Below are 57,671 nucleotides of genomic sequence, written 5' to 3'. Positions count from 1 at the left end.
CGGGAACCGCAGCAGAATGAGCACGACGAAGCTTGCGGCGAGAACGATAACGGATACAGTGACACTCATTCTCCCAGCTCCTCGTCCAAGTGTTTGTGCTGCTCCGTGTCGATGCCGAAAAGATGCAGAATCGAGTAGAAGCAGATCATAATTCCCGTAATCGGCATAATGACGTACATGACGCTGCTGGACCACCCGGTAGCCGCCATTGTGTTAGCGCTCATGAGAACGGTGAAGTCCCAGCCGTTGACGATCAAGAAAGCTCCGAACAGGAAGTTGCTGAGCGGTATAAGGATATCGAGTCCCCGGCGCGCCCATCCCGGCAACCGCTTCGCTACCGCATCCATCGCAATATGCAGCTTATCCCGGAAGCCAATGGCTATACCGAGAAACGAGAACCAGATGAGCAGCAATAATGTGATTTCCTCCGACCAGATAAAAACGAAATCCATAAGCTTCCGAGTCAACACTTGCATCGTCACGATAAGCGTCATGACCGCGAGTCCGCTTACCGCGAAAATCTCGATGATCCGGTCTACCGTGATCGCGATGGTTTTGAGCTTTGGCCATAGTAGTCGCATTGAATTCCCCCTATTCCTTTCCATTGATTTTCATTTCGCCTCTCATTGTAAGTGCTTTCAATGAATGAGAACAGAATAGGGTTTTGTGTTTTATTTGTAATATTTTTGCCTTTGATTGTCGGGACATTGAGATACAGTATGTATCTGGAGGAGTCGTGTGAAGGATTCGTCACTAGCTTTTTCTGTCTACTCTAGCATAAAAGATGGATCGCTTCGTACTTGATTATTGCTTATTTATTCGGAAAAAGTAGCAAATCTTGCGCAGTTTACGATCTGTCTTGCGATTTCCAAGACAACAAAAAAACCGCCTGCATCCAGGCGGCATTCATTCAGCCACGACTCGATTTGCCGAGCCGATCTCGAGAAAAGGCAAGCTTATACAAAGCCAAATGCAAGCTTTGCACGAAAAGATAGACGGGAACGGAATGCTCGATTCGATAGCCGTTCTTGTAATGAAACACCCCGGCCAGTTCCCCGAGCCACTCGAGCCCGAACCCGAAGATCGTCCACAGGACGATATACAGTGCCGTTCCCGCCCCGCGGATGCGCATTCGTACGTGCCAATAGATAAACCAGTAGCCGAACGGCGCGTACATCACGTACGAGAATAAATCGAACAAAGTAAAGCTGGAATCGTCGCCGACGTCGTAAAGATCAAGCGGGGGAACGGCGATCGTATGGTCCGCTATGAGTCCGAACACCATGCCGGCAAGCAGCGCGTAGCACGTCTCCAAGGGCGATAATATTCTAGGGAATACCCAAATGAAGGAGGCTGCAATGACAAATGCGGCGATAACGAACCATTCATTCGCGTTAAATCCTGTATCATATGTGGCAAAGTCGGTCATCGAACCCACCTTTCCTTGGCAGCCATGGCTTGAAAGATTCGTCCAAGAACTAGGGTGCAAAGCGCCAGCGCAATCGCCGTTGCGACTTCCATCAGCGCGCTCCAGCGAATATCCGTCAGCACATCCGTTTGTCTAAGGGCATACCCCGTTATGAGCTGGGCTCCGATTCCGTACACAACAAAAACCATGCGTCCCCAGAAACGCTCTGTTGTTAAGTATCCGTTGGCCATCGCGAGCAAGATAAAGGTAATCGTAAAATCATTGTGCAAAATCAACGCAATGAAATGAGGAGCGTCGGTGTTAATCCGAAAAAGCCCCAGCGTAAACGCAATGTAGCTTAGCTTGTTGGTCAATACAATCTCAATCACCATGAACAAGATGATATTAACCGCAAGCGGAAGCTTACGCGGAACGCTCAGCAGGATATGAATACTGATCCAGGCCATCACGACGAAATAAACGACGACCATATGCGCCCCGTCCTTTCCGAACCCCATTGATAGAACTAGTTATTGCCAAAAACAGGACGGATGAAACGAAAAACGAGCCAGAGGGATTCCCGGTCCCTCGGCTCGTCTTTTCTTCAAGGTCTATGCGCCGTTCTTTATACGCGTCTGAACTCGATCCAACCCAGCTGCAGACCCGGCTTCACGAAATCCAGCTTCAGCTCGTAAAGGCCAGCTTCCAGCTCGACCTTCGCCAGTCTTTGCTGAATCCATTTGCCTTGCGTGCCGTTCGTCTGAATCGTCGTCATCAATTCGCCGTTCAGCGTAACGTTGCACGCGCTCTGCGACCATAGCGTGTCGGCCGACATCAATTGGACGACGATCCGGTATTGGCCGGCCTCGTCGACCTTCATGTATACGGGTCCTTCCGCCGACGGCTCCACTTGAGCGTTGTCGGACAGAGACTGCGCGTTGTCCGGCTTAAGCGAAGCGTTCGCCGCGAACTTCGGCACGTTCTCTTCCGTCTCCGGTTCTCTCGAGAATACCGGCGCGTTCATCAGGAACCGGCAAATATTGATCGCGGAGCGCTGCAGCTCTCCCCGCGTTAATGAGCCGTTCGCAAGCGAGCTGATCGTATTGTCGTCCATGACGTTAAATTGCGCGCCGTAGTTCGGAACCACCTTGAACAGATCGTTCTGCGAGCGGACCATCGCGCCGGTGTTCTTGATATCGGATTCGCCGCCAAGGACCGGATCGTTCATCCTCGCCCACCAATCCGTCATCACGATGCCCGTGAAGCCCCACTCTCCGCGCAGGATCGTCGTGTTGAGGTCATAATTCGATGCCGACCAATGACCGTTAATCGGATTATAGGCTGTCATGATGGAATTGGCTCCGGCTTGCTTTACCGCGATCTCGAAGCCCTTCAGATAAATCTCCCGCAGCGCGCGCTCGGAGACGACGGCGTCCACGAAGTGGCGTTGCTTCTCTTGATTGTTGCAGGCGAAGTGCTTCAGCGTCGCGTTGGAGCCGCCTTTCATGATGCCGCGTACGCATGCGGCCGCGAACAGGCCGGTGACGAGCGGATCTTCCGAGAAGTATTCGAAGTTGCGTCCGTTCAGCGGGTTGCGCCGTATGTTAAGACCCGGACCAAGCAGCGCGTCAATTTGATTGCTGAGAAGCTCTTTGCCTTCCAGCACGTAAAGCTCTTCCACCAATTCCGTATTCCAAGTCGCGGCGAGCAGCGTTCCGATCGGAACCTGGGTCGCTTTGTGCCCGCTGTCCATCCGTATGCCGGAAGGACCGTCCGCCGTGCACCCGATCGGCACGCCATAATACTGCAGACGCTCGCTTACCCCGCCGAAGGCCGAAGCCGTTCCCGGCGTTACAAGGGGACTGCTCATGCCTTCGCCCCGCACGATAGCGGCAAGATCCTCGTCGTCGAATTGGGCGACGAATGCCTCCAGGCTCACTTTCCGATCGTGAACATCCTGGAGCTTGTACCCCAGATCGCCGGTTTGCTCGAGAGTTTGCGGAAGCCCGCTCCGAATCCGCTCCGCCGTGTCGACCTTCCGTTGCGGCGCCTCGGCATAGGTCAGCTCGTACGTGCCATCTTCGTTCTGCGGTCCCGGCAGCATTCGCGTGAACGCTTCGTTTGGCGCCAGCGCCTCCTGCAATTGCTCCAGGATGCGCAGAGCATCTAGCTTGTACCCGTCTGCTCCGTCGACTTGCACGGGAGCCGCTTGCTTGACGCTGTTGCCCGCATACAGACGATAGGTACCGGCTTCCAGCACGTAAGCGGAAGGATGTCCCGTCACGCCGCCGTCATCGTAAGAAGCCATGGCGTCGACAGCGAAACGGATGGACACCGTCTGGGTCTCGCCCGGCTGAAGCTCCTTCGTCTTCGCGAAGCCCGCAAGCGATCTGGCCGGCTTGCCCAGCTTGCCCTGCGGCGCTTCGACATACGCCTGTACAACCTCCTTGCCCGCGAATTCGGCGCCCGTATTGGTGACTGCGACATGGAGTTCCAAGTATTCCTTGCCTCCGTCGCTTATGACCTTGGCCGCTCCGCGCTCCAGCGTAAACGTTGTATAAGAGAGACCATAACCGAATTCGAATTGCACTTTGTCCGGACAAAACGTCTCGAAATAACGATAGCCGACATAAATATCTTCTTGGTACACATTTTTGTTGTCGCTTCCGTAATTGCGGGTCGACGGATAATCGTCGATGGAATAAGCGATCGTATCGGTCAGCTTGCCGCTTGGCGTCACCTCGCCGGCGAGGACGTCGGCGATCGCGTTGCCGCCTTCCATACCGCCTTGCCATGCATAGATGACGCAGGGGATAGGGTTCGCATGCCCCTTATCGTACAGCCAGCTCATATCGATAATGTTCGAGACGTTCAGGACGACCGCCGTCTGTTCGAAATGGGCCGTTACCGCCTTCAGCATGGCCTTCTCCTCATCGGTCAGCAGATAGCTGCCCGGCTCGTTCGCGTTATCCTGATCCTCGCCGGCCGTACGGCCGATGACGACGATCGCCTTGCTTGATTGGCCCCGCGCTTCACGGACCAGCTCGTCGGACAAAGGCATCTCCTTCTGATGCCAAGGCTCAGCGGCCCAGCCGCCTCCTCCGTTATCGAACGGATTCCGTTCGATCCATTGCTCGTAGACGGCCGCCAGCCGCTCGTTGACCTGAATGCTCTTCTTCGCCCGCAGGCCGTCCAGCAGGTTCGTCGTATACGCGACGTTGACGCTTCCGCCCGAGCCGGTGCCGCTGCGGTAATAATTCACTTGGGTCCGGCCGAATACCGCTACGCTTTCGCCCTGACGGATCGGGAGAACTTGTCCCTCGTTTTTTAACAAGACGGCGCCTTCCGCCGCCGCTTTCCTGCTGAATTCCGCGAACCCCTTGAGCGGGATCCCATATGTTGTCGCGCCCACCGCAATCGCCTCCTGATGTGGTTATATCCTTCCAAGTATAGCAGATAAGATGTTGGCTGTTAGCCCAAATAATTCAACGATTATAATCAAAAATCAACGAAAATGTCCTCTTGTTTTTTTTCCGAATCTAATTTCCGAACTTGAAGAGGCAACGAAGTTACCGGTACTGTCGGCCGGCGTTCCCCTGGAACGCAAAGAAGCACATCGCCTCATGAACGATGTACTCCGTACCATGTATAAAATTTATTCATGAGCGTACGCGATGATCATACGAGAATATCGCCGACATTCCCGGCTTAAGGCGCACGCTTATATAGACCCTTCCCAGCTCCGACGGCCCGAATTCGCCTCCGGTCATCTGGAGCTCTCCGGCCCATTCCGGCACCTTCACGACGAGCTCCGTCGCTCTCTTGGCCAGAAGGACGGCGCGGAAGCGTCCTTGTTCGCGATCCCATTCCATGGACAGCTCTCCCGTATGGAACCGCCAGCCCGATAAGCTGCCGCGCGACCATCGTTCCGGCAGCGCGGGAAGCAGCTTGACGAGCCCAGGAGACACCTGAAGCAGCATCTCCTGCACGGCGTTTACCCAGCCCATGCTCGCGTCCAGCTGCACCGGGGCCGCCGCCATCGCCATGGAAACTCCCATGCCGCGCCAGTCGTTGTGAAGCGTGAACAGATTCGGCAGCAGGCTTGAACGGGATAAAATATCCAGACACTCCGCGGCGCCCTCGCCGTCGCCGAGCCTCGCATAGATGGAAGCCATATGCGCAAGCGACCATCCGCTCTGCGCGCCTAGCTCTCGCTTCCGCACGGCCGTCTCGAACGCCTCGAACAGCTCGGGATGGCTCTCCTCCGTTACTTCCTGACCCGGGAACACCGGATAGAGATGGGACAGGTGCCGATGGGCGTAGCGATCGTCGAAGTCGGGATGGATCCACTCCCGGACGGCGCCGTCTCTGTTGACTCGATACGAAGGAAGGCGGTCCAGCATCTGCCGCCACTTCTCCAGCTCTGCCGCTTCGGCTGTCCCCGACTGGCGGGACGCCGCAATCAAGTTGGACAGCAGCTCCTTCAGAATGGCGACGTCCATCGTCGCGTTAATCGTCGTGGGCATGGGATGCGCAAGCGTCGCTCCATTCGTCGGCATGAAGTTAAGCGGCGTATTCTCCGGAGAAACGGATGGATAGATCCGGTACAAGCCATCTTCGCCAAGCACTAGGAAGTCTTCGTAGAAACGGACCGCTTCCCGCAGGAACGGAATAAGCCGCTCCTTCAGGAAGCCGCGGTCGCCCGTGAACCGGAAATGCTCGTCGTAATGCCGGGCCAGCCAACCGGCGGCGCCGGTCCAATTCAGGATGACGGGCACGATCTGATTCGGCGAGCCGATACCCGGCGTCGTCCCCGCGGGAATATAGATTCCCCCGCAGCCGTACAGCTTGCGGGCGTTGTCGCGGAAGTCATCCATCAGCTCCTCGTAATAGCGGAAGAACGCGGGCATTAATTCGCCAAGCCCGCCGACTTGCGCATGCCAATACATCATCTGAATATTCTCGTTGGCCATGTTATGGCACCATACGAGCCGGTAATCGCCTCCCCACAGACCATATAGTCCGAAAGGCTCGGCGTCCGCGGAAGCACCGGTCCCGCTAATGAACAAGTAACGGCCAAACGCCCACATCCGGCGTATAAGCGCTAGAGGAGCTTCTCCTTCGTAGGCGTCAAACAGCAGTTCTTCGTTCGACTTAACCTTATCATTCGAGGAGTCGGCCTCGCCAAGCTCGAGCGTCGCCGAGCGGTACAACGGCCGATGCAGCGCGACATGGCGCCCCAGCAGCTGCTCGTAGGCGGCGTCCGCAAGAAGATCGGAAAGCTCTTTGCGCAGTCTGCTCCAATCGCGCGTACGCTCCCCTTTCACGAATACGCGTGTTACAGCCAATACGCTTGTCGCGCCTTCGAACCGGAGCATGCCGCCGCTCGCCTGCACGGTGCCGCCGTCCGCCTTGACGAGCATGACGGCTCCGAAGTCGCTGCCGTCGTCATTCGTCGCGGCAAACCACGCGAATCCCGCTCCGCCAGGAAGGGGCTCCTCGCATGCCGACGCGCCCGTCCCGACGGAGCTCTCCAGCTCCTTGAACTCGGGGGTGTCTCCCCAGCGGTCGCTCGGATGCAGCGCCAGACCAATCTCCCCGGCAACCGCCGCTTCGCCGTCCGAGTCGATCTCATAGACAACGGCATCGTCAGCGCGCGAGACGAACAAACGGCGGCTGTAGCGGATGGAACCGTCCGTCCACTCCACGCCGACTTCGCCGCTGTCCATAGCCAGCGTGCGCCGATAGGAGCGGAAGGCGCTCCCGCAAGGCATGTCGAGCCGAATGGCCGCAAGAGGGAAGCGCGAAGCCAGCTTTGACCCGTACCCTCGCTCCTTCAAAGCGTTCGCGAGCAGCCAGCTCCCCTCCCGGTAGCGCTTCGAGTCCATCATTGCTCTTGTCTGCGGCAATATATGACTAACATCCGGAAGCTCATCCTTCCGCCCCCAATGCCAGAGCTTGGCATGGTTCAGCAGAATGGTCTCCTCCTTCACGCCGCCGAACACGGAAGCCCCGATCACGCCGTTGCCGGAAGGCAGCGCCTCTCGCCACATGTTCCGCCACCAGGATGCCGGGTAGCGCATGTACAGCAGATCCTCGGGATTGCCCGCCGGCTCATGGTTGTCTTGGCCTGCAAGGCCGTTTCCCGTCAAGTCCGCACCGCCAAGCCTCCCTCTAATCAAGCTCGCCCGCTTCCTCTCGCAGTCTCTCGACCTCGACGCTGGTGAGCAAGAACGGCGCTACCCCCATAAGCGCGTCGCTGACCACGGCTTCGCTCATGTAATACTCGTAGGAGCCGTCCCGGTACTTGCGGCCTCCAAGCCCCGCGCCATGGCAGATGCCGTGCAGGTGAACGCCCTTCTCGTCTTCCGTGACGAAACGGGCCAATATGCCCTCGTAAGCGCGCTCCACCGCGCGGCGATCGATCTCCGCCAGGTAGCCGAGCCGAATCCCTTTGGCCATCGCGTAGGTCAGCATGCACGAGCCGGATGCCTCCAAATAATTGCCTTCGCGTCCGTTGCAATCCATGAGCTGGTACCAGACGCCGCTCTCCTGATCCTGCGCCCGAAGCACCGCGTTGCACATGCGCTCGAAGATGCCCATCAGCTGTCCGCGCTTCGGATGATCCGCAGGGAAATGCTCCAGCGAATCGGCTAGCGCCATTGCGTACCAGCCCATCGCCCTTCCCCAGACGTAGCGCGACCTTCCCGTCGTTCCGTCGCACCAGCGCTGCTCGCGGCTCTCGTCCCACGCGTGGTGCAACAGCCCGTTCTGCGGGTTGCGCGTCCGCTTCTCGACCAGCAGCAGCTGCCGCGCCGCTTCGTCGAACCATTCGGGCTCCTGGAACGTCGCCGCGTATTCCGCCATATAAGGCGACGACATATACAGACCGTCCAGCCACATTTGGAACGGGTATATTTTTTTGTGCCAATAGCCGCCTTCTTCGGTCCGCGGCTGGCCGATCAGCTGCGTAATGAGCAAGCGGGCGGCCTTCTTGTATTTCTCCTCGCCGGACTCGCGCCACAGCCGCAGCAGGTTTTTGCCCTTGTTGATATGATCCAGATTGTAATCCTCCAGGCGGAAGAAGCCGCCGATCGAGCCGTCGTCATGAATGAAGACATCTATCTGTCGCTTGACGAACGGCTGATAGCCGTCGTTGCCCGTCCAGTCTCCCGCGCGGCTGATCGCGAGCAGCGCCATGCCGGACACATAACCCCATTTGTTCGCAATCTGCGGGTGATAGCCATGCTCGTCGGTTAGCGATAGGATCGTCTCGGCGATCCGGCCCGACATCCTCGTCCCGCTATGGATCCCTGTCGCAGTGCCCATCTCCTCGTCCTCCTCGTCTCTATGGCTGGAATGGCGGAAGCTCCTCGAAACGTTCCGGTATATCGATCAGATACAGATTCGCGTAGCCGTTCTTGTCGCTCGTGAACAACAGCCTCTTGCCCGTCGCGTCGAAGCGCGGATGGGCGTGCACCTTCTGCGAATGGAAGCTGCACCTGAGCTCGCAAAGCGTTCGCGGCCCCTCGTACTTGCCATCCCTTTTGCGCCATACGCTGAGGCTTTTCACCGCTCCTTTGCCGTCCACGACGGCCTGCCCCAGCCCATCGGCGTACCCGTGCCAGGTGTCGAAGCCGAATTCGGTCTCCTCCATGCCGGTATTGTCGTAACGAATGCTGCCGAAGAAGTTCGTGCCGTCGGCGCGGAAGCCATGGTAGCCGATCGTAACCCCGTCCGGATAAAAAAACTCGTGCCCGACCTTCTCGCCGGCCTCAAGCCTCTCGCGAATCCGCCAAGCGTCGCCCGTGCGGAGATCCAACCCCCAGATCCGATGATCCACGAGATGCCACGGCCCTTCATGACAGAAGGTCATGAGCCAAGGCTCCGTCGTCGACGCTTTAATATGCGTAATGAACGCGTTCGCTTCGTATACCTTCTCGGCTTCGCCGCCGTCCGCATCGATCCGCACGATCATGCTGTGAGGCGCCGCTTCCATCAGCTCCCGATGGCCCACATAACCGTTGCCGAGATCAAGCCGAATGCGATGCGACAAGTCCTCCTGGACGCAAGTCAGCACATGGCGATTGTCGGCCGTCGCGCTCGCGTTGCCCAGATGATAGCCGGCCGGAGCCTCGTACAGCAGCCGCTCCTCCAGCGTGGACAAGTCCAGCCGGATCAGCCGGCTCCCCCGCTTCACGAACGCGGCGCTGCCATCCGGTAGCAGGCAAGCGTCGAGCGCGTCGCACTTCTCGTAGTCGGTTAGCTGCGTAATTTCGCCGTTCTCCACGTCCATGCTGTACAGATTCGCGCTGTTTCCCCTGTCGGAGACGAACAGAAGCCGTCGTTCATTGTCATACCAGCCGCTCTCCGTAAAATACAAATGATGGCTGTGCGCCTTGTAATCCGTCAGCTGAGTTACTTCAAGCCCCGTTAGACGATCCGCGTACGTCTTGCGCTCCGACGGCCATTGTCTTCCTTTGCCGGTTACAGCCGTTGCCTCGTTTGCCATACGTTCGATCTCCTCCTCCGTATTAAGCCGCGGCCTTACAGCCAAGGCTTCAGACCTTCCCACTTCACCGACCAGCTTCCGTCCTGCGGGAACCCCGGATTATCCGGAAGCCCTTCCGCTCGTATTCCTTCTCCATGCTCGCCCTGCCAGCCGGCCGCCATCATCGCAACCGCCGTCAACAGCCCGCCGTTGCCCGGCAGATAGGCGGACAAGCCGGGACGCTGATAGTTATGCCCGTTCGTCAAATACGTGTTTTTGACCGCGTCCATAAGCAAGAAATCAACGGCCAGATCGGGCTCTCCCAGGCGGGCGGCGGTCATCGCGCACATCGGGAAGTCCCAGCCCCAAGCCGTATCCCATTGCCAGCATTCTTTGACCTTGAGCAGCGTGTTCAGCATCGTCTCGCGATCGGCAAGCGTCCCGGGCAGCAGGCCCATCGCGCCGAGCATCGACGGGTGATCATGGTTCTTGAGCTCGAAAGTGTCCGGGCAGTGCTCATGAGCGAGATAGACCCCATCCTTCTCCGGCAACGGGGCCATGGCGCCGGCTACCTTCGCCCATTCCGCGTCAGGCGTCTCGCCGAGCCTCTCGGCCCAGCGGACGGCCGTCTCCAGGCCGTATTTCCAATACTCCACTTCGTACGGCGGATTCATGCTATCCTGCAGCCGGTGACATTCCTGCGCCGGAATAAGCGGCGGGCCCAGGTCATACGTCTTCGTCGCTTCGTTCCAATGAGCGAACGACACCATAAACGCCGCCGATTCGAATACGACGGAGCGAAATCTCTCCAGCGTAGCCCGCGTCGGATCGGCCAGGTAGAGCATCTCCGCCAGCGCGATCGGATGCGGCTGCTGCCAGATGAGGCCCGGCGCGACCGGGGACGGGCAAGGCTTGCCGTCGAAGCCGACCATCTTCGGCCAGCGCGCGCCGGCGTAGCCTTGCGACTCTGCCAGCTCCCTTGCGATCGGCAGGATGTCCGTATACCAATCCATGCTGCTTCGCAGGAAGCGCTCCCTGCCCCATAACGGGAAGTGCGACGCGTGCCACCAATGCATCTCGAGATGGGCCTTGCCGAACCAGCTGTTGTACATGAGCCCGGTCTCTTGCGGGGGAATTGCGCCGCCGCTGTGCATGGCGCACAGAAACTGGGACAAGACGATGCGCCGCTCCAGCTCGTGCGCGCGCGGATCCGCGCTGCCGGCGAAGTCGATCGCGGCGCCGCTCGTCCAGAAGGACGCCCAATGCCGCTCGCTCGCTTCGACGATAGCGGCAAAGCCGGCCGTCTGCGGACGCTCCGGCGCGAAGCCGAGCGAGAAGCTTAGTTCATCCGCGACTCCTACCGGGTACAGCGTCCATTCATGAATGCCGGTCTGCCGCAGCTCGCCGGCTGACCATGACCAAGCGACGCGATATCCGTCTTCGTCCATCGTCCGGGCCAAGACAGCCTGATCGGCCGACAGCTCCCGCAGCTCCGTATGATGCCTGTCGTCATGCCCGAAATCCGGAAAAGCCGTTTTGTCCCAGGCCGTATGCGTCATATCGGGAGCCGGGAAGCGAACGAACACCTGCAGCCTGCCCTGCGCGAGCAGCTCTGAGCGAACGCGTACGCCGATCGTATCCATGTCCGAATGGCAGGCCGTCGTAACGGTTAGCTTCACGCCCTCCAAGGCGAACTCGCTGGCGAGGATGCCGGTCCACAGATTCATCGTTTGATGGATATCCGTAATGTCCCGCGCCTCCGCCTCTCGCCCGTTCTCCTTGATCAGCCTGAAGGAGACGCGCCCAAGCTGCAGGCGATGCGGATTTTGCCGGAGCCAATGATATGCCTCCGGCCGATCGCCCGGCTTCATCGGATAGCCGACTTCGCGGCCGTACGTGTCGAAGGTTTGGTAGGCCGCATCCGCGTCCGTGAACTTCTCGCGTCCATGCGTGAAGTGCCAGCCCCAATTCGATTGCGTGCCAAGCGGCACCTCGTATTGCTCGGGAAAGCTCTGCAATCCCGTTATGTCGGCGCTGAATGCGAATTCCCCGTTCCCGACCGAAAACGGGGATTGCGGATCCCATTTGGTTAATTCGGGTTGATGCCGCATAACAATCTGTTGTCTGTTCACCGCTTGCTCCTCCTTATCCATGCCCGGAGGATGCCAAGACCGACGTTACTCCATGGAAGAGGCATCCAACCGGGTTCTCATCATATCCCGGTACTTGCCGGGCGTTATGTCTTTGCACTTGCGGAACGTGCGGATGAAGCTGTTCTCGTGCTGGTAGCCGACCATCTGCGCGATATCGGACAGACGGTCGTCGGTTCTGGCGAGCAGCTCAGCCGCCCGCTCCATGCGCAGGTTGGTCAAATAGTTGTAAATCGTCTCGCCCGTCTCTTGCTTGAACACTTGGCTAGCCAAGCTGCTGCTGATGCCCGCCGACTCCGAAATTTCCGGAATGCCGATCGGCTCGCCCAGATGCTGCCGCATGTAATCGATCATGCGATGGCAAGTGACGTAATCCTTGCTCTCGATCAATCGGCCGTAGCGCGCGGCAACGGGCTTGATCCGCTCGGCGAACTCCCGCTCGATATCGGCGAGATGAAGGGTGCCGAACCGTTCGTGGACCGCCTCGCCTCCCTGTTCCTCTGCCGTAGCGAGCTCGTCGATCCTCGCGGCGGCGGCTTGCAGGCCATGCAAGGCTTCCGACGGATATCCGTTCCGGCCGCGAATCCGCTCCATCATGGCTGTAATCGCTTCCAGCGCCTCATCCGCGCTGCCGCCTTCAACGGCCTGAATGATCGGTTCGATCGGCAAGCCTTCTTCTCCGGTCTCGACCACCTCGTGCTGGGATACCTCATGGAACGGAATGACTTGCCCATAGCCCCTGTACAGGCGGTACATCAGTGCGTTATCCGCCTCCAGCAGCGCTTGCTTGACCCTCGTCACATCGGCGAACGGATGGCTGACGCCTACCGATACCGTAAATTTCAAATAAAGTGGTATTTGCTGCGCGACCTCTTGCAGCTTGCTTTGGGCCTGCCGCCCATCCGAACGGGGCTGGAGCAGCAAAGCCATCTTGTCTTTGCCGAAGTCCGCGCACGCGACGCGCCACTGCGCGCCGAGCAGCTCGGTCGCGATATTCGCGATGGCGAATTTTAGCAGCGATTGGTCGCTGCCGGACAATCCGCGGGACCACTCTCCATAGCGGTCGATGGACAGCATGGCCGCCATAATCGGAGCGGACGTCCACTCGGGAAAGTAGCGCTGCCACTTCTCCTCCATATCGCGTTTGCCGCTGACGCGGCCGTTGTAGAGATCGAGCATTAGCTTGGAAGAAGCCTCCGACAACGTATCCCGCACCAGATGCGACAGATGCGCGTGTTTGCCCAGCAGCTCCCCGGCCATCTTCTCCAGATCGATCCGGCTGTCTTCTCCGCTCTTGCTGTCCATGGCGCCGAACAGCTGCTTCAGCCTGCGCACGGGCCGCAGGGCCTGCGCGTTAATGTAGTAAATGACGGCCCCGCCGAGGGCGAGAGCCGCGATCGAGACCAGGAACACAACCAGCGCGATGCGCTTCGACTGCGCCAGCAGGCTGTCTTGTTCGACGATCGAGATGAATCGCCAGCCCGCGATCTTGGACTCGAGCTGGTTAATGAGCAGCTGACGGTTCTGGTACGACATGTCCCCGCGTCCGTCTGCTTCCATCTCCTCCAGCGCCAGCTTCACCGCTTCCTCGTCGAACGCGTGATTCGCCACCGAATACAGGATCTGATCCTGCTCGTCGACGATGTAACGCATCCGGTTCAGGTTGTTCATGACCGGGGGATTCAGCTTCGAGAACAAGGCCTCGTCGAGCAGGTTGATCGCCACGATGCCTTGGACCTCGCCTTGAATTTTCACTTGGCGGAATAACGTAATATCCGAACCGTGAGCCGAAGCTCCCCGCGGCAGCTCCCGCTTCTTGACCAGCATCGATTTGTCGCCGAACTCGGCGGCAACCTCCGTCCAGGCCGAGTCTACGAACGTCGCGCTGTTGGACGCGAAGCCTTGCGGGATCGATAGAAAGCTGTCTTTTTCGATGTCGTAAACATAAATACTTTTGATATAAGCCGAATTGCTGACTAACGTGGTTAGAAATTGATAGGCTTGCGAGATGTCCTTGAACGAATTTTGATTCTCGGCGGTCAGGAACCAATAGACGCTGTCGCTGAGCGCCACCTGTATCGCCGCCTGATCCGTCTCTTCGATCGCTTCGTCGATGACGTCCATATTCAGCCGCAGCATTTGCTGCTGAAGCTCCCCCAGCTCCTGCTGCAGCACGGACTTCGAGGTATAGAACGATGTGAGTCCGACCGCCAGGATGATGAGGCACACGGATACCGTCAAGATTAGCACCAGCCTGATTTGCGTATGCGCCCAGTTGAACATGAGCCGTTTTTTGATGGATTTCAACACGTAGCTTCCCACCTTATGCCGAATATCCTTTCATTATAACGCGATCCGTTCCGCTAGGGCACATTGTCGGCTCTAAGCTCTGGCGCTCTCCGCGACAGGACCGGGCTGCAGCATTTGCAGCATGCGATAAGTTTCGATGCCGGCAAGCAGCGTAATGCCAATGCCATGCGTATCGTTCAAATTCCAGCCCAGCTCGTGCTTGTAGTAGGCATGCTGATAGGACCAGCTGGACCCTTTGCAAACGCCGTACAGATTGCCTCGTCTGTCGATCGCTCTCTCGCACAGCCCACGCCAGCCCGCTTGCGCAGCTGCCGCATAAGGCTCCGGATTCTCCAGCCAACCATGCCTTACGCCAAGCGCGAAGCCGTACATGAACATCGAGGTGCATGACGCTTCCTCGTACGACTCCGGATCGGTCAGCACCTGATGCCACAGGCCGTTCTCCCCCTGCAACCAGCGATAACCTTCGGCGAGCTCGCGGTAGAACGCCAGAATCGGCGCATGCCGGGCATGCTCCTTCGGCAGAGCGCCGAGCAGCGTCGCCAGCGAGAAGAAAACCCAGCCGTTGCCTCTGCCCCATGCGGTGCGCGATTGCTCCATACGGCTCACATCGAACACATGCGACATTATCCGCTGCTCCGGCATGTAGAGATAGCTCCGGTAGAGCAGCAGCTGCCTCGCCGCTTCGTCCACGTAACGCGAATCGCCTGTCAAGGCGGCATACCGGCACAGGAACGGCACGCTCATATACATGTCGTCGCACCACATCGTATTGTGCATGCTCGGCGAGACGCCGATCCGGCGGTACAGGGCGCCGTCCGCCATTCGATCCTGCACATCCATTACGTATTTCGCGATGTCGTCCGACACCCGGCGCAAGCCGCGCAAAGGCCGGACCCGCTCACCGGCCAGAATGGCCAGGGCGCCGAAGGAGCCGCAGTCGTCCAGGCTGTCGATATCCGACAGCTGATTGTTTAACCCCGCGGCGCCGAACCGCTCCCGGTCCCATAGCGAATACTCGTACATCGCGGTCGCGAATTCCACATGACGGGCTACGTACTCGGCCAAATCGCCTCGCTCCAGCAGACAGCTGGACTCGAGCAGTCCGAAGAGAGTGACGCCAAGCGGATAGTTCCAGCGCCCGAACAACTCGTTCTCCAGGAACGGCCTTACGTATCCGCCCGGCTCGCCGATCGTCCAATAGAAGGTTTTACCGTTATCCGCGGCTGCCGTATCCATAGCCAGATAAGCCCTCGCGTCGGTTGCCTCGGCATCGGGACCGAACGGACCGAGATGGAGCCAGCTGCCGTTCCAGCCTGCCACGCGTCTTGGCGAAGCAAGCTTCACGTCAGCTCCGCCAACCTCCAAGGACCCCCTTGCTGCTTGATTTCCGCCGACCGCTCCTACCGCTCCTACCGCTTCGACCGCATCGAGCTTGAACCCCCAGCCATTCGGACCGTTCACGCAGCGGAAGATCAGATCGCCGAGTCCCGGGGCGGCGTCAAGCTCGATCGCGAAGGCTCCCGCTTCGTAAGCCGCCACGTTCTCCCGGTCCTGCCATTGGTAATGCAAAGGACCGTTAGCCGTTCCCGTCAGCCGAACGCGGACGCGTCTCGCGGAAGCGTTGTTCACCGCGGTCCACGCGAAGGCGAAGCTTCCCGGGGCGGCGTCTGCGACCGTCTTATACAGGGCCGCCAGATCGTCCGCATGGGGCTTGCCCCCCATAGCGGGCAGCCATTGTACGCCCGTCGCGCTTTCCGTCATGCTCCCCGCGGGAATGCCCGCTAAGCTCGCGGCCACCGGCTTGGTATACAGCCAGCCTTCTTCGCCGTCCCGCTCCTCGGAAGGAGCAAGGAAGTGAAGCGGCTTGTTCTTGCGGCTGCCCGTGCCGAACTGCGCGCCGCTGCGTCCTTCGGCATCCATGCCCAGCTCCAGCACGAAGTGATTCCAGCCTTGCCGGAGCTCGAGCTTCAGCTTAATCGGCTGTGCCTCATCCTCCTTGGCGCACGTCTCTTCCGGCGCCGAGCCGAACCGCCTGACGCCGTTATGATACAGGCGTACCGGACCAAAGCAGCGCAAATGAAACATGAACGCATGATCTTCCTCCGCCCATAGCTTCGCCCAAGCGTAGACGTGCTGCCCTTCCTCCATGCCGGCGAACAGACTTCGCGCAGACATGTCGTACAGATGATTCGGCAGCTTGCGGATTGGATTTTCCCTCGTTACCCTGAACACCGGTCCATGCGGCGGATGCTGGCCCACGTACCGCTGGGCGATCGTCTCCAGCACATGCGGAATATCGTGTACGCCCGCCGCCGTCACCATGCTCTCTTCGCGGTCGAAGTAAGCGCCTTGCCCGCTCCTCATCGGTTGCCCCCTCCTCCCGTACGGCCTGCCAAGGCCGCCTGCTTGAATCCCAATACCTCCGCGATCTCGATCGGACGATTCTCCTTGGCCGAGCGCCATACCGCCTCGCCCGTCGCTACCGAATACGCGCCGTCCTCCGCCCCGGACAGAATCCGGTACGGCCTTCGCGGACTCTCGCCCATGAACAGGTCTTCCAGCAGCAACGGATCCCCGCCTCCGTGCCCGCCTTCGCGATGCACGACGTGAATCGTCTCCTTGGAGCCGAACAGCGGGAAATAATCGATCGTCTGCACCGGCGTCGGGAACGGCGTCCTTCCCGGCATATGGTACTCCAGCGTCTCGATGCGCCCCTTCGTTCCGTTGATCGCCAGACGGTAGCCCTCGTAAGGAAGCGAGAAATTGACGGAATAGCTGAGCAGCGCGCCGCGGTCGTACTTCACCGTTGCCGTATACGTATCCTCGATCTCGATGTCCGAGTCGAAGATGCAGCGGTCCGGCCGGTAGCCCGAATACGGAAACGATGCCGCCTTCCCCACTTCCAGCGAGCCCAGATGATCGTCGGGAACGCGGATATGCTTGCTTCTGGCGTTCCAGCGCGAATAATAATCGCAGGCGTCCCTCTCGTCGCAGGTCATGCAGTGGCGGCCGTCGGTCCGGCTCGGATTCGCCTCCCCTTCCGGACCGTAATAATTCAGAGCGCCGTAAGCGAACACCTCCAGCGGCTTCTGATCGATCCACCAGTTAACGAGGTCGAAGTGGTGGGTGCACTTGTGAATCGATAGCCCGCCGGACAGCTCGCGTTCCCTGTTCCACCGTTTGAAGTAGCTCGAACCGTGATAGGTGTCTAGATACCAATTCAAATCGATGGACGTAATGCGTCCAAGCTTGCCTTCCATCACCATTTCCTTGATCTTCGTATGAATCGGGGCATAGCGGTAATTAAACGTCACCGTCACTTTGCCTTTGCTGACGCGCTCGGCATCCAGCACGCTTCGGCTGTCCTTGCCGGTCGTCACCATCGGCTTCTCGGTAATAACGTCCAGGTCATGCCGCAGCGCCGCGATGATGTAGCGGGCATGCGTGTCGTCCCGGCCTGCGACGATAATGACGTCCGGCTTCGTCTCGGCTACCATCCGGTCGAATTCCGCTTCGCCGTACGTGGCGATGCCGCGCTGCTCCGGGAAACGCTCCCGGAACAGCTCGAATCTCGCGGGATCCGGATCCAGCAGGCCGACCAGCTCGCAGCTGCCCGAGAACAGCGTCAAGATCGGCTTAGCGAACATGCCGAGCGCACGGCCGCTTACTCCGCAAATCGCGTATCTCTTCCTCATGATCCCAGCTTCGCATGCCACTCGCGCACGCGCTCCGTCACTTTATCGCCGCCCGCCTTGTTCCAGCGGTCCACGAACTCGTCGAACTTCTCGATCGGCCACTCGCCGATGACGATCTTGGTCAGGTACTCCTGGAACAGCTTGTGCGACTGAATGTCCGGATAGCCTTCGTATACGGTGTTCGGCAGCCCGTCGCCGGCAATGCGGCGCGCGTCGGCCTTGCTCACCGCGAAGATGTCCGTCACCATCTGCTGCATATCCTCGGGAATCGTCTCCTTAATGCGGGTCGCCATATCCTCTTCCGTCGTCAGGTTGCGCATGCCCAGCGCGATCGGGCGGCTGTCCTCCGGCGGCAGAAGCACCTTCTTGCCGTCAACGACCTCGTGCTGCATCCCTTCAATGCCGAAACGGATGAACTCGTCGTTGCTTTTGTCGTAGAAGAAGTCCAGCAGCTTCAGGGCGTAAGGGGCTTTCGCTTCGGCCGCCGCGGGAATGACCCACTCCGGCTCGCCCATGCTCTTCATCGTGACGAAGCCTTCGTAGCCTTCAACTTCCGGCATCGGCATGCCTTTGACATAGGCGTCCGGCGCGCCCTGCAGCATCGCCGTGTAACGGTCCCTCAAGTTGGCGGGCAGGTGGTACCAACTGCCGACCAGGTTGTTGTTGATTTTGGCCGTCCATACGTCGCCCTTGTTCAGGAACGTCTCGTTATCCAGCAGCTTCTCCTCGTACAGCTCGCGGATGAATGCGATCGCCGCCTTCATATTGTCGGATACGCCGGCGTAACCGATCTCTCCTTCGTAGATGTCCCACTCGGGCACGCCTTCCCACATCGCGACGCCGAACATGCCGAACAAGTGGTCCATCCACTTGCCGAACTCGCGGCCGGAGGTCGGCAATTCGTCGGGCTTGCCGTTGCCGTTCGGATCCTTGTCGCGGAACGCCCTCAGCACGTCCTTGTACTCCTCCAGCGTCGTCGGCATCTCCAGACCCACCTTATCCAACCAGTCCTGGCGGATCATCGGCGCGCGCTCCGGAACGAGGAACACCTTCGGCACATAGTAGATGTGCCCGTCCGGCGATGCCGAACGCACGACATCCCATGCTTCCTTCGGAATGTTGTTCCATACGTTGGGCGCGTACTTCGGCAGAAGCTCCTCCAGCGGAAGCGCGCCCCCCTGCTTGATGAGCGTCTGCTCGATGCCGCCGATCGGACGCAGAATGTCGGGCAGCTCGTCGGACGCGATCATCAAATTCAAATATTCGGTCGGCTCGGAGCCCGGCGGCGTCGACTTCACCTCATAGATGACGCCCGTTTTCTCCTGCACGTACTTGACGTGCTCGTTGTTCGCGTCCGGGATCGTTCCGACGCCCATGTGGCTTTTGAATACCTTCACCGTAACCGGCGCATCCCCGCCGTCGTTCGTGCCCGCGTTCTCCGGCGCGTTGCCCGAGTTCGAGCATCCCGCCAGCAGCGTCGCGGCTAGCACCCCGGCCATTACCGTCTTTGTCGTCGTCTTGCCGAACCTTTTCATCATCTTTGTCGAACCTCCCTTTTTTGGTGAAAAGCGCGCTTACCGCGATTATTCCTTCAATGAACCCAGCATGGAACCTTTGACGAAATATTTCTGCAAATAAGGGTAGACGAGCACGATCGGAATCGTGGCGAACAATATGGTTGCCGCCTTCAGCGTCGTCGTGTTGAAATCGTAGTCGCCCAAAAACATGTTGACGGAGGCAAGCTCCTCCGGCGAAGTCAGATAGGCTCTGAGCTTCATCTGGAGCGGCCACTTCTCGGGATCCCGGATGAACAGCACAGCCCGAGAGAACGTATTCCAGTAGCCCACCGCATAGAACAAGCTTACCGTAGCGAGCACGGGCTTGGACAGAGGCAGGTAGATCCGGAACAGGATGCCCGCGTCGCTGCAGCCGTCGATTCGGGCCGAATCGTCCAGCTCCTTGGGGAGCCCCATAAAAAACGTGCGGATGATGATCATGTTGAACGTCCCGATGATGCCGGGCAGAATGAGCGCCCACAAGGAATTCATCATGCCGAGCTCGCGCACCGTCAAGAAGAACGGAATCATCGGCGCGTTGAAGATCATCGTGACGATAATGCCGAGCATGACCGGCCTCTTCAGCAGAAAATCCTTATGTGCCAGCGGGTAAGCCGTAAGTACGGAAAACAGCATGCTGAGCACGGTGCCCGCCACCGTAATATAGACGGTAATGCCGAACGACCTCCATAATTCCGCGTTCTGCAGCACATGCTTCCAGGTCGCCGTCGTGAATTCGACCGGCAGCAGGAACACTTGCTTGGAATCCGCCGCGATCGGAGAGCTGAAGGAAACCGCGAGCAGCTGCAGCAGCGGGAACAGCATGGTCGCCGCGGCGGCGAACAGAAAGACGTAGTTGAACGTTTGGAATACCTTGTCGCCTCTGGTTAGCTTCATCACCACAACCCCTGTTCCGTTTTTCGGGCCATCCGGTTAAAGATCCACAGCAAAGCGAAGCCGATGATCGATTGGAATAAGCCGATCGTCGTCGTGACGCTGTATTGGCCTTGCAGCACGCCGGCCCGGTAGACGTACGTCTCGATAATATCCCCGACCGAATACGTCATTGGCGTCAGCAGGTTGTAGATTTGGTCGAAGCCGAGCTCCAGGAAGTTGCCGATATTGAGCAGGAACAAGACCAGAATCGTCGGGAACATGGTGGGCAGCGTAATGTGCATCGTCTGCTTCCAGCGGTTCGCGCCGTCCATCACGGCCGCCTCATAGAGATTCGGGTTAATGCCCGCGATTGCGGCCAGATAGATGATCGTTCCCCAGCCGACATCCTTCCAGATCGCCGATATGACGACGATGGAGCGGAAATATTTCTGCTCCTGCATGAACAGAATCTGCTCGAGCCCGAGCCACTCCCGCACCGCGTTAATGACGCCTTGGCTCGACAGAAGCTCGAACACGATGCCTCCGACGACGACCCAGGACAGGAAGTGGGGCAAATAAAACAGGCTTTGCACGAACCGCTTAGCGAGCATCAGCCTTACCTCGTTGAACAGCAAGGCCAGTATGATCGGCGCGGGGAATCCGAATACAAGCTGATAGAACGCGATGACCGCCGTATTCCGGAGCACGGTGTAGAAGTCTTGGTACGAGAAAATATATTGGAAATTCTCGAGCCCGACCCACTCGCTGCCCCCGATGCCCTTAAAAATTTGAAAGTCCTGGAACGCGATCACGCTTCCCGCCAGCGGCACATACTTGAACACGATATAGTACAAGATGCCCGGCAGAATCATAAGATACAGAATCCAATGCTTCCTCATGTTGGCGAGGATTCGGCTCTCCGGCGCGGTGCGGTTCCTCATCCATTCAGCCATGGCTGCGACCCTCCTTTGCTTGAGTACGGCTATCGTACCTCCGATGACAGCGTTTCCACAATCATGCGATTCTCTAGCGAATGAACAATTCCTAAAAACCGCGCCAACACTGGAAAAATAGGATGGTCCATAAGGCTCCGTGGCGCATTGGTTAGCCGTCTGGAGGATGGGTTTATCGGGCTTCGAACGCCAATCAAAGAGGCCTATGCGCTCTGCGCATAGGCCTCTGTCTATTAATGATTGTTCTCTTCGTTATTGGCTGCCGGTTAATCCTCTTCCCATCTTATTCTCTCCGTTTTCCGATCCGGTTTGTTGACCCTTCTGCCTTTCTCTTGCTCGCGGCGTTTGGCGTAAGCCAGCTCTTTCTCCAATTTAAGATAGCTCTGATATCGCTTCGGATCAAGCTCGCCGGAGGCGATAGCGCCTTGAATCGCGCAGCCGGGATCGTTCCGGTGTTGGCAGTCCCGATATCGGCAAGATTCGCTTAGTCTAACGATGTCTTCGAACGCCGCCCCCGCGCCGTCGTCCCTTCCGATTAGTTGAAGCTCCCGCATGCCTGGGGTATCGACGATAATCCCGCCATTAGGCAGCACGATCAGCTCGCGGTGCGTGGTCGTGTGTTTGCCGCGATCGTCTCCGTACCGGATATCGTTCACCCGCTGCAGCTCCTTGCCAGCCAAAACGTTGATAAGCGTCGACTTGCCGACGCCGGACGAGCCAATCACCGCCAACGTGCGGCCTTGGACGAGGTACGTCTCTAGGGCGTGGATGCCTTCCGTGTTTAAAGCGCTTATGGCGTGTACGGGCACGCCGGGAGCTATCGCTTGCACTTGAGCGGTCTGCCCTTCCGCATCGCTGCTCAAATCCGATTTGCTCAGCACGATGACCGGGCTTGCCCCGCTCTCCCAGACCAGAAGCAGATACCGCTCCAGCCGGCGAAGATTAAAATCCTGATTCAGCGCCATAACGATCAGAATCGTATCGATGTTGGCCGCTACGATCTGTTCCTCCGTCACCGCTCCGGCAACGCTCCGCGACACTTTGCTTACTCTCGGCAGGATGGCATGAATAATGGCGCGATCCGCCTCCTCCTTCATGACTACCCAATCGCCGACCGCGGGGAGATCGGCCCGCAATGCGGCATTGAAACGCAGCTTGCCTGCCAGCTCGCCCAGCCGCTCGCCGCCCGGCGAAGCCACGTCATAAATTTGCCGATGCTCCTTAACGATGCGCCCGACCGAATAACCGCGTTCACGGAACGGTTCATAGTGCTGCTGAAACACCGGGTTCCAGCCTAGTTCTGTTAATTCCAATGTGTAAATTCCTCCCATTATAATCCTGTCAGCGCAACAATCGCACACGCGCGCAACGCAAAGAAGCCGCGACGGATGACTTTCGTATCGGCGGCTTCGCAATGTCTGGTTATGCGCGAAAAAAGACATAGGAAAGCCCCGGAACCCTGCGCTTCGGTTCCGGGGCGATTCATTCATTGGCTCCCATGTTTAGAACAGTGAGCCGTGAGGATCGCCTCCTTGAGCCAAAGCATCGTTGATCATCATTTCAGCCATTGTCCTCACTCCTCCGTCGTCTTAGTGAATTAAATATAGCATGCATACCGCTCCGATTACAGGCCGAAAACAAGTATAACCAATTAGTTGGAAAGTTCTCTCTCCGTAGAAGAACGAGCCCAAAGGGAGGACCCTTTGAGCTCGTTCTAACAATTTCAGGATAATGCCGACGAAGACTGGCGCATGACGAGCACGGGAGGAAGCACGATACGCTCGGAGCGCTCTCCCGGCTGGCCGATATGGCGAAGCAGCAGCTGCACGGCCGTCTGCCCCAGCCGTTCGATGGGCTGGGCAATGGTGGTAAGATCCGTTACGGAAGCGAGCACCGTATCGTCGAACCCGACGATCGAACAGTCCTGCGGAATGCACAGTCCCGCTTGCTTGGCCGCCCGCAGCGCCCCGATCGCAAGCATATCGTTGCAGCAGAAGACGGCGGTCGGACGATTCTCTCCCTGGAGAAGCTCCAGAGCCCTGTCCTTGCTGTCCTTCATGCCGCTGCTTCGAACAAGAGCCGGATCGAGGGTAACGCCGGCCGCTTCGGCGGCCTGCCTGAATCCCCGTACCCTCTCCCGGCTGCTGCTGATCGACTCCTGCTCGGCCAGTACGGCTAGTCTGCGGTGGCCAAGCGCGATGAGATGCTCCGCAGCGGCGGCTCCCCCCGCGTAATCGTCCACGATAACGGTCGGAACGTTGACCGACGGGAGCTCGCGGGCAAGAAGGGCAATCGGAACGTTGTCGTGAAGCAGCGGCTCCAGCGCCGACGGATCCTTCATTCCCGTCCCGATAATGACGCCGTCCACCTTCTTCTGCTGAAGCAAAGCGGCGTAACGCTCCACTTTCTCGTCCTGGTTATCGGTGCTGCATATGAAGACGCTGTAGCCGTGACGCTGCCCCTCGTCCTCGACCGCCCTGGCGATTTCGGCAAAGAAAGGATTGGATATGTCCGGCACGAGCAAGCCAAGGGCATACGTCTTCTTGCTGGTCAACGCGGACGCGATCATGCTGGGCTTATAGCCCATGCGCGCCATGATGCCCCTGATCTCTTCGCGGCGTTCCTTGCTGATCTTTCCTTTGCCGTTAATGACATGGGACACGGTAGCAATGGATACGCCGGCTTCCTTGGCGATATCGTAGATGGTCGCTTTCATCATTCCGTTCTCCATTCACACTCGTTATGGTTCGTATTTCCATTATGCGCGTAAAAGAGAGCGCTATCAATCCTTATCTCGGAACCGCTTGCGGAGACACTAACCACTCATGGTCAGGGTCGTTATAAATTTTCCATGTGCGGGTCGGTCCGGCCATCACGTTCAAATAATAGACGTCGTAGCCGGGCGGCGCCGCCACGGGGTGATAGCCTCTCGGCACGAGCACCGCTTCGCCGTCGCGCACGGCAAGCGTTTCGTCGAGGGACCGGTCGTCCGTGTATACGCGCTGAATCGCGAAGCCCGAAGCCGGGTTGGTATGGTAATAGTACGTCTCTTCGAGCAGCGACTCCTCCGGAAGGAAGTCCCGGTCATGCTTGTGGGGTGGATAGCTGGACCAGTTGCCGCCGGGCGTGAACACCTCGACCACGAGCAGGCTGTCCGCCGGCTCGCTCTCCGGCAGGATATGCTGAACCAGCCGCTCCATGCTGCCGCTTCCGCGCTGCTCGACGGCGACATGCTCCGGCGCGATAAGACGCGCCTCATGTCCTGCTTGGCCTGGCGCCAAGCAAACGGCCAGCTCAAGCTCAGTCAAGGCGGTTACTTCGTAGCGGTCGCCGCTTGGCACGTATACCGCATAGGGCGGTATTTTCTCGAAGACGCTCATCCGCTTGCCGATCCCGCTCCAGCTGCCGGCGCTTGTCGCGACGTCCGCCTTGCCGCTAAGCAGCACCAAACAGACTTCCTGCCCGCCCGTTTCGCGGCGAAGCGATTCCCCCTCGGCCAGCTTGAACACTTCAAAGCCGACATAATCCCAGCCCGCCGACTGCGGCGTAATCGACAGAACGCAGCCATCCGCGTCAGGCGACGACTTGGCCGGTACGATGAATTGAACCATGCTTTTATACCCTCCTCGCCGATTCTTTTATGCCAGCTCGCTAAGCTTAACGGGCTTGCCCAGCTTAACGGACTGCTTCGCGGCCAGCGCGATGAGCTCCGCTTGAAGCCCGTCGAAGCCTTCGACCGGCAGCGGCCGGTCATGCAGCACGCTGTCTATGAACATTTTCGTTTCCTCGACATACGCCTCGTTGTAGCGCTCCAAGAAGAAATGCAGCGGCTTGTCGCGGCCGACGCCGTCTTCGTCGCTGACGACGACCGTATTCGGGTAGTCGTTGTCCGCGGAAACCGCTCCCTTGGAGCCAAAAACCTCGACCCGCTGATCGTAGCCGTACGCGGCTCTGCGGCTGTTGTCGATGACCGCGAGCGCGCCGCTGGCGAACGTCAGCGTCGTAATGGCCGTGTCGAGATCGCCCAGCTCGGCGATCGCCGGATCGACGAGCACCGCGCCTTGGGCGAATACGGATTCGACCTCGCTCCCCGTCACGTACCGGGCCATGTCGAAGTCGTGGATCGCCATGTCCATGAAGATGCCGCCGGAAACCTTGACGTACTCCGGACTCGGTGGATTCGGGTCCCGCGACGTGATCTTAACGATATGCGGTTCGCCTATGCGCCCTTGCGCGACCAGCTCTCGGAGTCGCTTAAAATTATGGTCGAAGCGCCGGTTGAAGCCGATCTGGAGCTTGACTCCGGCTTTCCGCACCGCTTGAAGCGCTTCTCTGGTCCGGTCCGCGTCCATGCTTACCGGCTTCTCGCAGAAGACGTGCTTGCCCGCCTCCGCGGCTTGAACGATCAAGGGGACGTGCGTGTCCGTCGACGAGCAAATAAAGACCGCGTCGATGTCCGGATGACGGATCAGCTCCGAGCTGTCCGTCGTTACAAGGCCGATGCCGCGTTCGCCGGCCCACGCTTGAAGTTCATCGCCGGCGAACAGATCGCTGATCGCGACGACCTCCGCCTCCGCCATGCGAAGCAAATTATCGGCGTGAATTTTGCCGATGCGCCCTGCGCCGATTATGCCTACTCTTACCTTCTTCATGCTGCTGCCGCTCCTTCCGATTCAGTCGCGAAGCCGGTCTTGGGCTTCGCGACTGTCCGTCCATTTATGCGCTGCGCTGATTACCAGCGGGCCGTTACCATTTTTTTGCGGGTATAGAACTCGACGCCGTCCGTGCCGTTGGCATGGAGATCGCCGTAGAACGAATCCTTCCAGCCGGAGAATGGGAAGAACGCCATCGGCGCGGGAACGCCCAGGTTGATGCCGAGCATGCCGGCGTCGATCGTCTCGCGGAACTGTCTGACATGGCTGCCGTCCTTGGTGAATAGGCACGCCCCGTTGGCGAAATTCGAGCGGTTGGCGATGTCGATCGCTTCCTCGAGAGTCGCGGCGCGCATCACCGATAAGACCGGCGCGAATATTTCATCCTGCCAGATCTTCATCTCGCAGCTGACATGGTCGAAGATCGTCGGTCCGACGAAATAGCCGTCTCCGCCTGCGGCGGCATCCTTGCGGCCGTCGCGCAGCAGCGTCGCGCCTTCCTGCTCGCCGGACTCGATGTAGCCGAGCGTGCGCGCTTTGTGGGAATGGCGGATAACGGGGCCCAGGAATATGCCCTCGTCCATGCCGTTGCCGATGGTGATCGCGTCCGCCGCCTGCTGCAGCTTCTCCACGAGCGGGTCGGCCGCGTCGCCAACCGCGATGACGACCGCGCAGGCCATGCAGCGTTCGCCCGCCGAACCGAAGGCGGCGCTTACGATTTGGGTGACCGCCGCGTCGAGATCCGCGTCCGGCATGACGATCGAGTGGTTTTTGGCGCCGGCCAGCGCCTGTACCCGCTTGCCGTTCGCCGTTCCTTTCTTGTAGACGTACTCGGCAACCGGCTGCGAACCGACGAACGAAACCGCGGCTACGTCCCGATTCTCCAGGATGCCGTTAACGACGTCATGCGCGCCGTGGACGACGCTCAGCACGCCTGCCGGCAGCCCCGCTTCCATCATCAGCTCCGCGAGCCGGACCGCGAGCAGCGGCGTCCGCTCCGACGGCTTGAGCACAAAAGCGTTGCCGCAGGCGATGGCCAGCGGGAACATCCAGCAAGGCACCATCATCGGGAAGTTGAACGGCGTTATGCCGCCGACGACGCCGATCGGATACCGATACATGCCCGACTCCAGGTTGCTCGCGATATCCGGCAGCTGCTTGCCCATCATCAGCGTCGGCGCGCCGGCCGCGAATTCAACGCATTCGATGCCGCGCTGCACCTCGCCGTACGCTTCCGTGTAGCTTTTCCCGTTCTCCTGCGTAATGAGGCGGGCCAGCTCCTCCCAATGCTCGACGAGCAGCTGCTGATACTTGAATAGCACGCGGGCGCGGCGCGGCACCGGAGTCCGGCTCCAGCTATGGAATGCCGTCTTCGCGGCGGCGACCGCCTCGTCCAGCTCCTCTCTCGAGGAGATCGGCACATGGGCCAGCACTTCCTCCGTTGCCGGGTTATATACCGGCTCCGTCTTGCCGGATCGGGACGGCACCCATTGCCCTCCGATCAGGTTGTTCAATGTGTTCACGTTAGCGTTCATCATCGGTCATCCCCTCTTTTTGTTGGATTGGTTAACAAGCTTACACGTTGATCTCGCCTTTGAGGCAGCGTTCGATATAGTCGTGAACCTGCGGCGCCGTCGGCATCGCGTCCGAGCAGCTGTGGCTGGAGATCACGATGCAGGCGGCCGCGCTGCCGAACTCCATGCTGGCGCTGATTTCCCAGCCCTGCATAAGTCCGTATAGGAAGCCCGCCGCATAGGAGTCGCCCGCTCCGAACGTCTTGACGACCTTCGCCGGGAAGCTTCTCGCCCGGTGGGAGGCGCCGTCCTTCGTATACGCGATCGAGCCGTCTTTGCCATGCTTGATAATGACGATGTCCGCCGAGTGGTGGAACCATTTGGCCGCCGTTATATGATCGTCGCGCCCCGGATTGCCGCCGAGTCGTTCCATCATGTCGAACTCTTCACGCGTACCGATAATAATGTCGCATTTCTCGGCCGCGAGATTGTAGTAGACGGCCGTTTCCTCGTCGGAGGTCCATGTGTACGGCCTGTAGTCGAGATCGAAGGCGATGGCGGTCCCGTGGCGCTTCGCGTAGTCCAGCGCCTGGAACACCGCTTCCCGCGACGGGCTTTGCGCCAGCGCCGTGCCGGAGATCAGCAGCAGCTTCGCATCCGCGATAAGCTCCTCCTTCACCTCTCCCGCCTCCAGCTTCAAATCCGCGACATTGTCCCGATACATGAGAATGCTGCAGTCTGTAGGGCTTTTAATTTCCGTAAAAGCAAGTCCTGTGACGGCCCCCGTCTTATCGACGGTCACGCCGGAGGTTTCAATGCCTTCCCGGTCCAGGTAGCCGGTAATGAACCGTCCCATCTGGTCGTCGGCTACTTTGCCGATAAACGCGGTACGCTGCCCGAGACGGGACATGCCGATGCAGATATTCGCCGGCGAGCCGCCCACGTATTTGGTGAAGGTAACCGTCTCCTCCATCGGGCGGTTGATTTCGTTGGCGTTCAGGTCGATGCACAGCCGGCCGATGGCGACAAAGTCCAGCGGCTTCGACGCGTCGAAAGCGATCCGTGATTTCGTCATCTTCTACTCCTTCCCGCCGGCGGCTTCAAGCCGAGCGTCAATATAGTGCAGCGCGTTCCGCGCGTATTCGAACGGCGGATGAAGCGCGGGGTCCTGCTCGCCTTCAAGCATCGCCCAGCCGTCATAGCCTCTGGCAACCAGCTCTCCGAGGATGGGCGCGAAATCGATGCAGCCGTCGCCGGGTACGGTGAACACACCCTTGCGAATGCAAGTGACGAAGTCCGCCCCTTCCGCCCTCGCTTCCTCTAATACCGCCGGCCGCACGTCCTTCAGATGGATGTACGCGATGCGGTCGTAATGCTTCCGAAGCACTTGCAGCGGATCGGCGCCGCCGTAATAGGCGTGACCCGTATCGTACAGCAGCCAGACGAGCGACGGGTCCGTCAGCTCCATGAGGCGGTCGATTTCCTCGGGCGATTCCACGACTGTTCCGCCGTGGTGGTGGTACGTCAGCTTCAAACCGTATTCGCGGGCGATGCTCCCCGCCGCGTTCAAGCCTTCCGCCAAGCTTCGCCAGCCGGCTTCGTCGAGACGGAGCACCTCCTTCTCGTTCGGCGTGCGGCGCGGATCGAAATGCAGCGAGCCGCCAACCTCCGCCGTGCTGATGACCGTGCTGCCCATTTCGCTTAGAAATTCGGCGTGTGACCGGTAAGCCGCCAGTTCCGACTCCCGGTAAGCGGGGTCAGAGAACAGCACGGACTTCCATTGCGAGACGAGCCTGATTCCCCGAGAGTCCAGCTCTCTCTTCAGGAGCGCCCGATCCTGCGGATATTTGCGTCCCATCTCCGTGCCGGTTAACCCCAGCCTCTGGATATCGTCCACAATCGTCTCGAACGTCGTGGCTTCCCCATGCTCCCGGACATCCTCCCCCACCCAGTTAATGGGATGAATGCCGATTTGAAAAGCTCTTTGTTTCCGCATGCAACTGTCCTCCCCGCTTTGATTGTCTGACCCGTTTGCCGGCCTCTCCCGTTCATGCAGCCGGGCAAACAGGCCGGCAAGCCTGCTTCTTACAGCTCCCTTGCTTTGGCGATTCCCGCCGCCATGGCGCGCTGCGCCGCCTCTACCTTCGGACTGGCCGACACCGCCGGCACGTCCACGCGCCACCACGATTCGTAGCCGTCCGAGTTCGTGCCGGGCAGCACCTTGATTTCGATCAGCGTCGACACGGTTTCCTCCCGCGCCTGCAGCAGCGCCTCGCGAAGCTGCTCGGCCGTGCGGACCGTATAAGCTTGCGCGCCGAAACTGCGAGCATGAGCCGCAAAATCCATCGGCATATAGCTCCCGTTCAACTGGCCCGTAGCCGCGTCGCGGAAGCGGAATTCGTTGCCGAAGCCGTCGCTGCCGTTCCCTCTTTGCAGATTGTGAATGCATTGAAAGCCGCTGTTGTCGAAGAGCAGCACCGTCAGCTTCACCCCTTCCTGCAGGCTGGTGATCAGCTCGGAGTGCAGCATCAGGTAGCTTCCGTCTCCAACGACGGCATAGACGTTACGTTCCGGAGCCGCTATCGCCGCGCCGAACGCGCCGCTGATCTCGTAGCCCATGCACGAGAAGCCGTATTCCATATGATAAGTGCCGGCCTCGGACGGCCGCCAAAGCCGATGCAGATCGCCTGGCAGACTGCCGGCTGCCGCAACAATGACGTCGGATGGCTGCAGCGTTTCGTTGATGACGCCGAGAGCCCGCGTCTGGGCCAATCCCGCTTCATGCTCGAAACCATACAGGCGGTCCACCTCGAGGTTCCACTCCGTCTTGCGTCTCTCGAGCTCCCCGGCCTCGAACCCGCTCGCGTAGCCGGATTTCGCAAGCTCGGCATGAAGGGCGGCGATCGCCGCTTTGGCATCGGCCGTTACCGCGATGCCGTTCAGCTTCGCCGAATCGAACGAGCTAACGTTCATATTAATGAATTGCACGTCAGGGTTGCCGAACGCGGATTTCGAAGCCGTCGTAAAATCCGAATACCGGGTGCCGACGCCGATAATGACATCGGCTTCCTTCGCCAGCTGATTGGCCGCCAGCGTCCCCGTTACGCCGACCCCGCCCATGTTCAGCGGATGGTCCCAGCGCATAGCGCTTTTGCCCGCCTGGGTTTCGGCGACCGGAATGCCGAAGGCCTCCGCGAACGCCGCCAGCTCCTCCGTCGCGCCGCTGTAATGGACGCCGCCGCCCGCGATGAGCAGCGGCTTCCGCTTGCCGGCGAGTACGCCGCATGCCCGCCGGATCGCGTCCGCGGCGGGCGGACGGCGATCTACCGTATGCACCCTCCGCTCGAAGAACGCTTCCGGGTAATCGTAGGTTTCCGCCTGCACATCCTGCGGCAGCGCGAGCGTGACGGCTCCCGTCTCCGCCGGATCGGTCAGCACGCGCATCGCCTGCAGCGCGGCGGTCATCAGCTGCTCCGGACGGACGATCCGATCCCAGTACCGGCTCACCGGCTTAAAGGCGTCGACCGCCGATATCGTATAGTCGCTCGGATCCTCCAGCTGCTGCAGCACCGGATCGGGCTGCCTGCAGGCGAAGTTGTCACCCGGCAGCAGCAGCAGCGGGATCCGGTTGACGGTGGCCGTGCCGGCCGCCGTCACCATGTTGAGCGCGCCCGGTCCGATCGAGGACGTGCAGGCTATAATTTGCTTTCGCGCGCTCTGCTTCGCGAAAGCCGTCGCCGCATGCGCCATGCCCTGTTCGTTTTTCCCTTGCATGAAGATTAAGCTTCCCGGACTTCTCTCCAGCGCCTCGCCAATGCCCGTCACATTACCGTGCCCGAATATGCCCATGACGCCTTTGACGAACTTCGTCTCCTTCCCGTCGACCGATATGTACTGGTTGTCGAGAAATCGAAGCAATGCCTGCGCCATCGACAATTTGATCGTCTTCATCGGATTCCCACCTTTGTCGTTAGATTAAGCGCTTTACCCTTTGCGAAAAAAAATTTGCGCGACACGCCGCATCGCCCGCCTGCCGGGCTGCAGCAGTGATTTTCACTCTTGCAGCCCAGCTGGCGATTTGGCATGAGTGAACGGAGCGCCCGGCAGTCTTTTCCATGCAAATGTTCGTTTAAGAGAGTACATTCGCTGGACGAGGCAACGCCAGAGCCGCCTTCAGGCTGCTAATCTCCACGCCCGCCAGCATCATGATGCCGATGCCGTGATTATCGTTCACCACGGTTCGCAAATCGTACATGTAGTAGTCCGGCGAGAACGAGTACCGGGACCCGCTGCATACGCCGTGGACGTTGCCCGACCGATCGATCGCGCCGCCCGTCAGGCCGCGCCAAGCCTTGAACGCTGCTTCCGCATAGAGCTCGCCGTCCGTCAGCCAGCCGAACCGGACGCCGCGGGCGAAGGCGTAGGCGAACATCGCCGTGCACGAAGCTTCCTCGTACGCCTCCGGCTCGTTCAGCACCTGCCTCCACAGCCCCGAATCGCTTTGCAGGGCCGACACTCCCGCGCACATCTCCCGGAAGAAAGACAGCAGCGCTTCGCGGTCCCGGTGATCGTCCGGCAGACGCTCGAGCAGCTCCGTAAGCGAGAACAGCACCCAGCCGTTGCCCCGGCCCCAAGGCACTCTCGTCGCCTGGCCGTATTTGAAGTCGTATACATGCGACATGATGCGCTCGTCTTCCATGAACAGGTACTGCCGGAACAGCAGGAATTGCCGCGCCGCTTCGTCCATCGCTTCCCGCTTCCCTGTCGCGACGGCATACCGCGTCAAGAACGGAGCGCTCATGTACAGATCGTCCGCCCACATCGTGCGGTCGAAATATTCGCCTTCGCTTAAGCGGTAGAACGCGCCGTCCTCTCTTCTCTCCAGCTTCCGCAGCATAAAGTCCGCGATCGTGTCCGCAATGCGCAGGAACGATTCGTCCCCTTCCGCGGAATAAGCCTCCAGCATCGCGGAGCCGAACGAGCCGCAGTTATCCAGCATCCGCATAAGGACCAGCTGGTGATTGACGCTCGGAAAGCCGTATTCGCCGCGATCCCATAACGAATAATCGTACATCGCCGTGCAGCTGCGGATGTGCTCCAGCGCGTAATCGGCCAAATCCGGCCGCTCAAGCGTCCTGGAAGCGCGAAGCAAGCCGTACATCGTGACGCCAAGCGGATAGTCCCAGCGCCCGAAGTTGGTTGCCGTGCCCGTCGTCCATTTGTTGCTCAGCATCGCGTTCTCGTAGTAGGGACGCACTCGGGTGTGCGGCGCGCCGGTCTCCCAGTAGACGCTGCCTGCCGGGCTGCCGTCCAGATGAACGGCGGGCAGAAGCGCCGAGGCTCTGCAAATATCGGACACGCCGATCCCCGCGTTCGGGTCTATCGGTCCCGCGTACAGCCAAGCGCCGTCGTAGCCGTGTACGCGCAAGGGCTGCTCGCATGCAAGCGGCTTGCCGCCAGCCGAAGCGCGGAGCTCGAAGCCCCAGCCATTCGAGCCGCTGAGCGTACGGATCAGGAGCTGCCTGCCTTCGCCGCCATCTCCGGCGCCAACCTGCACAAGCTCCCGGAAATCACCCGCTCCGGCAAGCTCCAGCACCAGCTCGCCGTCCATCCATATGGAGGAAGGTCCGTACACGCGGCCTTCCAATTCCACCGTTCGGCTGCCCGTCATCGCCAGCCGCGTCCATCCGTAACCCGCAGCCGGCTTCTCCGGCCGTCCATACTTACGCTCCAGGTTCGGCAAAGCCGATTCCGACGCCGTCCATGCCGTGCGGGGGAACCATTGCAGCCCCGTCTCCTCTTCCGCGCCCCGCTCATCCGGGAAGGCGCCTTCGCCGTAGCAGGACTTCTTGACCGGCGCGGAGTATACCCAGCCTGCGCTGCCGTCCCGCCCCGCGAACGGCGCGAGCACGTTCAGGATGCGCACCTTCGCTTCGTCGGCCCCGAATCGGCAGCCGAAGCCGGCTGGCGTCCTCCTGGCTTCGATCAAGATCCGGTTCCAGCCTTTCGCGAATACGATCGGGATGATCACGCGCGCGTCCGGCTTCATTTCCTCCACGGCGGACGTCCGGAACAGAAGCTGTCCGTTCAGGTACAGCTTAATCGGACCGAGCGGCTCCAGCACGCTGTCGATCGAACGCTCGTCGTCGCTCCAGACAAGCCCGTACAGGTAGGCGTAATCGCCGCTGTCCGCATCCGGCAATCGGGCCGCGAGCCCCATGTCGTAAAGCCCTTCTTCGTTCTGCAGGATGCCAAGCCGCGAGAAAGCGCGGTAAGCGAACGGGACCTTCGGATTGGCTCCGGCGTAACGGCCCGCCAGGAGCTCCAGAATGCGGCGAGCATCATGGCCGAACGCGTATCGCGAGCTGTCTCGATATTCCATATATGCGGTCATTGTAAGCTCCCCTCCTTGCCGTCAGCCGGCGACAGCCTTAGATGAAACGTCCGGTCGTACGGCGTGAGCACATTGACGACGAGCGTTTTGCAATCCGCCGGGAATCCCGCTCCGCGTATCGACTTGGCCCCATGCTCGTGCGCGCCGCCGTCCAGCTCGATCCAATCGGAGCCCGACGAATAGCGAACCGTGCCGTCCTTCCAAAATTGCGTGCCCGCTTCGGCATCCGCCCGCTCGCCTCCGGCGAATGTCCCTTCTCTGCCGAAGATAAAAGAAATTTGGGTCAGCATCACATCCGGCATGTCGCATTGGACGCGGAGCCGCCATCCGCCGGCCTCTTCCGCGAGCTCGACCTGCACATGATGGTGCTGCAGATGCGTCACTTCGCGAAGCTGATGAGGCAGCAAATACCAAGGACTGACCGGAGCTCCCGCCGATTCCGGAAGCCGCTCGGCCGCTACCGGGCCGTAGTAGCCCTTCGACTCCGAGCCCGCCAGCCGATAGCCGTCCTCAAGCGGCTCCAGCTCGTTCATCTTGATGAAGCCGGGCTCGAACGAGCTGCTGACCTGCACCCCGAGCAGCTTCGCCTCTCCGTGCCGGAGCGCGAGGAACGAGCTCGTCTCCGTCATGACGGTCATGCTCGTCATGCCTCTCCGCTCCCGGGCGACCGGAGCGCCGAACTCGGGATGCAAGCGGCTGTGATAGATCCGCCCGCCATGACCGGCCGATTCCATCCGGCTCAAGTACTGCTGGCGGTTGAACCTGCCGTTAATGACGACCTTGTAATGATCCGGCAAATCGGCCGGCTCCACCGCATGCTCCCGCAGCTCGGGACGGAGCAGCAGGCCCATCAGCCCGTTGTTCGGAATCGCTCCGGGATGCCTCGACGCATCGCCCGCCAGCTCGGCCAAGGCGGCGAACAACGGCTCCTGATCGAGATGCGCCATCAACGCCGCGACAAAGTGATAGCCCGACATATCATGCTTATGTCCGAAGTCCTGCCGTCCAGAATAGTCGGTCACGACTTCTCCGTCCGGATGGATAAGATAGGCCATCATCCGCAGGTTGCTGCGAACCGGCTCCAGTAGCTCCGGCCGTCCGAGCAGCTCGGCCGTATGGTACAGCATCACGTCGCTGACGCCGTTGTAGATGCCGTTGCTGCGCTCCGTCCACTCGCCGTCCTCCGTGCAGTCCATCCCTTCCGCGAGCCATGCGTCGGCACGAGCGATCAGCTGATTGTCTCCGGTTAACCTATGCAAGAAAGCGAGCGCGGCGGTCAGCACCCAGCGATGATTAGGCGTGTGGCAGCCGCCGGTAAGGATCGCGGGAACGGACCGCTCCAGGAACAGCTTTATGTTTGCCCGTACTCCGTCCAGCGCCGCCCATTCATGCTTCTCCAGCAGCTCGAGAAGCTGGGCAAGCCCGACGACGGCAAATCCCGTATCCGGCGGCGAATGCATATTCGTCCAACCGGGCGAGATCGTGCCGTCCGCATGCTGAACCCGGACGATGAACGCTGCCGCAAGCTCCAACGCTTCGAGCACGCGCTCGTCATGATAATAGCTCGACTCCTCGTTTACGAGAGCGCAGCCCCATATCGCCATCACCGCCAGCGTACCCGTATGGGTCGGCCACGCGATGCCGTTGTCCGGGTCGGCCACCCCGCCATAAAAGCGGCTGGCGCCGTCCGTAATCTGATTGTCTATCCCCGGCTTGACCCATTCATCATTAATGGCTGTCAGCTTCTCAAACATCGCGATCATCCTTCCCTTGTCCCTTCCGGCCGGCAACCGATCGCCGAATGTCTCTGAGCTCGGCCTCGATTCGTTCCGGTATTTCCTTATATAGAGCGTCCCACGGAACGAACAGCTCTCCGCGATTCGCCAGCTCCCAAGCGTCGTATTCAAAAGAAGGAGCGAACCGGTGATTCGCCTGTTGATAGGCGCGCACCAGCCGATTCGTTTCTTCGTCGTACAGCTCCCGCGCCTCGTACCAATCCGGCAAGGTCAATCCGTCCCTGCCGGCATCCCGGTCCGTCGCCGTCCTTGCGTCCGGCAGCAGCTCGAAGAGAACGGGAACCGGCGAGAACGCATGCTTGCCCGGCTGCGAATACAAGCTCACCGTCCTCCCCGACAGGTTCGAACGGTCCGGCAGCAGAGCCTTCAAGTACCGGCCGTGGAAGCTCGCCTCCGCGTCGGCTACCTGACCCGCTTTATCCACATAGACCCATACATGCTCCAGCTCATACAAATGCTGAATATCGTAATCCCAATAAATGGCGAATTCGATCGCATAAGCGATCGAAGCCTCCTCCCATTCCACGAAGCGCCGAAAGGACGGCGACCGCTCCCCCCGGCGAAGGAGGGATACGCCAACCCGCACCGGATAGAACGGTTCGTTCCGGTCGAAATACAACCGCGGCGCGTATGAAGCCGCAAGCTTCATGTCCATCGCTCTTATCCTCCGATAGCGGCCAGCTTACCGAGCAGCAGCTCGTGGCTGCGCTCGATTTCCTCCGGCGTGCATGCCGCTTTCAGCTCATACACCTTCACGGGCGCTGCCGCAATGATCGGAAGGAAGCGATCGAAGTAGCTCATATCGCCGCTGTGCACATAAGGGCACCAATGATCCGACAGCCCGACCGTCTCGTGAATATGAATGCCCACCACGCGGTCCTTGATCGCTTCCATCTCGCCCGCGTTATCGTATAAGCCCATGCGCTCCATCATCATGCCGTGTCCGAAATCGTACCATAGCCCCACCCTGGCGCCCTGGATCCGGTCGAAGACGACTGCCGCCTCGCTCAGCGTCGGCATCTGATAGCAGCGCGACCTCGTTTCGATTCCTATCGATACATCCCAGCCCTTGGCTTCAATTCGGTCGCATATATCCTCCAGGCTGTCTCCAATTCTCCGCAAATAGGTTGCCGCCAGCGCTTCCCGACGCTCCAGCATCTCGCTCCATAACGCGGCGTAAGCGGCCGATGCCGGCCCTTGCTCGTTGTACAGCCGCTTGAGCTCTTGATCGATGTTGTAGTCGAACGGCACCTCTCCCGGATGGACGACCACCGCCTTCGCTCCGTAACGGTGCGCATGCTCGGCGGAACGGACGACCAGCTCGATCGCTCGCTGCCGTTTCGCTTCATCGTCGAAGCCGAGCAGAACGGAATCCGTGCCGTAATCGGGATCGGGCACATGCGGGAACGTATTGTGCACGCTCGACACGCCGATCTCTCCCCGCTCGATCATCGGCTCGATCGTCGCCAGCAACTCATCCGTCACGTTATAGTTCAGCTCGACGTACCGGAAGCCGAGCTCCCGGATTTCATTAATCATCCCGCTGCCCGTCTGATGCCTTTTTATATTCCAGCATGTAGAAAACGAATAGCTTCCTTTGTCCTTCCCCATGTCTCCATTCCCTCCCGGTGACTTACGGCGAACAGCCGTTTCTCTTTTTACCCCTTAACCGCCCCGAGCATGACCCCGCTTACAAAGTACCGCTGAAGCCATGGATACACGATTAAGATCGGCACGGTTGCGAAGATGACGCTTGCCGCCTTCAGACTCTCCGGCTGCAGCATCGACTGCCCGGTCGCGCCTTCCAGCTGCATCAGCTCGCTGACCATATTGTTCTGGACCAGCTGGTACAGCTTTAATTGAAGCGGATACATCTCCGGGCTTGTAATATACATCAGCGTATCCGTGAAGCCGTTCCAGCGCCCGACGGCATAGAACAGGCTAAGCGTGGCGATGACGGGAAGCGACAACGGTACGATGATGCTGACGAGCGTCCGGAAGTGGGAGCTGCCGTCGATCTCCGCTGATTCCTCCAGAGAATCCGGAATATTCTGAAAAAATGTGATCAAGATAATTAAATAGAACGGGCTGATCAATCCGGGCAGGATAAGCGCCCATACCGAGTCCAGCAGTCCCAGATTGCGGACAAGCATGTATTCCGGAATGATGCCTCCGCTGAAAAACATCGTGATGACAATGATGAACATAACCAGCTTGCGGCCTTTCAGCTTTGTTTTGGCCAGCGGATAAGCCGCCGTAATGGACATAAACATACACATCAGGGTGAAAACCAGCGTCATCATCACCGTAAATCCAAGCGAACGGATCATCGACATGTCGGAGAACACCTGCTTGTAGGCGGTCCAGTTCAATTCGACCGGAATGAGACTGACCTCGCCGGACATAATCGCCCGCGCGGAGCTTAAGGATATCGCAATTATATGGATAAACGGAGCCAGACATAGCAGCACGAATAGTAAGATGGCGGTCGTGTTGATCGCGTCGAATGTCCGGTTGGCTTGTCGTTCACTCATGTCTTATCGCTCCTTTCTTTTCGAAGGTTAGAGGATGCTTTGATCCGTCAATTTCTTGGAGGCGTAGTTCGAACCTAGCACGAATACCAGACCTACGACCGCCTGGAACAAGCCGACGACTGTCGCGAGCGTGTATTGGCCGGACTCGATGCCCATCCGGTAGACGAAGGTGCTGAGCACATCCGAATAATCGCGGACGGCTGTGTTGCCGATAATGTACGGACGTTCGAAGCCGATTGCGATCATATGCCCCAAATTAATGATAAGCAGCGTCACGATCGTCGGCTTCAGCGACGGAAGCGTGATGCTCCATATTTTCCTCATCCGGCTTGCTCCGTCGACGTCTGCCGCTTCGAAGAGCTCTCTGTTGATGCCCGTCAGCGCCGCCAAATAAATGATCGTTCCCCAGCCTGCGCTTTGCCAGACTCCGACTCCCAGGTACGTGATTAACCAATCGTTTTTGTCAGTTAGGAAAGGGATAGCCTCAAAGCCCATTGCCGTAATCAGGTTGTTGATCATCCCGGACTGCGTGCCGAACACCTGGTAGACGATTCCGCCGATGATGACCCAAGAGATAAAGTGCGGGATGTACAAAATCGTTTGCGACAGCTTCTTGAACCAGGCGAACTTCAGCTCGTACAGCATGATGGCGAGTATGAGCGGCGCCGGGAACGAGACCAGCAAATCGAAAAAGTTAAGCATCAGCGTGTTTCGAAGCGTCTTATAGAAATCCGGCATCGCGAATACTTCTCTAAACCCCTCGAAGCCGATCCACTCGCTGCCGTTAATGCCCTGGAAGAAGTTGAAATCCTTGAACGCGATAATAATGCCGTACATGGGACCGTATTTAAAAAGTATAAAATAACTGACCGGTAAAACTAGCAGCGCATACAATTGCCAATATCTTCGTAAGTACGCAGTCGCTTTCAACGCCATCCACCCCTATCCGCTTACGTTGATGCCCGGAGACGGTCGTCCGTGACGGCTGATCGCCTCCGAGCTGTTTCTGTTTTTTGTCTACTTGCTCATTGCCGCATAAGCTTCTTTGCGTTCATCCAGAATGGCCTGACCGCCGTTAGCCATATAGTCCTTCATTGCTGCTTCGTACGTGGCCTCGAATTGATCCGGCTTCACCATCGTCGTCTTGACGATAATTTCATGGAATTTATCGAGCAGTCCCGTGCCGTACTTGCCTTGAGCCTCGATCGGACGGTCGAACCTAACCGGTTTAATCGTATCGGATCTCGAAACGGTCAGCGCGCGGCGAGTCTCTTCGTGGAAAGCTTCCGGCATGCCGTATACGTAAGCCTCTACGTTTTTCTCCGTATCGCCAAGCTGCTTGCCATTCGAAATAAGACCCATGTCGCCTGCGTTGAACAAGCGGTTCTTCGCTTCTTCCGTTGCGTCGGCTTTCATGACCGGAATGCCGTTCTGAAGCGTATAGTTTTCACCTTCAACACCGTTCTGAATGTAAAGCAGGTTATCGCCCGAAGCCATCCAATCCAGGTATTTGATTGCTTCCACTGCACGTTCGCTGCTCTTCGGAATCATCAGATAGAGACCAACCGGCGCGTATTCCGGCTTTGGATGCTTGCCTTCCGAGTTCGAGTACACGTCAACCGCGGACAGCTTCGCATCCGGAATGTTCTTCTGCAGCGTCGCGTACAGGCCGTCCGCATAGAACGGGTTCATGTCGTCTTCACTGAAGAATCCGACCAGACCGTTCGCGGCGTCCTCGTTCAGCTTCTTCTTGTCTTCATCCAAGCTGAAGTCGGCGCTCATCAAGCCTTCGTTATATACCTTGTTCATGAATTGCAAGGCGTCCTTGAAGCCCGGCAGCAGCGTCGGATAATCGCGCGAGCCCAGCTGCTGTGTCAGCGTGTAGCGCTCTTCCTCCGAGTGAGGCTGGATGAAGGACCAGATCAGCGGCTCGTATTGAGCCGGAGCAAGCGCCATGCCGAGCGGAATGACCTTGCCGCCGGTTTCACCCGGATCCTTCTCCTTGAACGCTTTCAACGTCGTGTACAGCTCCTCTGTAGTTGTTGGTACCGGCAAGCCCAGCTTGTCGAGCCAGTCCTGGCGGATGAACGACGAGTATTTACCCAGATGAGCGCGTCTTGCCGGCAATGCATACTGCTTGCCTTCATATTGGCCATATGCGATCGTCTCTTCGCCCAAGAACTTCTTCAGGTTAGGACCATGCTCGTCGAGCAGCGCTCCAAGCTCTGTCAAACCGCCTTGCTGCGCATAGCGGTAGAACGTACCCGAATCGTACGTGAACACGATGTCCGGCACGTCGCTTCCGCTCGCCATCAGGACGTTAAGCTTCTGAACCTCCTCCGACCGCGGGATCGGAACGAATTCTACGTTTATATTATTGGGAGTGCCGAAGTTGTCTTGTACGAATTTGGTCAAATAGTTGTCCGTAATGGTTGATCCCGCAGGCGCATTGCCTCGATCGAACACCTCGACCTTCAGAGTGACAGGCTTACCGGCTGCTCCATCTCCTTTGCCTGCGCTATTTCCGTTCACATTCGCGTTCCCGTTGCTGCTGCATGCGCTGAACAACATGGTGCTAGCAAGCGTGAGCGCTGCCAGTGCAAGAGTCTTCTTTTTACCTTTTGAAGCTTTTTCCATTCGAATCCAACCCCTCTTTCATCCTGTATAAGATGCTTCCGTGTACACGCTTTCAATCGTTGTTTGCGTTGCCGTGTTCGGGAAGTGCCCTCAGTATGTCACGCCCCTGGCCGCTATGACAATAAACCAGTTTCAACGAGGCAAACCGTTGCTCCAAACCCATGATAGAGCTGGGTTTTCTCGTTTAGAATGAATCATTTTCCCGATATAAACCGTTTAGGAAAAAGGTTGATTTCAACCCAATTCCGGAGCAGATAAACGATAATCACGCGGCTTAAACAAAAAGGCAGCGGCGGTCCGAATTGTGAAGTAAGCTCCGGACTGCCGCTGCCTTTAAATTAACCATTGTTTTCGTCATGCATCCGTGACGGCTTCTTCGCGATTTCCTTGCGTACCCCAATCCGAGGAAGACGGCCGCATCTTGAGCTTTCGGAATTCGCCCGGCGTAACCCCCGTTGTCCGCTTGAATACCCGGCCGAATGTAATCGAGTTCGCGTAACCGACTTGAAGCGCGATGTTCTGAACGGTTTCCTCCGTCTCCGCCAGCAGTCGCTCGGCCTGCTGCATCCGCAGCTGCACGAGGAAATCGACGAACTTCATATCATACTCCAGTTTGAATAGATAGCTTGCATACTTGCCCGAAATTTGGAACCGATCGCTCAGATGCTTCAGAGACAGATCCGGATCCGCGTAGTTTTCTTGAATGTAGGCCCTGATCTCCGCAATCATCGTTTTGTAGCCTTTGGCCTGACTTAATCCTGTGTACATTTCGAATATCTCGTCCAAATATGGGAGCAGCGGCTCCTTGAGCTCCGTCAGCGACGAAGCTTCCTTCAGCTTCACGAGCAGCATCGATACCCGGTCGCCTTCGAGACATTCGTTCAGCTCGTCCGACAGATGCTTCAGCTCCCGGCCTAGCGTCTGCAGGAAAAACTGCAAAAGCGAATGAATATCCTCATCCTTGAGCGAATCCGATTCGAGCTTCTCGAATAATTGAACGAACGTGTCCCGCCAGCCTTCATTGGTCAGCCGGAACTCCTGAACGCAATCGGTGCAGCTCTGCATGTAATTGAACAGCCCGTTAGGCTTGTCTTGCGGAATATCGCCGCTGAACGTGACCGCGCCCCGTCCGATCGAGAATCGGTATTCCATGCCCGATAAAGCGTCGCGGTACGATTGACCGATCTGGCTCCAGTCCTCCACTATCGTGCCTATGCCAATCGACAACAGGAAACGCAAATGCTCGCCTACCCACTTCCGCGCGACAGCCGCCGTTTGGCGAAGCCGCTCCACCATCCGCTCGTCTGTGGCGTCCGAGCTTGCGAATACGAATGTGATCCGGTCCGGTCCCGACCACTCCCCAAAGCCTTGAAGGCCTTCGTTCTGCGCCAGTTCCTGCATCACATTGCCGAGAGCGAATTTCAGTACGTTCTGCTCATGAAGCGTATACTCCGCCAGGAAATCCTCGTACCGGTTCAGTTTAACGACCATTGCGGCGTATCGGCCTTCGGAGGGAAGCAAATTCAATAGGCTCATTCGCTCGTTCACGGAATGGTTGCGCTGGCCGCTCAGAAGCTCGTTAAACAGCTGTCTGCGCTGAAGAATCGCGCTTTCGCGCTGTTCTTTTTCGTAGTCGCGCGACTGCACGATCAAGTTTTCGAGAGCGCGGTCGATCATTGTCAGATCGTCCATGCGAACCGCCCCTCCGTCGCTTCCGCGCAGCTGAAGGGCTTGTATACGGTTCATCATGAGCTGGATCGGCTTATAATTGCGCCGCGTTACCCATATAATATAAACAATCGCGATGACGAAGGTTAGAATCGCGATCACGACCCAAACATAAGATACGACCGATACCCAGCCCATCAATTGTCCGGCTTGAATGCCGCTTTCGAACGTCCAGCCCAGCACCTGCGATTGAACCTTCGTAAGCACTTCGCCGCTATCGGCTTCTGCTCCGGCATTGCCCGAATAGACAAATTGGCCGGCCGAATCGGTTATTCTCATGAACGACACTTGATGATTCGTCATGCCTCCAATCAATTTCTCAACCGCATACAGATCAATGTTAATGACGAGGAGACCATCCTTGCCGAACGGCAGCGGCGTCTGCTTGTGCATCGTAATAATTTTCACGGGCTCCAGCGAATCGAATTCGCGGAACTCCCGGCTGGCCGACCAGCCCTGATAATTGCGGTTGTCCTTAGCTTCCTCGATAAATGCCCGGTCGCCGAATGCCGGCAGCTCAATCTGCCCGCTTGCCGTCAGCACCGTGTCGTCGGACTGCCTGATCAAGTACACCGATTCGATATAATCGTTCTCTTCGACGAGCGCCCGCAAACTATGAACGACGCCGTATTTGACGCTCGTTGCGGACGAGCCTGATAAATACGCGTTGTAGTTGGCATTCGCGGCGACTTCCTCAAGCACCTTAAACTCAGCGTCGCGTACGGTGCGTTCCACGCTGTCTACCACATAGCCGGTCGTAATACGATCCGCTTTGGCCGTCTCGGAGCGCGAAACCTCGCCTACCGCGATGAACGACAAAAATATGATCATCGATACGGTAAGCACCAAGATCGGGAAATAGGAAACAAGCAGCCGGATATACCAGTTGTTAAGCTTAAACATAATCAACCTCCTGCAATGACCGAATCACCCATTCATGTAAGCGTTATCAGATTCATCTCAAAAAGAAGTTAAGCGGTTTACTTATTCCTCCCATTGTAGCACGGCTCATCCGAAACGGGAACCTGTCCGCCAACAATTAAAAAAACGAACCAAGGCTTCTCAGCCTCGGCTCGTTCCACTTCAATCCATACCTGCAAAAGAATCTCTGCGATCAAGAAACAACGTGGAGTTGATCACCAAACGCTGTTCGGGGCAAGTTCGTGCCACTATTCGCCACCCCCGCTTGCGAAGCTGCGCTTCATCTACGGCTTCATACATGATTTGCTTCATCCCCTCGGCCGTTCGAACGGCCACCAGAGGATCGGAAGCCGTGCGGGTGATTTGCTCCAGCACCGCCGTCTTATTCTGAACGAGGCTCGCTACGAAAATTCGGCTGTAAGGGCTGTAGTCGAACGCTTCCCCATTCTCCAGCGCGACCTTCACCTTCGTCCCTAAGCCGATACGCTCGAGCAACGAGCAGGATGCTTCGTAGGCGGCGCCATCCATTTCCAGACAGACGACCTCCGCATCGCCGAACAAGTGGAGAATGATCGCGCTCAGCGGCATCGGCCCGCTGCCTACAAATACAATCGGCGATTTGTCCGCGTGACTGCTCCTTCCGGCAATCTGACGAAGAACGGGCAGCTCCCGGCCTACCAGGTCTATGTAAACGTTCCAATTCGGCAGTCTGGATGCCCTATCGAGCACGGAATTCCCTGCATGCTGGAAAAGCCGGGAATCCGACAGCTCGGCTTGAAATTCAGCTTCCGACAGCTTATCCCGCAATTTCCGCTCGTTTCTTCGAATATATTCGTTGCCCAGAACGGCCTGCACCTCCTCGGGCAAGTAGGCGGAGCGCAGCTGAGCCGAGAGCCGTTGAATCATGTCCGTGACTAATAAATTCGCGGGAGACAGATCGATTTCTATTTGAAGAAGCTCGTTCACTTCCCGAAGAAAAGCAATAAAGCTGTCAACCTTCTGCATTCTTAACGCTTGGCCCGCAACTAAAGTTGAACTCGCGGAATCAACCTCCATGTATCCCACTTCCCCTTCCTTCAACATCTACATCGGATGACCTCTTACGAAATATATTCATATGGTCAAGGTTGTAGAAGATTATACGGAAACGGCATAACGGCGCAGGGTTTAAAGAATGGCTCTTCCGTTTATCCTGAACGCATAGCACCGTCCATCTTGTTAAGGAGATGAGCTCATGGAATTCATTCAGAACCCGCTTCTCAAAAAAGCGTACGCAAACGCCAGTCTGAGACAAAATATCGTCAATAAAGGGACGATGTTCCTCTATTGCGATTACGCCGGCTTCGCTTCTCGGGGCGCATACGGAGCGGCTTGCTGCGCCGTACATAATCGAGAGGTAAAGCTTGCAGCCAAGAAGCTGCCGCTCGAACGCGATTACGGCTCGATCTACGGCGAATTAACGGCGATCACGCTTGGGATCGAGACTCTCGCTTCAGCGATGCTTAATCGCGAGCCGAAGGTCGCCGTCATCTATACCGATTGCAGCCGCATATCGCGAATATTGGCCCAAGCCCGATTCTCGAACCCGCATGAAGAGCAAGGAAGAAACGAGCTGCTCGCGGCCCTGGCCCAGTTCAATCAACGGTTTCCCCAAGTCGACGTTCAGATCAGATATATGAGCGGACATAAGAAAAATAACGAGCTGCATAGGCTAGCCCACAATGCGGCGAGGGAAGCCGCGAATAATTAGCGTCTTCCCTCTTCCTCTTACAATTTCTTATCCTCTCCATGACATCCGTCTAACAAAGCATCGGTATAGTTCTACTAGATTCATAGAGAGGGGGAAATGAATGAGTACGACGCACCGGGAAGCTTACGGCGCCATTCGCGCCAAGGACAGCATTGTCCGCACGCCGGCGAAGCGCCTGTCCGTCTGGAAGGAACATGCCGCCGGCTACGCATTTCTGGCGCCTTCGTTGGTGTTATTCGGCGTGTTTCTGTTCTATCCGCTGTTCCAATCTATCTACTTGAGCTTCCACCTGACAGACCCGCGCGGAAGCGTAGCCGCATTCGTCGGTTTCGATAATTTCACTCAGCTATTCGCTTCTCCGGCTTTCTGGAACAGTCTGGAGGTCACGCTTCAATTCACGCTGCTCACCGTTCCCGCCGGCATTATCGCCGGTCTCCTGCTTGCGGCGCTTACGTATACGAAGCTGCGGGGGACAAGCTTGTTCCGCTTTATTTTCTCCCTTCCCGTCGCGTTATCCGTAAGCACTTCGTCCGTTATTTGGATGATGCTCTATCACCCGACGACGGGAATGCTCAATTTCTTTCTCTCGAAGCTGGGGATGTCCCCGGTTCAGTGGCTGATCGACCCGTCCTGGGCGCTCGTATCCGTCTCGATCATGACGATCTGGATGAATTCCGGCTTTAATTACATCTTGCTGCTAAGCGGCCTGCAAGGAATCGGCAGCGACATTCGGGACAGCGCCCGCATCGACGGTTCAGGACCTTTCCGGACTTTTTTTCAAATACTGCTTCCGCTGCTGTCGCCGACCGTTTTTTTCCTAACCGTCGTCTCCGTGATGAACGCCTTTCAATCGTTCGGACAAATTCATATTTTGACCAAAGGCGGCCCGGCAGGCTCTACCGAAGTATTCGTCTATTCCATTTATAAGGAAGCGTTCGTCAATTATCAATTCGGTACGGGCAGCGCGCTGGCGCTCGTACTGTTCGCGATCATTCTGCTTCTGACTTGGATCCAATTCCGCTTTGTCGAGAAGAAGGTGCATTATCAATGACAACGAGCCGAATCCTTCGTTCGTCTCTGCTCTATCTCATTCTTACGCTGGCGGCGGTCCTGGTCTTGTATCCGCTCGTGTACACCTTCACGGCATCGCTGATGACGCCTGAGGAATCCACGATGTATCCGCCCAAGCTGCTTCCGTCCGGCTTGTATCTAGGAACGTTCCAGACCGTGCTCGAATTGGTTCCGCTGCAAGCTTTTATATTCAACAGCTTTGTTGTCTCCATCGCGATTATGGCCGGGCAAGTGCTGACGGCAAGCATGGCCGCCTATGCGTTTGTCTATGTTCGATTCCGCGGCAGGGCGCTCTTGTTTGCGATCTTCCTGTCGACGATGATGATCCCTTGGGAAGTGACGATGATTCCGAATTACCTGACCGTCAAATCGCTCGAATGGCTGGACAGCTACGTTGGGCTGACGGTACCCTTTCTCGCATCCGCGTTCGGCATCTTTTTGCTTCGCCAATTTTTTATGCAGTTGCCTCGCGAATTGTTCGAAGCGGCGAAGATGGACGGCTGCGGCCATGTCCGGCATTTTACGAGAATCGTGCTTCCATTGTCCAGACCCGCTCTTGCCTCGCTGGCGGTGTACGCGTTCCTGAACGCATGGAATATGTATCTCTGGCCGCTCCTGGTTACGAGCAGCGATACGATGCGCACCGTGCAGATCGGGATCAGCATGCTTCAATTCGAAGAGATGACGTCCTGGAATCTCGTATTGGCGGGGGTAACGCTGGTGCTGCTGCCATCCCTCCTGCTGCTCATGCTCGGCCTGAAGCAGCTGGTCGGAGGCCTGACGGCTGGAGCAATCAAAGGTTAGCGGTGGATATTGTCCTTGCGGCATTCCAAATAATAAAGATCAAGGGAGAGAAACAAATGAAAGCAAACAGGCTGAAAACCGTCATGCTCATGATGACGGCCATACTGATGGTGTTCCTGGCGGCTTGCGGAAACCAGGGATCGGGCGGAGACGCGGGGAATGAAGAACCTCGGCAATCGGAAGCGACCGCAGGAAACGATAAAGAGACTCCGACGTCCGCGGCGAAGGAACCCGTGAAGGTTGTATGGTGGCATTCCATGGGCGGGGAGCTTGGGAAAGCGGTGACGCAGCTTGCGGCCGACTTTAACGCCGCGCATCCCGACATTCAGGTGGAGGAAGTATTCCAAGGAACCTACGACGAGAGCTTGAACAAGATGAAGGCGTCCATGGATTCGAAATCGGGTCCGACCTTGATCCAGGTCTACGAAATCGGCTCCAAGTTTATGATCGACTCCAAAGCCGTGACGCCTGTTCAAAATTTCATCGATGCCGAAAGCTATGATCTATCGAATCTGGAAGAAAACATCCTCGGGTACTACCGGTTTGACGACAAGCTATACTCGATGCCGTTCAACACGTCGAATCCGATTCTCTATTACAACAAGGATATGTTCAAAGCGGCCGGCCTCGATCCGGAGAATCCGCCTACGACCTATGAAGAAGTGACGAATGCCGCCAAAGCTTTGACGAAGGACGGCCAGTCCGGAGCAGCCTTCGCCATCTATGGCTGGTTCATGGAGCAGTTCTTCGCGAATCAAGGCGCCGAATACGTGAACAACGGCAACGGCCGCGCCTCCTCCGCGACGGAGTCGCAGCTGAACGGCGAAGCCGGTATCCAAACGATCGATTGGCTGAAGAGCCTGCTTGACGAGAAGATCGCGCTTAATCTGGGACGCAAAACGGACGATACCAAAAAAGCGTTTTTGGCCGGACAAGCGGGCATGACGCTCGATTCGACGGGAAGCCTGCGCGGCATCGTCGACGGCGCCAAAGGCAAATTCGAGGTCGGAACGGCCTTCCTTCCGAAGCCGGCAGGCGGGGCGGACGGCGGCGTGATCGTCGGCGGCGCGAGCCTCTGGGTTCTGAACAACAAGTCCGAAGCCGAGCAGCAGGCTGCTTGGGAATTCATCAAATACCTCGCCGAGCCGGCAACGCAGGCGAAATGGCATATCGCCACCGGTTACTTCCCGATCAATAAGCTTGCATACGACGAGCAGATCGTGAAGGACAATCTGGCACAATACCCGCAATTCCAGACGGCGATCGACCAGCTGCACGCGACGAAGCTGTCCCCGGCTACGCAAGGGGCGGTCATGGGCGTATTCCCGGAAGCGCGCCAAATCGTCGAAGGAGCGATGGAGGAAGTGTTCACCGGAGCCAAGGATTCCAAGACGGCTCTGGACGACGCGGCGGGCGCTATTACCGACAAAATCGCCACGTATAACAAAACGGTACAGTAATTGGGTTTTAAATAGGGTATATAATAAGAAACGCCGCCTTCAACGAGGCGGCGTTTCTTCATCATATACATTAAACACATCCGTCTTTTCGATAAACCGCGCGAGCAGCGTCAGCTTGTCCTCGGACAGCTCACCCGAATTATCGAAGCGGAGGATCGACGACTCGGGAATTGGCCAACTGACGCCGCGGGGTGCGAGCGACCGGCTGAATTCGTCCCAGTTGTCCAGCTTCCAAGCATCGAGTGCCGAGCCCCGACGCAGAATGCGTTCGCGGTAGAAGCTCTCGCCCGGCAGCTCGACGAAGATGACCTTGACCTCCACGTTGTCCAGCGTTGCGCCGATCCGCGACAGCTCGCTCTCCAGCCATTCGGGGTCGTCCGTCTCCCGCGTGAACGGGCCAATAATGTAGGCATCCGTCCCAAGCTCAGCATTCTCAAGCGCGGTGTCCATCGTTATGCGGTAGCCAAGATCCCTGCATCTCGTCTTGTAGAGCGCGGAATCCCGGTCGTTCGGATCGAGTCCCGACAGCGTCATAACGGCCTCGGCGGCAGGTCTTAGGAGCGTATCCATATCGAACAACGCCGCATGGCTTCTTCTTGCCAGCGCCTTCGCGACGGTCGTCTTGCCGGCCCCGGCTCCACCCAGGAAAAATACTAGTTTGCTCATCTTACTTACACCTCGCCCAAGTGGTATTCGTTTCCATTGTCAAGGACATTCCCCGAAAACGCAAGAACGAATCCCTCTCTCCCTCCAGCCTGGTTTTTAATAATAGTAATCCCTATATTCCTGAGGGGTATAGCCCGTCGTTTTCTTGAAGAGGTAAGCGAAATAAGCCGCCGTCTGGAAGCCGACCTGCTCCGCCACCTCATACACTTTGACGTGGGGATCGCGAAGCAGCTCCATCGCTCTGTTCATCCGCGTTTCCTGCACGAATTCGGATATCGTCTTGCCGGTCGACTTCTTGAACAGCACGCTCAGATAGCTGGCGTTCAAGTGATGCAGCTCCGCCAGCTGCTTGACGGTCACGTTCTCGTGAATATGCGCCTCGATATAGCCGGCGACGCGCTGGATCAGATGATGCTGTTGTCCGTTCTGCTTATTAAGCTCCGCCTCCGCATGCCTCGCGATGTAATCCATGACGGCCTCCTTGACCTGGGACGCCGCGGAGCAATCAATCAACCGCTGCCATGCGGGAATATTCGGATCGGACGGCGCGCCGTCCTCCGTCTTGCGTCTGCGCGCCAGCTCGCTGAGCAGCCCAAAGCCGAACGCCTGAATATAGGCGAACGAGTGATGGGCCATCAGCATATCGAGCACGCTGCCGGCGTAATCGACCGCCCGCGGCAGCTCCTCCGTCTTCTCGAGCATGCGGACGATTTCCGGGATGTACTCCTCCCTGACGCGATGCTCCAGAAATTCCGTTTCGTCCAGCCGCTCCTCGTACAGCACTTGCCCGCCCTCGAGCAGCCGGGCTTTCGCCATCATGAACTTCACCCGCTTGTACGCAAGGGGAACCTCGCTCCAATCCTTGCACAGCCGGCTAATCCCCACCGTAACGGACGAGCCGTATTGCTCCCGGATCCATTGCTGCACGAACGAAATCCCCTTATCCATGCGCACCTGCTCCTCGGGCAGCGGATTCAGATGGACGGCGACGACCTCCTCCGCTCCCAGGTTCGCCGCGATGACGCCTTCGAAGTCCGAGAGGCTGACCTTCACCGCCTTCAGAAATCCGCTTCCGCGCACGATGCGGCTCCTGGCGTCGCGGCCGCCATCCAGATAGCGGTCGTACCCGAAGGAGATCATGACGACTCCCCGGCTCAGATCCGGAAGCTCGAGCAGCTTCACCCATGATTCCTTCATATCCGGATCCGCAAGTCCGTCCAGCACAAGATCGTGCACGAACCGTTCCTTGACCACGTCCAGACTGCCGGACACTTTCTCCTGCAGCTCGTTCGTCTCCGCTTCGATATCCCGCTGCTTCTCGATCGCTGCCCGGAAGGCGGTCAGCTTCGCTTCCACCTCTTCGATCTTGATCGGCTTCAGCACGTAAGCCTGCGCGCCGACATGAATTGCTTCCTGCACGAATTCGAATTCGTTGTAGCCGCTGACCATCAGCACTTGAAGACGGTAGCCCAACTCCTTGCTTCTGGATACGAGCTCAATTCCCGTCATAAGCGGCATCGACACGTCCGAGATCAACACGTCGACGTTATGGCTCCGCAGAACCTCAAGCGCCGCCGCTCCGGAATGCGCGGTCAGAGGCGGCGCGTAGCCCAGCTCTTCCCAGCCGACGTGCCGGACCAAGCCCGCGATGTGCGTCGGCTCGTCGTCCACGATCAATGCTTGTATCATAAGCCTTCCCCCTTCTTGATTTCCGGCTGCTCCAGATAAGCGGGAATGTCGATGGCCACGATCGTCCCCTCACCCGGCTCGCTGTCGATGGTCATGCTGCTGCCGCTGCCGAAATAAAGCAGAAGCCTCTCCCTAATGTTCGCGGTGCCGAAGCCGTTGCCGGCTCCCGTCCGCTCGCCCGCGCGCAGCGATCCCAGCGTCTCGGCGGACATGCCGGCGCCGTTATCCTGAATTTCGAAGCGGATGCGGTCCCGTTCCTTCTTGGCGGCAATGCGGATGAAGGCGCCTTCCTTCTGCATGATCGCGCCGTGCACGTAACAGTTCTCGACGATCGGCTGCAGCAGCATCTTAATCGTATAATAAGTCCTGACCTCGGGATCGACGTCCCACTCGATCTGCACCTGACCCGGATAACGAAGTTCCTGGATATCGAGGTACGCCTCCACATGCTGGAGCTCCGTCTCGATCCTCGTTACGTTGACTCTGTTGTCGAGCGCAAGCCGGTAGAACGTCGTCAGCGCGTCGATCGCGCGAATTTGCGTCCGGTCGCCGAGGTCCATGGCGCGCCACCTGATCAAACTAAGCGAGTTGTATATAAAATGCGGATTGATCTGCGCCTGCAGCGCCCGGAACGAATGCTCCCGCTCCTTCAGCTTCGAATGCGCGATGTCGTCGACGAGCGTCCCCAGCTTGCCCGTCATGGAATTGAACAGCACCTCAAGCTCTCCCAGCTCATCCTTGTCCCGGCTCGTCACCGTTACGTCGAATTCGCCTTCGGCGATGTCGTTCATCCGGCTGCCCAGCTTGCGAATGCGCCACACGATGTTTTTCAGCACCGTCAACACCATGAACGTGGAGAGCAGCAGGAAAAAGGCGATGCCGCATATGATGCCGTACACGATCCATCTGGATTGCTTCTCCAATTGGTCCATATGCAGCACCGCGGCCACGCTCCACCCGGAGTCCAGCGTTTCCACGATGATCTGTTTGTCGTCCAGCAAGACGCCGTCCGAGAACGTTCCAGCCTGCTCGGCACTTTCCAGCTCCGGTATGCGGGCGATCGAGCCGATCTGCTTCTCCAGCGATGAAGCGACGATGCGGCGGTTATGATCCATAACATAAATATCGCCGGCTCCGTTGAACGGCTGATCGAACAAGTCGCCGAATACCCGGTCGTAATCGAGCAGCATGTAGATGGCGCCGACGACCGAGGTGCCGTTCACGTCGAACACCTTGTGCGACACCATGAGCCGCTCCTCCTCCCCGGGCACGTTGATCCATTGCAGCGGCTCCCCGGATTGCACCGTCCGGCCGTACCAATCCGCCTCCGTCCGGCCCGCGAACGGGCGATCCTCCGGCTTCCACAGCAGCCGGCCGTCCTGCACGAGCGTCTCGTTCGTATGGTAGATTCGGAACTGCTCGATGCCCGGCAGCAGCTTGTTGGTGGACAGAAAGGATCGATCCACGTATTCCAGCGTCAGCAGCTGGTCGGACATATCCGCGTGCTCCCGCGACAGCCGCAGCGAGAGCTCCCCGTCGGTGGCCGTGCGCACGGCGAGCAGGTCATAGGCCTGCTTGCGGAAGTCGATATTTTGGGAGGTCTGGCGCACCGCTTCCTTCATCGTGACCATATAGTTGTCCCTGACGCTCTGCAGCGTAAAATAACCGGCTCCAATGCCGAGGAAGACGGTGGGCACAAACACGATAAGCCCGTACAGCAGCAAGATCTTCCCGCGCATATTCAGTCCGCGCGTTACCCGTATGACGTTTCGTTCCATGAAGCGCAGCCACATCGTCAACCACTCCCGGCCATTCTAGTTCGTTAATTGAAAAGGCAAAGGGAGCAACCCCTTATACGGGATTGCTCCTGCCCGGCTCCTATTGTCCGCCGATCATTTCTTCGTACGAAGCGTGCCACTCTTCCTTGAGCTCGCTCCAGTGCGCGCGCTTCTCGAGCGCGCCCTGGAACTCGGTCCAAGCGTCCTCGAACGCCGCGGAATCCTTCGCCATTATCAGCTTGGCTCTGTACTCCTTGCGCACGTTCTCGAGCTCCGGCCCGTACTTCTCCCATAGACCGCCCGTCTTCGCTTTCACCATGTCGTACGGCTCCGCGCCGCGAACGCCGCCGTATTCGCCGACCTGCGCGGTGAATTCAGACGTCCGCTTCGCGCCGGCCTTGTCCGCCTCGCCGTAATTCCACCAAGGATACCAATCATTATTATACGACGAAGCCATGTACAATTCAGGCGTTACCGACGATTTGCGCGCCGCGTCGCCGCTGTTGCGCTCCGCTTTGTACTCCTCGTCGATATATTTCCACTCGCCCAGCGGCTGGTCGACCCAGTCCCAATACACGCCGGCCGGGCCTTCGTTGATGACCTGCTGCTGCTCCGGCTTCGGCTGCAAGGCGTAGTCGAAGAATGTTAGAATCGCCTCGAGATTGTCCGTATCCTTGCTAATGTACACGTCGTAGCCCGGGTACGGGTTCACGACCTGGTTCGCGCCGACTTGGTCCACGCCCTCCACCTTCGGGAACGGCACGACCTGGTAGAACCAGCCCGGCTCCGTCGGTCCGTCCAGCGTCTCCCACAGCGTCGCGTCGACGTTGAAGAAGCTGCCTACGTTCAAGGCGGTGCGTCCGGATTTGTTTTTCTCCTTGTAACGCTCCTTCTTGTCGGTCACGACCTCGGGGTCGACCAGCTTGGCCTGGTACATCTCGTTCAGCCATTGATAGGCGGCCTTGTATTGCGGATCGTCGTACAGCAGAACGAATTCGCCGTTCTTCTGGGCAACCGGAATCACGCCGCCCGCGCTTCCCGTCGTGACGCCGAACGCGCTAAGAATCGCGTTCTCGTCGTTCCAGCCGATCGTATCGTTCGGATCCATCAGGAAGCCCATCGGATTAAGCGGCTTGCCGGCGTCGTCCGTCACGGCCGCCGCCTTCTCGAGGTACTGCTCCACGCCTTCGAGCGTCGCCAGATCTTCCGGCTTCATGCCGACCTTCTCGAGCACGTCTGTCCGGACGAGCCAAGTCTGAGAAGCCCAGCCCGGCCACGGATTGTCCGGGTTCTGGTCGAACCAGGTCGGAATCGACCAGATATGGCCGTCCTCGTCCTTCATCTCCTCCAGGTACGGCTTCGGTATGGAAGCCAGCCCCGGATACTTGTCGGGCATTTCGAAGTACTGCTCGACAGACATCACCTTGTTCGAGCGGAGCATCGCGTTCTCGACCGTCTCGCTTCGGTTGAAGATCGCCGCGTCCTTGAAGCCTCCGGTATTCAGCTTCAGGTTCAGCGCCGTCGCCGCGTCGCCTTGCGTCGCCTCCAGCGTCACGGCTACCCCGGGCTCGTTCTCCTTCCAATACTTCTGGACGGAGCTGTCGTTGTTGATCGTCGCCGACCAGCCGAGCCATAGATTAAACGCCTCGCTGCCTCCGCCCGCCGCGTTATTGCCGCCGGTTGCCGCCGGCTCCTCGTTCGCGCCGCCGGAGCAGCCGGCCAGCATCAGAACGGATGCCAGCGCCGCGGCGATGACGCCTTTGCTTCTTGTTCCCCACTTCATGTTTGTATGCCTCCCCCTGCGATTGTGTTGCGGTATATGGTTCAATCATTATACCCTCTTCACCTGTCATGTCTTGAGCCGCCGGTCTCAACCTTTGACGGAACCGATCAGCACGCCCTTGACGAAATATTTCTGCAAAAACGGATAAACGAACAAGATCGGAAGCGCGCTGACCATAACGACCGCCATCTTGATCGACATCAGCGTAATGTTCTGCTGGGAGCCTCGGGCGAGCGCCTCCTGGTTATTGTTCGAGCCCATGACAGCCGACAGGTCGGACGCGTTCAGCAGCTGCTGAAGGAACGTCTGCACCGGAATGAGCGACTGATCCGTGACATAGAAGGCGCCTGCGAACCAATCGTTCCAGTGGCCGACCGCGGTGAACAATCCGAGCGCGGCCAGCATCGGCTTAGACAGCGGCACGATGATTTGGAACAAAATCCGCACGGGACCCGCTCCGTCCAGCTCCGCCGACTCGATCAGCGCCTCCGGAATGCCCTGCAGGAACTTGAGCATGACGAACATGTTCCAGGCCGAGAAGGCGGCCGGAATAATGTAGACGAGGAACGTGTTCGTTAGTCCCAATTCGTAGAGCTGGATATAGAACGGCACCAGCCCGCCGCTGAACAGCATCGTGATCAGGACGTAGGCCAGAATCGGCTTGCGGAGCGGCAAGCCCCGGTACGACAGGCCGTACGCCGCGACCAGCGTGACGAGCATGCCGACAATGGTGCCGGCGATCGTTCTCGCGATCGTAATGAGGTATGCGCTTCGGATGACCTCGTTGCCGAGCACGATCTCGTAATTGATCAGCGTAAACGACCTCGGCCACAGATAGACGCCGCCCTTCGCCGCGTCCGCGCCTTCGTTGAGCGAAATCGCGAGCATATATAAGAATGGATAGATGACGCTTAAGCAAAGCAATGACAACAGGACGACGATAACGGTTTGTCCGACTTTCTCCATAGCTGATAGCTTCATCGGTTACCAGAGCCCTTCGCCGTTTATTTTGCGGGACAGTCCGTTCGTCAGCAGCACGAGAATCAGCGCGATCACCGAGGATAACAGTCCGACGGCCGTCGCCATGCCGAAATAGCCTTGCTGCAGTCCGCTTCGCAGCACGTACGTGTCCAGAACGTCCGACACCGACATGTTCGCCGAGTTCATCATCGGGTAAATCTGGTCCATGCCGACCGTAATCAAGCTCGGAATGCTCAGAATAAGGACGATGGAAATCGTCGGCATGATGCCCGGCAGCGTAATATGACGGATTTGCGCCCACTTGCCGGCCCCTTCCACCTTCGCTGCTTCGTACAGCTGCGGATCAATAGCGGTTATCGCGGCCAGGTACAGAATCGTGTTCCAGCCGACTTCCTTCCACAAGCCGCTCGCCACGATCATCGGCCGGAACCATTCCGTGGAGCCCAGGAAGAAGATCGGCTCGCCTCCCGTCTTCTGGATGACGTCGTTCACGAGTCCGCCGTCCAGCGTCAGGAACGACTGCAGAATGTATGCCACGACGATCCACGAGAAGAAGTGGGGCAGGTAGCTCACCGATTGCACGAACCGCTTGAAGCCCGCGTGCAGCAGCTCGTTAATCATAAGCGCAAGTGCAATGGGAGCAGGAAAGCCGAAAATAAATTTCAGCACCGATATATAGAGCGTATTCTGGACCACGACCCAGAATTGGGGTTCGTCCAGGAAGGCGAAGTTATCGAGTCCCACCCATTCGCTGCTCCAGATCGACGAGCCGATCTGAAAGTCTCGGAACGCGATCTGAATGCCCGCCATCGGCACGTAATTGAACAGGAACAGCAACACCACAGCCGGCAGGATCATCGCGTATTGCCATCGGTATTTGTACAGTATTCTCATCGAAGTTTCCCTCCCGCCTTTTATGATAAGGCTTACGCGGGGAGCGAACCATATAACAACGATTGGATATCTATCGGGATCGTTGGTTGTTTCGAAATGGTTGGGCGGGGATGATGAGGGAGGCTAAGATGGGCAGGAGCCGGGGGAACGAGAGACCTCTCAAGAACGATTAGCATCTCGGCGGCGGCAAATAGATCGCTCAATTATAGTTCTGAGTTGTGCGTTAGTTGGTCAGCCACAAAAAAAAACGGCCGGGGCGGCCGTTTTTCCAAAGTAAGTATCGAGTCGTATAGTCAACTACACCAAATCGCATGCCTCCGCCGGCATCCAGTGCGCGTCCTTGCCGTCCCACTTGACGTTGCACCCGATTGGATTCGTCATTTTCACGGTAATCTCTTGGCCGGATGTGAGCTCCGAAAGCGCGTTATCGAGATCGTTGACGGTCATCTTGCTGACATCTCGCGGTTGATCGACGCCTCGGCCCGTGTAAACCAGCTTGCGATCCTCGTTAAAAACATAAAAATGCGGTGTCCGCAGCGCGCCGTACGCAAGCGCGACTTCCTGCGATTCATCGCGCAAATACGTCCAGGGAAATTGATGCTCCTCCATGTGGGCCACCATGTGCTCGAAGGAGTCCTCCGGCTTGGTGTTCACGCTGTTCGCGTTAATGCCGACGAACCGTACGCCCTTCTCCGCGTAACGTTCAGCGGTTACTCGCGTCAGCTCGTTCGAACCGACGACAAACGGACAGTGGTTGCAAGTAAAGAAAACAACAAGCGTTTTTGCGTCTTGAAAGTCGTTGAGCGAGTAATGATTCCCGTCCGTAGCCGGCAGATTAAAATCCGGCGCCGCATCTCCAATCGATAAAGTAAAGGTTTGTGCCATTGCCATTCCCCTTCCTTTTCATGGAATTTATCGTTTCTATCCCAGTATAACGCATTGTCCACTTAGGGAGAACGGCGTGTCAGAAACGTTTATTCGTGCGGGCTAAGGCAGGTTCGAGCAAATAAGCGCGCCAGAATCGTTTATTTGTGCGGAACAAGGCAGGTCGGGGTAGCGTCAAGAATGTTGTGTAGTAGGTTTTTCCATCGGGACGATGGATTTGTTTTTAGTTGGTGGTGGTTTGCTGGGGGGCTCCGCCCCCAGCAAACCACCGGCTAGCGTCTTACGTTTCTTC

At 58.2% G+C, this 57,671-nt stretch carries 43 protein-coding genes (1 of these 43 running past the window's edge); 4 read left to right on the top strand and 39 right to left on the bottom strand.

Annotation, left to right across the window (positions count from 1 at the left end):
- From NQZ67_RS27840 to NQZ67_RS27685, 32 genes are all read right to left on the bottom strand, one after another.
- On the bottom strand, positions 1–69 hold the 5' portion of the coding sequence (locus NQZ67_RS27840; RefSeq protein ID WP_257452425.1) for a TRAP transporter large permease. Its footprint begins 1,227 nt before the window's first position; only the first 69 of its 1,296 coding nucleotides appear in the window; its start codon is at positions 67–69; its stop codon lies beyond the left edge, outside the window.
- Positions 66–581 (bottom strand): TRAP transporter small permease, encoded by a 516-nt coding sequence (locus NQZ67_RS27835; protein WP_257452422.1) that lies wholly within the window; start codon positions 579–581, stop codon positions 66–68. The genes NQZ67_RS27840 and NQZ67_RS27835 overlap by 4 nt, the downstream gene beginning before the upstream one ends.
- A 329-nt stretch (positions 582–910) precedes the next feature.
- Positions 911–1,429 (bottom strand): hypothetical protein, encoded by a 519-nt coding sequence (locus tag NQZ67_RS27830; RefSeq protein ID WP_257452419.1) that lies wholly within the window; start codon positions 1,427–1,429, stop codon positions 911–913.
- Complete coding sequence (locus NQZ67_RS27825) at positions 1,426–1,899, bottom strand: hypothetical protein (RefSeq protein WP_257452416.1); 474 nt, start codon at positions 1,897–1,899, stop codon at positions 1,426–1,428. Before NQZ67_RS27825 ends, NQZ67_RS27830 begins: the two co-directional genes overlap by 4 nt.
- Positions 1,900–2,033: 134 nt before the next feature.
- The gene (locus NQZ67_RS27820; protein ID WP_257452413.1) at positions 2,034–4,820 is read right to left on the bottom strand and encodes a glycoside hydrolase family 3 C-terminal domain-containing protein; all 2,787 of its coding nucleotides are present in this window, start codon (positions 4,818–4,820) and stop codon (positions 2,034–2,036) included.
- Positions 4,821–5,067: 247 nt separating this feature from the next.
- A complete protein-coding gene (locus NQZ67_RS27815) occupies positions 5,068–7,590 on the bottom strand; it encodes a glycosyl hydrolase family 95 catalytic domain-containing protein (protein WP_306813106.1) in 2,523 nt (840 codons plus the stop codon).
- Positions 7,583–8,737 carry a glycoside hydrolase family 88/105 protein gene (locus NQZ67_RS27810; protein ID WP_257452410.1) on the bottom strand — a complete coding sequence of 385 codons (1,155 nt, stop codon included), beginning with the start codon at positions 8,735–8,737 and terminating at the stop codon, positions 7,583–7,585. Before NQZ67_RS27810 ends, NQZ67_RS27815 begins: the two co-directional genes overlap by 8 nt.
- Before the next feature lie 19 nt (positions 8,738–8,756).
- Positions 8,757–9,920 (bottom strand): oligogalacturonate lyase family protein, encoded by a 1,164-nt coding sequence (locus tag NQZ67_RS27805; RefSeq protein ID WP_257452407.1) that lies wholly within the window; start codon positions 9,918–9,920, stop codon positions 8,757–8,759.
- A 35-nt stretch (positions 9,921–9,955) separates the two neighbouring features.
- On the bottom strand, positions 9,956–12,052 hold the full coding sequence (locus tag NQZ67_RS27800) for a glycoside hydrolase family 65 (protein ID WP_257452404.1): 2,097 nt from the start codon (positions 12,050–12,052) through the stop codon (positions 9,956–9,958).
- Between the two features lie 24 nt (positions 12,053–12,076).
- The gene (locus NQZ67_RS27795) at positions 12,077–14,359 is read right to left on the bottom strand and encodes a helix-turn-helix transcriptional regulator (protein ID WP_257452401.1); all 2,283 of its coding nucleotides are present in this window, start codon (positions 14,357–14,359) and stop codon (positions 12,077–12,079) included.
- 72 nt (positions 14,360–14,431) lie between these two features.
- A complete protein-coding gene (locus NQZ67_RS27790) occupies positions 14,432–16,726 on the bottom strand; it encodes a glycoside hydrolase family 88/105 protein (protein ID WP_257452398.1) in 2,295 nt (764 codons plus the stop codon).
- Complete coding sequence (locus NQZ67_RS27785; RefSeq protein ID WP_257452395.1) at positions 16,723–18,057, bottom strand: Gfo/Idh/MocA family protein; 1,335 nt, start codon at positions 18,055–18,057, stop codon at positions 16,723–16,725. The genes NQZ67_RS27790 and NQZ67_RS27785 overlap by 4 nt, the downstream gene beginning before the upstream one ends.
- Positions 18,054–19,595 (bottom strand): extracellular solute-binding protein, encoded by a 1,542-nt coding sequence (locus tag NQZ67_RS27780; RefSeq protein ID WP_371825367.1) that lies wholly within the window; start codon positions 19,593–19,595, stop codon positions 18,054–18,056. The genes NQZ67_RS27785 and NQZ67_RS27780 overlap by 4 nt, the downstream gene beginning before the upstream one ends.
- A 45-nt stretch (positions 19,596–19,640) precedes the next feature.
- The gene (locus tag NQZ67_RS27775) at positions 19,641–20,510 is read right to left on the bottom strand and encodes a carbohydrate ABC transporter permease (protein WP_257452392.1); all 870 of its coding nucleotides are present in this window, start codon (positions 20,508–20,510) and stop codon (positions 19,641–19,643) included.
- A complete protein-coding gene (locus NQZ67_RS27770) occupies positions 20,510–21,442 on the bottom strand; it encodes an ABC transporter permease (protein WP_257452390.1) in 933 nt (310 codons plus the stop codon). The genes NQZ67_RS27775 and NQZ67_RS27770 overlap by 1 nt, the downstream gene beginning before the upstream one ends.
- 266 nt (positions 21,443–21,708) lie before the next feature.
- Positions 21,709–22,755: a ribosome small subunit-dependent GTPase A gene (gene rsgA / locus NQZ67_RS27765; RefSeq protein ID WP_257452388.1), complete on the bottom strand. Its 1,047-nt coding sequence runs from the start codon at positions 22,753–22,755 to the stop codon at positions 21,709–21,711.
- Positions 22,756–23,165: 410 nt separating this feature from the next.
- The gene (locus NQZ67_RS27760; RefSeq protein ID WP_257452442.1) at positions 23,166–24,158 is read right to left on the bottom strand and encodes a LacI family DNA-binding transcriptional regulator; all 993 of its coding nucleotides are present in this window, start codon (positions 24,156–24,158) and stop codon (positions 23,166–23,168) included.
- A gap of 73 nt (positions 24,159–24,231) precedes the next feature.
- Positions 24,232–25,053: a 5-deoxy-glucuronate isomerase gene (gene iolB, locus NQZ67_RS27755; RefSeq protein WP_257452386.1), complete on the bottom strand. Its 822-nt coding sequence runs from the start codon at positions 25,051–25,053 to the stop codon at positions 24,232–24,234.
- A 27-nt stretch (positions 25,054–25,080) separates the two neighbouring features.
- Positions 25,081–26,094, bottom strand: a complete 1,014-nt coding sequence (gene iolG, locus NQZ67_RS27750; RefSeq protein ID WP_257452385.1) for an inositol 2-dehydrogenase — start codon at positions 26,092–26,094, stop codon at positions 25,081–25,083.
- A gap of 80 nt (positions 26,095–26,174) precedes the next feature.
- Positions 26,175–27,632 carry a CoA-acylating methylmalonate-semialdehyde dehydrogenase gene (locus tag NQZ67_RS27745; protein WP_306813104.1) on the bottom strand — a complete coding sequence of 486 codons (1,458 nt, stop codon included), beginning with the start codon at positions 27,630–27,632 and terminating at the stop codon, positions 26,175–26,177.
- Between the two features lie 37 nt (positions 27,633–27,669).
- The gene (gene iolC / locus NQZ67_RS27740) at positions 27,670–28,683 is read right to left on the bottom strand and encodes a 5-dehydro-2-deoxygluconokinase (protein WP_257452383.1); all 1,014 of its coding nucleotides are present in this window, start codon (positions 28,681–28,683) and stop codon (positions 27,670–27,672) included.
- Between the two features lie 3 nt (positions 28,684–28,686).
- Positions 28,687–29,604: a myo-inosose-2 dehydratase gene (gene iolE, locus NQZ67_RS27735; RefSeq protein WP_257452382.1), complete on the bottom strand. Its 918-nt coding sequence runs from the start codon at positions 29,602–29,604 to the stop codon at positions 28,687–28,689.
- An 89-nt stretch (positions 29,605–29,693) separates the two neighbouring features.
- The gene (gene iolD / locus NQZ67_RS27730) at positions 29,694–31,559 is read right to left on the bottom strand and encodes a 3D-(3,5/4)-trihydroxycyclohexane-1,2-dione acylhydrolase (decyclizing) (RefSeq protein ID WP_257452380.1); all 1,866 of its coding nucleotides are present in this window, start codon (positions 31,557–31,559) and stop codon (positions 29,694–29,696) included.
- Positions 31,560–31,737: 178 nt separating this feature from the next.
- Positions 31,738–34,002 carry a glycoside hydrolase family 88/105 protein gene (locus NQZ67_RS27725; RefSeq protein ID WP_257452378.1) on the bottom strand — a complete coding sequence of 755 codons (2,265 nt, stop codon included), beginning with the start codon at positions 34,000–34,002 and terminating at the stop codon, positions 31,738–31,740.
- On the bottom strand, positions 33,999–35,765 hold the full coding sequence (locus NQZ67_RS27720; RefSeq protein WP_306813103.1) for a hypothetical protein: 1,767 nt from the start codon (positions 35,763–35,765) through the stop codon (positions 33,999–34,001). The genes NQZ67_RS27725 and NQZ67_RS27720 overlap by 4 nt, the downstream gene beginning before the upstream one ends.
- Positions 35,749–36,453, bottom strand: coding sequence for a hypothetical protein (locus NQZ67_RS27715; RefSeq protein ID WP_257452376.1), 705 nt, complete (start codon positions 36,451–36,453; stop codon positions 35,749–35,751). Before NQZ67_RS27715 ends, NQZ67_RS27720 begins: the two co-directional genes overlap by 17 nt.
- A gap of 5 nt (positions 36,454–36,458) precedes the next feature.
- On the bottom strand, positions 36,459–37,409 hold the full coding sequence (locus NQZ67_RS27710) for a sugar phosphate isomerase/epimerase family protein (RefSeq protein WP_257452375.1): 951 nt from the start codon (positions 37,407–37,409) through the stop codon (positions 36,459–36,461).
- Positions 37,410–37,456: 47 nt separating this feature from the next.
- Positions 37,457–38,332: a carbohydrate ABC transporter permease gene (locus NQZ67_RS27705; RefSeq protein ID WP_257452373.1), complete on the bottom strand. Its 876-nt coding sequence runs from the start codon at positions 38,330–38,332 to the stop codon at positions 37,457–37,459.
- A gap of 27 nt (positions 38,333–38,359) precedes the next feature.
- Positions 38,360–39,268, bottom strand: coding sequence for an ABC transporter permease (locus NQZ67_RS27700; protein ID WP_257452372.1), 909 nt, complete (start codon positions 39,266–39,268; stop codon positions 38,360–38,362).
- An 81-nt stretch (positions 39,269–39,349) separates the two neighbouring features.
- Entirely contained in the window at positions 39,350–40,969 is a 1,620-nt protein-coding gene (locus tag NQZ67_RS27695; protein ID WP_257452370.1) for an extracellular solute-binding protein, read from the bottom strand.
- Between the two features lie 354 nt (positions 40,970–41,323).
- Positions 41,324–43,600: a helix-turn-helix domain-containing protein gene (locus NQZ67_RS27690; protein ID WP_257452369.1), complete on the bottom strand. Its 2,277-nt coding sequence runs from the start codon at positions 43,598–43,600 to the stop codon at positions 41,324–41,326.
- A gap of 180 nt (positions 43,601–43,780) precedes the next feature.
- Positions 43,781–44,674, bottom strand: coding sequence for a nicotianamine synthase family protein (locus NQZ67_RS27685; RefSeq protein WP_257452368.1), 894 nt, complete (start codon positions 44,672–44,674; stop codon positions 43,781–43,783).
- A 178-nt stretch (positions 44,675–44,852) separates the two neighbouring features.
- On the opposite strand from NQZ67_RS27685, the gene NQZ67_RS27680 reads away from it, so the two are divergent.
- The 4 genes from NQZ67_RS27680 (at position 44,853) to NQZ67_RS27665 (ending at position 48,703) form a co-directional block, all read left to right on the top strand.
- Positions 44,853–45,368, top strand: coding sequence for an RNase H family protein (locus NQZ67_RS27680; RefSeq protein ID WP_257452367.1), 516 nt, complete (start codon positions 44,853–44,855; stop codon positions 45,366–45,368).
- A gap of 100 nt (positions 45,369–45,468) precedes the next feature.
- Positions 45,469–46,419, top strand: a complete 951-nt coding sequence (locus NQZ67_RS27675) for a carbohydrate ABC transporter permease (RefSeq protein WP_257452360.1) — start codon at positions 45,469–45,471, stop codon at positions 46,417–46,419.
- Positions 46,416–47,243, top strand: coding sequence for a carbohydrate ABC transporter permease (locus NQZ67_RS27670; RefSeq protein WP_257452358.1), 828 nt, complete (start codon positions 46,416–46,418; stop codon positions 47,241–47,243). The genes NQZ67_RS27675 and NQZ67_RS27670 overlap by 4 nt, the downstream gene beginning before the upstream one ends.
- A gap of 56 nt (positions 47,244–47,299) precedes the next feature.
- Complete coding sequence (locus NQZ67_RS27665; RefSeq protein WP_257452356.1) at positions 47,300–48,703, top strand: ABC transporter substrate-binding protein; 1,404 nt, start codon at positions 47,300–47,302, stop codon at positions 48,701–48,703.
- Between the two features lie 39 nt (positions 48,704–48,742).
- Here the strand turns inward: NQZ67_RS27665 and NQZ67_RS27660 are convergent, their stop codons facing one another.
- The 7 genes from NQZ67_RS27660 to NQZ67_RS27630 form a co-directional block, all read right to left on the bottom strand.
- Complete coding sequence (locus NQZ67_RS27660; RefSeq protein ID WP_257452354.1) at positions 48,743–49,369, bottom strand: P-loop nucleotide/nucleoside kinase family protein; 627 nt, start codon at positions 49,367–49,369, stop codon at positions 48,743–48,745.
- A 96-nt stretch (positions 49,370–49,465) separates the two neighbouring features.
- Positions 49,466–51,058, bottom strand: coding sequence for a response regulator (locus NQZ67_RS27655; protein WP_257452352.1), 1,593 nt, complete (start codon positions 51,056–51,058; stop codon positions 49,466–49,468).
- The gene (locus NQZ67_RS27650) at positions 51,055–52,851 is read right to left on the bottom strand and encodes a cache domain-containing sensor histidine kinase (RefSeq protein WP_257452351.1); all 1,797 of its coding nucleotides are present in this window, start codon (positions 52,849–52,851) and stop codon (positions 51,055–51,057) included. The genes NQZ67_RS27655 and NQZ67_RS27650 overlap by 4 nt, the downstream gene beginning before the upstream one ends.
- Before the next feature lie 85 nt (positions 52,852–52,936).
- A complete protein-coding gene (locus NQZ67_RS27645) occupies positions 52,937–54,619 on the bottom strand; it encodes a type 2 periplasmic-binding domain-containing protein (protein WP_257452350.1) in 1,683 nt (560 codons plus the stop codon).
- Positions 54,620–54,706: 87 nt separating this feature from the next.
- A complete protein-coding gene (locus tag NQZ67_RS27640; protein WP_257452348.1) occupies positions 54,707–55,600 on the bottom strand; it encodes a carbohydrate ABC transporter permease in 894 nt (297 codons plus the stop codon).
- A gap of 3 nt (positions 55,601–55,603) precedes the next feature.
- On the bottom strand, positions 55,604–56,494 hold the full coding sequence (locus tag NQZ67_RS27635) for an ABC transporter permease (protein ID WP_257452346.1): 891 nt from the start codon (positions 56,492–56,494) through the stop codon (positions 55,604–55,606).
- Positions 56,495–56,791: 297 nt separating this feature from the next.
- Positions 56,792–57,379, bottom strand: a complete 588-nt coding sequence (locus NQZ67_RS27630) for a thioredoxin family protein (protein WP_257452345.1) — start codon at positions 57,377–57,379, stop codon at positions 56,792–56,794.
- Positions 57,380–57,671: the final 292 nt, after the last annotated feature.

This window comes from Paenibacillus soyae, from assembly GCF_024623455.1.
In the GTDB taxonomy this organism is placed as follows: Bacteria; Bacillota; Bacilli; order Paenibacillales; family Paenibacillaceae; genus Pristimantibacillus; species Pristimantibacillus soyae.
This window is presented reverse-complemented; position numbering and strand designations above follow the sequence as displayed.

Excerpts from the sequence above, each read along its gene's own strand:
- NQZ67_RS27835 (WP_257452422.1), bottom strand. The coding sequence starts at position 581 with ATGCGACTACTATGGCCAAAGCTCAAAACCATCGCGATCACGGTAGAC.
- NQZ67_RS27830 (WP_257452419.1), bottom strand. The coding sequence starts at position 1,429 with ATGACCGACTTTGCCACATATGATACAGGATTTAACGCGAATGAATGG.
- NQZ67_RS27825 (WP_257452416.1), bottom strand. The coding sequence starts at position 1,899 with ATGGTCGTCGTTTATTTCGTCGTGATGGCCTGGATCAGTATTCATATC.
- NQZ67_RS27810 (WP_257452410.1), bottom strand. The coding sequence starts at position 8,737 with ATGGGCACTGCGACAGGGATCCATAGCGGGACGAGGATGTCGGGCCGG.
- NQZ67_RS27805 (WP_257452407.1), bottom strand. The coding sequence starts at position 9,920 with ATGGCAAACGAGGCAACGGCTGTAACCGGCAAAGGAAGACAATGGCCG.
- NQZ67_RS27800 (WP_257452404.1), bottom strand. The coding sequence starts at position 12,052 with ATGGATAAGGAGGAGCAAGCGGTGAACAGACAACAGATTGTTATGCGG.
- NQZ67_RS27790 (WP_257452398.1), bottom strand. The coding sequence starts at position 16,726 with ATGAGGAGCGGGCAAGGCGCTTACTTCGACCGCGAAGAGAGCATGGTG.
- NQZ67_RS27785 (WP_257452395.1), bottom strand. The coding sequence starts at position 18,057 with ATGAGGAAGAGATACGCGATTTGCGGAGTAAGCGGCCGTGCGCTCGGC.
- NQZ67_RS27780 (WP_371825367.1), bottom strand. The coding sequence starts at position 19,595 with ATGATGAAAAGGTTCGGCAAGACGACGACAAAGACGGTAATGGCCGGG.
- NQZ67_RS27775 (WP_257452392.1), bottom strand. The coding sequence starts at position 20,510 with ATGAAGCTAACCAGAGGCGACAAGGTATTCCAAACGTTCAACTACGTC.
- NQZ67_RS27770 (WP_257452390.1), bottom strand. The coding sequence starts at position 21,442 with ATGGCTGAATGGATGAGGAACCGCACCGCGCCGGAGAGCCGAATCCTC.
- NQZ67_RS27760 (WP_257452442.1), bottom strand. The coding sequence starts at position 24,158 with ATGAAAGCGACCATCTACGATATCGCCAAGGAAGCCGGCGTATCCATT.
- iolB (WP_257452386.1), bottom strand. The coding sequence starts at position 25,053 with ATGGTTCAATTCATCGTACCGGCCAAGTCGTCGCCTGACGCGGATGGC.
- iolG (WP_257452385.1), bottom strand. The coding sequence starts at position 26,094 with ATGAAGAAGGTAAGAGTAGGCATAATCGGCGCAGGGCGCATCGGCAAA.
- NQZ67_RS27745 (WP_306813104.1), bottom strand. The coding sequence starts at position 27,632 with ATGATGAACGCTAACGTGAACACATTGAACAACCTGATCGGAGGGCAA.
- iolC (WP_257452383.1), bottom strand. The coding sequence starts at position 28,683 with ATGACGAAATCACGGATCGCTTTCGACGCGTCGAAGCCGCTGGACTTT.
- iolE (WP_257452382.1), bottom strand. The coding sequence starts at position 29,604 with ATGCGGAAACAAAGAGCTTTTCAAATCGGCATTCATCCCATTAACTGG.
- iolD (WP_257452380.1), bottom strand. The coding sequence starts at position 31,559 with ATGAAGACGATCAAATTGTCGATGGCGCAGGCATTGCTTCGATTTCTC.
- NQZ67_RS27725 (WP_257452378.1), bottom strand. The coding sequence starts at position 34,002 with ATGACCGCATATATGGAATATCGAGACAGCTCGCGATACGCGTTCGGC.
- NQZ67_RS27720 (WP_306813103.1), bottom strand. The coding sequence starts at position 35,765 with ATGATCGCGATGTTTGAGAAGCTGACAGCCATTAATGATGAATGGGTC.
- NQZ67_RS27715 (WP_257452376.1), bottom strand. The coding sequence starts at position 36,453 with ATGGACATGAAGCTTGCGGCTTCATACGCGCCGCGGTTGTATTTCGAC.
- NQZ67_RS27710 (WP_257452375.1), bottom strand. The coding sequence starts at position 37,409 with ATGGGGAAGGACAAAGGAAGCTATTCGTTTTCTACATGCTGGAATATA.
- NQZ67_RS27705 (WP_257452373.1), bottom strand. The coding sequence starts at position 38,332 with ATGAGTGAACGACAAGCCAACCGGACATTCGACGCGATCAACACGACC.
- NQZ67_RS27700 (WP_257452372.1), bottom strand. The coding sequence starts at position 39,268 with ATGGCGTTGAAAGCGACTGCGTACTTACGAAGATATTGGCAATTGTAT.
- NQZ67_RS27695 (WP_257452370.1), bottom strand. The coding sequence starts at position 40,969 with ATGGAAAAAGCTTCAAAAGGTAAAAAGAAGACTCTTGCACTGGCAGCG.
- NQZ67_RS27690 (WP_257452369.1), bottom strand. The coding sequence starts at position 43,600 with ATGTTTAAGCTTAACAACTGGTATATCCGGCTGCTTGTTTCCTATTTC.
- NQZ67_RS27685 (WP_257452368.1), bottom strand. The coding sequence starts at position 44,674 with ATGGAGGTTGATTCCGCGAGTTCAACTTTAGTTGCGGGCCAAGCGTTA.
- NQZ67_RS27680 (WP_257452367.1), top strand. The coding sequence starts at position 44,853 with ATGGAATTCATTCAGAACCCGCTTCTCAAAAAAGCGTACGCAAACGCC.
- NQZ67_RS27675 (WP_257452360.1), top strand. The coding sequence starts at position 45,469 with ATGAGTACGACGCACCGGGAAGCTTACGGCGCCATTCGCGCCAAGGAC.
- NQZ67_RS27670 (WP_257452358.1), top strand. The coding sequence starts at position 46,416 with ATGACAACGAGCCGAATCCTTCGTTCGTCTCTGCTCTATCTCATTCTT.
- NQZ67_RS27665 (WP_257452356.1), top strand. The coding sequence starts at position 47,300 with ATGAAAGCAAACAGGCTGAAAACCGTCATGCTCATGATGACGGCCATA.
- NQZ67_RS27660 (WP_257452354.1), bottom strand. The coding sequence starts at position 49,369 with ATGAGCAAACTAGTATTTTTCCTGGGTGGAGCCGGGGCCGGCAAGACG.
- NQZ67_RS27655 (WP_257452352.1), bottom strand. The coding sequence starts at position 51,058 with ATGATACAAGCATTGATCGTGGACGACGAGCCGACGCACATCGCGGGC.
- NQZ67_RS27650 (WP_257452351.1), bottom strand. The coding sequence starts at position 52,851 with ATGTGGCTGCGCTTCATGGAACGAAACGTCATACGGGTAACGCGCGGA.
- NQZ67_RS27645 (WP_257452350.1), bottom strand. The coding sequence starts at position 54,619 with ATGAAGTGGGGAACAAGAAGCAAAGGCGTCATCGCCGCGGCGCTGGCA.
- NQZ67_RS27640 (WP_257452348.1), bottom strand. The coding sequence starts at position 55,600 with ATGAAGCTATCAGCTATGGAGAAAGTCGGACAAACCGTTATCGTCGTC.
- NQZ67_RS27635 (WP_257452346.1), bottom strand. The coding sequence starts at position 56,494 with ATGAGAATACTGTACAAATACCGATGGCAATACGCGATGATCCTGCCG.
- NQZ67_RS27630 (WP_257452345.1), bottom strand. The coding sequence starts at position 57,379 with ATGGCACAAACCTTTACTTTATCGATTGGAGATGCGGCGCCGGATTTT.